The sequence below is a fragment of the Paenarthrobacter sp. NPDC091669 genome (assembly GCF_044756725.1).
Lineage (GTDB): Bacteria > Actinomycetota > Actinomycetes > Actinomycetales > Micrococcaceae > Arthrobacter > Arthrobacter bambusae_C.
The window spans coordinates 166,164-223,834 of the sequence record NZ_JBIVTK010000007.1 but is presented as its reverse complement, the minus strand read 5'-3'; the positions used below and the strand labels follow the sequence as shown (position 1 = coordinate 223,834).

The 57,671-nt window shown below is 61.8% G+C and carries 44 protein-coding genes and 2 tRNA genes (1 of these 46 only partly in view); 26 read left to right on the top strand and 20 right to left on the bottom strand.

Annotated elements, in window-relative coordinates; genetic code table 11:
* A protein-coding gene (locus tag ACIQLI_RS13730) for a beta-N-acetylglucosaminidase domain-containing protein (RefSeq protein ID WP_400389281.1) crosses the window boundary here: on the top strand, positions 1-620 show its final stretch. 1,372 nt of this gene lie to the left of the window's left edge; only the last 620 of its 1,992 coding nucleotides appear in the window; its start codon lies off the left edge, out of view; it ends in the stop codon at positions 618-620.
* A gap of 101 nt (positions 621-721) precedes the next feature.
* Here ACIQLI_RS13730 and ACIQLI_RS13725 read toward each other — a convergent pair.
* From ACIQLI_RS13725 to dnaA, 11 genes are all read right to left on the bottom strand, one after another.
* Positions 722-797 (bottom strand) — tRNA-Ala (locus ACIQLI_RS13725).
* Positions 798-867: 70 nt separating this feature from the next.
* The gene (locus ACIQLI_RS13720) at positions 868-987 is read right to left on the bottom strand and encodes a DLW-39 family protein (protein ID WP_400389278.1); all 120 of its coding nucleotides are present in this window, start codon (positions 985-987) and stop codon (positions 868-870) included.
* A gap of 47 nt (positions 988-1,034) precedes the next feature.
* A tRNA-Ile gene (locus ACIQLI_RS13715) sits at positions 1,035-1,108 on the bottom strand.
* 113 nt (positions 1,109-1,221) lie between these two features.
* Positions 1,222-1,923 (bottom strand): DUF3566 domain-containing protein, encoded by a 702-nt coding sequence (locus ACIQLI_RS13710; RefSeq protein WP_354231516.1) that lies wholly within the window; start codon positions 1,921-1,923, stop codon positions 1,222-1,224.
* Positions 1,920-4,589, bottom strand: coding sequence for a DNA gyrase subunit A (gene gyrA / locus ACIQLI_RS13705; protein ID WP_354231514.1), 2,670 nt, complete (start codon positions 4,587-4,589; stop codon positions 1,920-1,922). The genes ACIQLI_RS13710 and gyrA overlap by 4 nt, the downstream gene beginning before the upstream one ends.
* A gap of 63 nt (positions 4,590-4,652) precedes the next feature.
* Entirely contained in the window at positions 4,653-6,731 is a 2,079-nt protein-coding gene (gyrB, locus tag ACIQLI_RS13700; RefSeq protein WP_089593052.1) for a DNA topoisomerase (ATP-hydrolyzing) subunit B, read from the bottom strand.
* 337 nt (positions 6,732-7,068) lie between these two features.
* Entirely contained in the window at positions 7,069-7,623 is a 555-nt protein-coding gene (locus ACIQLI_RS13695) for a DUF721 domain-containing protein (RefSeq protein ID WP_207595585.1), read from the bottom strand.
* A complete protein-coding gene (gene recF, locus ACIQLI_RS13690) occupies positions 7,610-8,803 on the bottom strand; it encodes a DNA replication/repair protein RecF (protein ID WP_400389272.1) in 1,194 nt (397 codons plus the stop codon). Before recF ends, ACIQLI_RS13695 begins: the two co-directional genes overlap by 14 nt.
* Positions 8,804-8,826: 23 nt before the next feature.
* Positions 8,827-9,711, bottom strand: a complete 885-nt coding sequence (gene gnd / locus ACIQLI_RS13685) for a phosphogluconate dehydrogenase (NAD(+)-dependent, decarboxylating) (protein ID WP_089593049.1) — start codon at positions 9,709-9,711, stop codon at positions 8,827-8,829.
* Positions 9,712-9,752: 41 nt separating this feature from the next.
* Positions 9,753-10,877 carry a DNA polymerase III subunit beta gene (gene dnaN, locus ACIQLI_RS13680; RefSeq protein ID WP_089593048.1) on the bottom strand — a complete coding sequence of 375 codons (1,125 nt, stop codon included), beginning with the start codon at positions 10,875-10,877 and terminating at the stop codon, positions 9,753-9,755.
* 586 nt (positions 10,878-11,463) lie between these two features.
* Positions 11,464-12,882: a chromosomal replication initiator protein DnaA gene (dnaA, locus tag ACIQLI_RS13675; RefSeq protein ID WP_026541014.1), complete on the bottom strand. Its 1,419-nt coding sequence runs from the start codon at positions 12,880-12,882 to the stop codon at positions 11,464-11,466.
* A 465-nt stretch (positions 12,883-13,347) separates the two neighbouring features.
* On the opposite strand from dnaA, the gene rpmH reads away from it, so the two are divergent.
* The 8 genes from rpmH (at position 13,348) to ACIQLI_RS13635 (ending at position 18,997) form a co-directional block, all read left to right on the top strand.
* Positions 13,348-13,485, top strand: a complete 138-nt coding sequence (gene rpmH, locus ACIQLI_RS13670) for a 50S ribosomal protein L34 (RefSeq protein WP_011776797.1) — start codon at positions 13,348-13,350, stop codon at positions 13,483-13,485.
* 41 nt (positions 13,486-13,526) lie between these two features.
* Positions 13,527-13,937 (top strand): ribonuclease P protein component, encoded by a 411-nt coding sequence (rnpA, locus tag ACIQLI_RS13665; RefSeq protein ID WP_354231504.1) that lies wholly within the window; start codon positions 13,527-13,529, stop codon positions 13,935-13,937.
* Positions 13,867-14,352 carry a membrane protein insertion efficiency factor YidD gene (yidD, locus tag ACIQLI_RS13660; protein ID WP_354231502.1) on the top strand — a complete coding sequence of 162 codons (486 nt, stop codon included), beginning with the start codon at positions 13,867-13,869 and terminating at the stop codon, positions 14,350-14,352. The genes rnpA and yidD overlap by 71 nt, the downstream gene beginning before the upstream one ends.
* Before the next feature lie 16 nt (positions 14,353-14,368).
* Positions 14,369-15,358 (top strand): membrane protein insertase YidC, encoded by a 990-nt coding sequence (gene yidC, locus ACIQLI_RS13655; RefSeq protein ID WP_400389266.1) that lies wholly within the window; start codon positions 14,369-14,371, stop codon positions 15,356-15,358.
* Entirely contained in the window at positions 15,358-15,909 is a 552-nt protein-coding gene (locus tag ACIQLI_RS13650; RefSeq protein ID WP_400389263.1) for a protein jag, read from the top strand. Before yidC ends, ACIQLI_RS13650 begins: the two co-directional genes overlap by 1 nt.
* Positions 15,910-15,915: 6 nt before the next feature.
* Complete coding sequence (gene rsmG / locus ACIQLI_RS13645) at positions 15,916-16,566, top strand: 16S rRNA (guanine(527)-N(7))-methyltransferase RsmG (RefSeq protein ID WP_354231496.1); 651 nt, start codon at positions 15,916-15,918, stop codon at positions 16,564-16,566.
* Between the two features lie 87 nt (positions 16,567-16,653).
* Positions 16,654-17,709: a ParA family protein gene (locus tag ACIQLI_RS13640; protein ID WP_354231494.1), complete on the top strand. Its 1,056-nt coding sequence runs from the start codon at positions 16,654-16,656 to the stop codon at positions 17,707-17,709.
* Positions 17,710-17,776: 67 nt separating this feature from the next.
* Positions 17,777-18,997, top strand: coding sequence for a ParB/RepB/Spo0J family partition protein (locus tag ACIQLI_RS13635; RefSeq protein WP_400389258.1), 1,221 nt, complete (start codon positions 17,777-17,779; stop codon positions 18,995-18,997).
* 6,176 nt (positions 18,998-25,173) lie between these two features.
* Here the strand turns inward: ACIQLI_RS13635 and trxA are convergent.
* The 5 genes from trxA to ACIQLI_RS13610 all read right to left on the bottom strand — a co-directional run bounded on the left by trxA (position 25,174) and on the right by ACIQLI_RS13610 (position 31,134).
* The gene (gene trxA / locus ACIQLI_RS13630; protein WP_354231490.1) at positions 25,174-25,500 is read right to left on the bottom strand and encodes a thioredoxin; all 327 of its coding nucleotides are present in this window, start codon (positions 25,498-25,500) and stop codon (positions 25,174-25,176) included.
* 35 nt (positions 25,501-25,535) lie between these two features.
* Positions 25,536-26,492, bottom strand: a complete 957-nt coding sequence (gene trxB, locus ACIQLI_RS13625) for a thioredoxin-disulfide reductase (protein ID WP_400389255.1) — start codon at positions 26,490-26,492, stop codon at positions 25,536-25,538.
* A 228-nt stretch (positions 26,493-26,720) separates the two neighbouring features.
* Positions 26,721-28,451: an ABC transporter substrate-binding protein gene (locus ACIQLI_RS13620; protein ID WP_400389252.1), complete on the bottom strand. Its 1,731-nt coding sequence runs from the start codon at positions 28,449-28,451 to the stop codon at positions 26,721-26,723.
* A gap of 140 nt (positions 28,452-28,591) precedes the next feature.
* The gene (murJ, locus tag ACIQLI_RS13615) at positions 28,592-30,604 is read right to left on the bottom strand and encodes a murein biosynthesis integral membrane protein MurJ (protein ID WP_400389249.1); all 2,013 of its coding nucleotides are present in this window, start codon (positions 30,602-30,604) and stop codon (positions 28,592-28,594) included.
* Positions 30,605-30,630: 26 nt separating this feature from the next.
* A complete protein-coding gene (locus ACIQLI_RS13610) occupies positions 30,631-31,134 on the bottom strand; it encodes an NUDIX hydrolase (RefSeq protein WP_026005276.1) in 504 nt (167 codons plus the stop codon).
* A 196-nt stretch (positions 31,135-31,330) separates the two neighbouring features.
* Here ACIQLI_RS13610 and ACIQLI_RS13605 point away from each other — a divergent pair, with 196 nt between their 5' ends.
* The 5 genes from ACIQLI_RS13605 (at position 31,331) to ACIQLI_RS13585 (ending at position 37,237) form a co-directional block, all read left to right on the top strand.
* Positions 31,331-32,800, top strand: coding sequence for a CCA tRNA nucleotidyltransferase (locus ACIQLI_RS13605; protein ID WP_400389246.1), 1,470 nt, complete (start codon positions 31,331-31,333; stop codon positions 32,798-32,800).
* Positions 32,797-33,378, top strand: a complete 582-nt coding sequence (locus tag ACIQLI_RS13600) for a histidine phosphatase family protein (RefSeq protein WP_089597061.1) — start codon at positions 32,797-32,799, stop codon at positions 33,376-33,378. Before ACIQLI_RS13605 ends, ACIQLI_RS13600 begins: the two co-directional genes overlap by 4 nt.
* Positions 33,379-33,984: 606 nt before the next feature.
* A complete protein-coding gene (locus ACIQLI_RS13595; RefSeq protein ID WP_181151794.1) occupies positions 33,985-34,125 on the top strand; it encodes a hypothetical protein in 141 nt (46 codons plus the stop codon).
* A gap of 163 nt (positions 34,126-34,288) precedes the next feature.
* On the top strand, positions 34,289-35,785 hold the full coding sequence (locus ACIQLI_RS13590; RefSeq protein ID WP_400389242.1) for a glycosyltransferase family 87 protein: 1,497 nt from the start codon (positions 34,289-34,291) through the stop codon (positions 35,783-35,785).
* Positions 35,786-35,791: 6 nt separating this feature from the next.
* Positions 35,792-37,237: a phytoene desaturase family protein gene (locus ACIQLI_RS13585; RefSeq protein ID WP_400389239.1), complete on the top strand. Its 1,446-nt coding sequence runs from the start codon at positions 35,792-35,794 to the stop codon at positions 37,235-37,237.
* A 6-nt stretch (positions 37,238-37,243) separates the two neighbouring features.
* Here ACIQLI_RS13585 and ACIQLI_RS13580 read toward each other — a convergent pair whose 3' ends face one another.
* The gene (locus tag ACIQLI_RS13580) at positions 37,244-37,849 is read right to left on the bottom strand and encodes an NAD(P)-dependent oxidoreductase (RefSeq protein ID WP_400389236.1); all 606 of its coding nucleotides are present in this window, start codon (positions 37,847-37,849) and stop codon (positions 37,244-37,246) included.
* Positions 37,850-37,932: 83 nt separating this feature from the next.
* Here ACIQLI_RS13580 and ACIQLI_RS13575 point away from each other — a divergent pair, with 83 nt between their 5' ends.
* Complete coding sequence (locus tag ACIQLI_RS13575; RefSeq protein ID WP_400389233.1) at positions 37,933-38,331, top strand: winged helix-turn-helix transcriptional regulator; 399 nt, start codon at positions 37,933-37,935, stop codon at positions 38,329-38,331.
* 7 nt (positions 38,332-38,338) lie between these two features.
* Here ACIQLI_RS13575 and ACIQLI_RS13570 read toward each other — a convergent pair whose 3' ends face one another.
* Together ACIQLI_RS13570 and ACIQLI_RS13565 are read right to left on the bottom strand one after the other, a co-directional pair.
* Positions 38,339-39,040, bottom strand: a complete 702-nt coding sequence (locus ACIQLI_RS13570; RefSeq protein ID WP_400389230.1) for an ABC transporter ATP-binding protein — start codon at positions 39,038-39,040, stop codon at positions 38,339-38,341.
* A gap of 24 nt (positions 39,041-39,064) precedes the next feature.
* Positions 39,065-40,144, bottom strand: a complete 1,080-nt coding sequence (locus ACIQLI_RS13565) for an ABC transporter permease (RefSeq protein WP_400389227.1) — start codon at positions 40,142-40,144, stop codon at positions 39,065-39,067.
* A gap of 195 nt (positions 40,145-40,339) precedes the next feature.
* On the opposite strand from ACIQLI_RS13565, the gene ACIQLI_RS13560 reads away from it, so the two are divergent.
* The 8 genes from ACIQLI_RS13560 to ACIQLI_RS13525 all read left to right on the top strand — a co-directional run bounded on the left by ACIQLI_RS13560 (position 40,340) and on the right by ACIQLI_RS13525 (position 53,487).
* Positions 40,340-41,617 carry a sensor histidine kinase gene (locus ACIQLI_RS13560; protein WP_400389224.1) on the top strand — a complete coding sequence of 426 codons (1,278 nt, stop codon included), beginning with the start codon at positions 40,340-40,342 and terminating at the stop codon, positions 41,615-41,617.
* Positions 41,614-42,270, top strand: a complete 657-nt coding sequence (locus ACIQLI_RS13555; RefSeq protein WP_400389220.1) for a response regulator — start codon at positions 41,614-41,616, stop codon at positions 42,268-42,270. The genes ACIQLI_RS13560 and ACIQLI_RS13555 overlap by 4 nt, the downstream gene beginning before the upstream one ends.
* Positions 42,271-42,398: 128 nt before the next feature.
* Entirely contained in the window at positions 42,399-46,250 is a 3,852-nt protein-coding gene (locus tag ACIQLI_RS13550; RefSeq protein ID WP_400389217.1) for an NPCBM/NEW2 domain-containing protein, read from the top strand.
* Positions 46,251-46,356: 106 nt separating this feature from the next.
* Positions 46,357-48,345, top strand: coding sequence for a penicillin-binding transpeptidase domain-containing protein (locus ACIQLI_RS13545; RefSeq protein WP_400389214.1), 1,989 nt, complete (start codon positions 46,357-46,359; stop codon positions 48,343-48,345).
* A 14-nt stretch (positions 48,346-48,359) separates the two neighbouring features.
* Positions 48,360-49,616 carry an FAD-dependent oxidoreductase gene (locus ACIQLI_RS13540; protein WP_400389211.1) on the top strand — a complete coding sequence of 419 codons (1,257 nt, stop codon included), beginning with the start codon at positions 48,360-48,362 and terminating at the stop codon, positions 49,614-49,616.
* Between the two features lie 88 nt (positions 49,617-49,704).
* The gene (locus ACIQLI_RS13535) at positions 49,705-51,387 is read left to right on the top strand and encodes an ABC-F family ATP-binding cassette domain-containing protein (protein ID WP_089597051.1); all 1,683 of its coding nucleotides are present in this window, start codon (positions 49,705-49,707) and stop codon (positions 51,385-51,387) included.
* A gap of 148 nt (positions 51,388-51,535) precedes the next feature.
* A complete protein-coding gene (locus ACIQLI_RS13530; RefSeq protein ID WP_400389209.1) occupies positions 51,536-52,303 on the top strand; it encodes a DeoR/GlpR family DNA-binding transcription regulator in 768 nt (255 codons plus the stop codon).
* Positions 52,300-53,487, top strand: coding sequence for an MFS transporter (locus ACIQLI_RS13525; protein ID WP_400389207.1), 1,188 nt, complete (start codon positions 52,300-52,302; stop codon positions 53,485-53,487). Before ACIQLI_RS13530 ends, ACIQLI_RS13525 begins: the two co-directional genes overlap by 4 nt.
* Here the strand turns inward: ACIQLI_RS13525 and ACIQLI_RS13520 are convergent.
* Positions 53,432-54,169 carry a phosphatase PAP2 family protein gene (locus ACIQLI_RS13520; protein ID WP_400389204.1) on the bottom strand — a complete coding sequence of 246 codons (738 nt, stop codon included), beginning with the start codon at positions 54,167-54,169 and terminating at the stop codon, positions 53,432-53,434. The genes ACIQLI_RS13525 and ACIQLI_RS13520 overlap by 56 nt on opposite strands.
* 43 nt (positions 54,170-54,212) lie before the next feature.
* On the opposite strand from ACIQLI_RS13520, the gene ACIQLI_RS13515 reads away from it, so the two are divergent.
* The 3 genes from ACIQLI_RS13515 (at position 54,213) to ACIQLI_RS13505 (ending at position 57,661) form a co-directional block, all read left to right on the top strand.
* A complete protein-coding gene (locus ACIQLI_RS13515) occupies positions 54,213-55,715 on the top strand; it encodes a bifunctional phosphatase PAP2/diacylglycerol kinase family protein (protein ID WP_400389201.1) in 1,503 nt (500 codons plus the stop codon).
* Between the two features lie 147 nt (positions 55,716-55,862).
* Positions 55,863-56,807 (top strand): ABC transporter ATP-binding protein, encoded by a 945-nt coding sequence (locus ACIQLI_RS13510; protein ID WP_089597046.1) that lies wholly within the window; start codon positions 55,863-55,865, stop codon positions 56,805-56,807.
* 2 nt (positions 56,808-56,809) lie between these two features.
* Positions 56,810-57,661 carry an ABC transporter permease subunit gene (locus ACIQLI_RS13505; RefSeq protein WP_089597045.1) on the top strand — a complete coding sequence of 284 codons (852 nt, stop codon included), beginning with the start codon at positions 56,810-56,812 and terminating at the stop codon, positions 57,659-57,661.
* Positions 57,662-57,671 lie beyond the last annotated feature (10 nt).

Below are 57,671 nucleotides of genomic sequence, written 5' to 3'. Positions count from 1 at the left end.
ATGGCATTGTCACCAACCCAATGATCCAGCCCTATCTCTCCCTACCCGCCATTTTCAACTACGCAGACCTCTCCTGGAATGGCCCCGCCTATAACGCTTCCAATTCCATGAACGCAGCGTTGGCCTTGCTCGCCGGGCCCGATCGTGAGGTCCAAGCTTCCGTAAGGGCCTTCGTGGACCTGAACCAGGACTGGCAGGACGACGAACTCACCCCTTCCGCACCGGAGCTGCGGCGCGATATCGACCAGTTCTGGGCGGAGTACGACGCCGGCACGCAACACTCGGGGGCACTGCGGAACCGCGCTGGGCTGCTTCAGCGGCTTCCCGCGCTCCTGCCCCGGATGGCGGAGCCTGGTTTCGCCCTGGACGGCACTACGTGGGTCGCAGCGGCGGCTGAGTACGGACGGGGCGTCGAGGAGGCCCTCACCATGCTGGAGGCGGCCAAACGCGGCGATACAGAAGCCGCAACCGCAGCACGGACCAGAGTGCAGGGTGCCCTGAAGACTGCCGGCGCCAAGACACAGCCAACGCTGGAGCTGGGTGTGGTGACCCCCGTCCTGGGGAACAGCGAGTTGGCATCGTTCCTTGAGCGGGCTTTGCAGAAGGTTCCGGCTGGCTGAGATCCTCCAAGGGCATACCCTGCGCCGGGGGTTTCCGGACGTAGTCGGGTAATGGTGTTAAAAGCAAAAGTCCCGGCCATTTCTGACCGGGACTTTTCTTATGGTGGAGGCACGGGGACTCGAACCCCGAACCCCCTGCTTGCAAAGCAGGTGCGCTACCAATTGCGCCATGCCCCCATAAGAAGCAACCCGTCAATCATACCCCATGTCCACCCTGGTATTTACCAGTTCAGACCGGGTTCCTCGGCTAGTCGACCGTATCGGTTGACTTGCTCCAGACGTCCTTCCGGGCTTCGGATTCCTGCGCCTTTTTATAGACCAGGAGACCTGCGACTGCCGCTGCTAAAACTACCAGCAACTTCTTCACAAGCACCTCATTCCGGTTCAGTTTTACCTGAACCTCTTTCGGTTCCGTGGGCGTACCAGGACTTGAACCTGGGACCTCTTCGTTATCAGCGAAGCGCTCTAACCGCCTGAGCTATACGCCCCGATGCCTCATCGGGCCGAGATATGACTGTACAGCACATCCCGGCCCGATCTCAAATCGAGGCATTTCCGTAAGGAAATTCCGCCAATTTCGGCGTATTTCCCAGGGTTTTTATTAGTCGTCGGTCAAAGTGACGCCGACGCCACCAACCAACGTTGCGGAAATGTTATACAGAACTGCGGAAAGCATGGAGAGCGCGGTCAACAGGACCACGTTCACCACGGCAATGATGGTGGCGAAGGATGCCACCTGGCCGAGGGACGCGATCTTCTTCAGTTCGAATCCACTGCCTTCCGATCCCGCCAGGGTCCCCAGAAGGCTATCCACCTGGTTGAAGATGCCTGTGAGATCCAACACAGTCCACAGCACGATGGCAGCCACCACCGTGACGATGCCCAACGCAACGGACAAAAGGAACGCCATCTTCAGGACGGACCAGGGATCCACCTTGCTGACCAGCAGACGTGCGCGGCGGACCTTGGCCTTGGGCGCAGGCTTCACCAAGCCGGGGGCACCCTGTGCGGGGCGCTGACCTGACTGGGCAGGACGTTGGCCGGGCTGAGCCGGGCGTTGTCCGGTAGCCTCTGCAGGCCGCTGTCCTGCCTGGGCGGGCCGCTGTCCAGGAGCTCCGGAGGGCCGCTGTGCGGAGTTGGCGCCAGTTGCCGGGCGTGCTCCAGCTGCGCCGGACCCGGTTGCCCCGGTTCCGGGACGCTGTTGGGGCCGTGCAGGCGTTCCTGCTTGTGCGCTGCCCGAGGGCTGCCGGAGTCCGCCGGGGACACCTGTGCTCGGCTTGGGATATGAGTCGGAATTACTCACTCGTTACCTCCGGTGTTGTCTTCGTTCAGCTCCGCGCCCGTTTCGGTTTCCGGGTCTGCGTCGTTTTCCGTTTCGGCCGTCACGGTCGCCTCAGAGGCGCCGTCGTTTGCAGCCAACGTTACGTCATCGTCGAGTCCGTCTTCTGACTCTTCGACTTCCAGGCCGCGTTCGCTGTTGCGCGCAACCTCAATAATGCGGTCATTCTTGTCCGGCTTGGCAAAGATGACGCCCATGGTGTCACGGCCCTTGGCCGGCACGCCGGTGACCGCCGAGCGGACCACCTTGCCGCCCTCCATGACCACCAGGACTTCGTCCTCTTCCTGCACGATCAAGGCGCCCACAAGGTCGCCGCGGTCTTCAGCAAGCTTGGCAACCTTGATGCCCAGGCCACCACGGCCCTGCAGACGGTATTCGTCCACGGCGGTCCGCTTGGCATAGCCGCCCTCGGTCACGATAAAGACAAAGGAACCGTCCTGGACCACGTCTGCAGCAAGCAATTCGTCGTCTTCACGGAACTTCATACCGGTCACACCGGACGTAGCACGGCCCATGGGGCGCAGTGCGTCATCGGTGGCCGTGAAGCGGATGGACTGGCCCTTGCGTGAGACCAGGAGGAGATCGTCGGTCTCGCTGACCAGTTGGGCGGAAACCAACTCGTCCTCGTCGCGCAGGTTGATGGCGATGACGCCGGCCGTGCGGTTGGTGTCGTAGTCCTCGAGCCTCGTCTTCTTGACCAGGCCGTTCTTGGTGGCGAGCACCAGGTAAGGGGCCTGCTGGTAGTCCCGGAGGTCCAGGACCTGGGCGATGTGCTCATCAGGCTGGAAAGCCAGCAGGTTGGCCACGTGCTGGCCCTTGGCGTCACGTCCCGCTTCTGCAAGCTCGTAGGCCTTGGCACGGTAGACGCGGCCCAGGTTGGTGAAGAACAGCAGCCAGTGGTGGGTGGTGGTGACGAAGAAGTGTTCCACGACGTCGTCGCCACGCAGTTGTGCACCCTTGATGCCCTTGCCGCCGCGCTGCTGGGAACGGTAGTTGTCGCTGCGGGTGCGCTTGACGTAGCCGCCACGGGTAATGGTGACAACCATTTCCTCTTCGGGGATCAAGTCCTCCATGGACATGTCCCCGTCGAAGCCCATCAGGATGTGCGTGCGACGGTCATCGCCATGCTTGGCCACGATCTCCGCGAGTTCTTCGCTGATGATCTGGCGCTGCCGCTCCTCGGAAGCGAGGATCGAGTTGTATTCCTCGATCATCGACTCGAGCTCGGAGTGGCGGTCCTGGATCTTCTGTCGTTCCAGGGCGGCCAGTCGCCGCAGCTGCATGTCCAAGATGGCACGGGCCTGGAGTTCGTCGATCTCCAAGAGCTCCATGAGGCCTTCACGGGCAGCCTCTGTGGTGTTGGACGCGCGGATGAGGGCAATGACCTCATCCAGCATGTCCAGCGCTTTGAGGAGCGCGCGCAGGATGTGCGCTTCTTCCTCGGCCTTGCGCAGGCGGTAACGGGTGCGGCGTGCAATGACGTCCATCTGGTGCGCAACCCAGTGGCGGATGAACGCGTCAAGGCTCAAGGTGCGCGGAACGCCGTCGACAATTGCCAGCATGTTCGCCGAGAAGTTGTCCTGCAACTGCGTGTGCTTGTAAAGGTTGTTCAGGACCACCTTGGCCACAGCATCGCGCTTGAGCACGATCACCAGGCGCTGGCCGGTACGGCCGGAGGTTTCATCGCGGAGGTCCGCAATACCTGAGATCTTGCCGTCCTTGACCAGTTCGGCGATCTTGATGGCCAGGTTGTCCGGGTTGGCCTGGTACGGCAGTTCGGTCACCACCAGGCATGTGCGGCCCTGGAGTTCCTCGACGTTGACCACGGCGCGCATCGTGATGGAGCCGCGGCCGGTACGGTAGGCGTCTTCGATGCCCTTATGGCCCAAAATAGTGGCACCTGTGGGGAAGTCGGGACCCTTGATGCGCAGCAACAGCGCCTCAAGAAGCTCTTCCCGGGTGGCCGTGGGGTTCTCGAGTGCCCACTGCACGCCCTCGGCAACCTCGCGCAGGTTGTGCGGCGGAATGTTGGTGGCCATACCCACGGCGATGCCGGAGGAGCCGTTGACCAGCAGGTTGGGGAAACGCGCCGGCAGGATGGTGGGTTCCTGGTTCTTGCCGTCGTAGTTGTCCTGGAAGTCGACGGTTTCCTCGTCGATATCCCGGACCATTTCCATGGCCAGCTGTGCCATCTTGGTTTCGGTGTAACGCGGTGCAGCGGCGCCGTCGTTGCCCGGTGAGCCGAAGTTGCCCTGGCCCAGTGCCAGCGGGTACCGCATGGTCCAGTCCTGGATCAGACGCACCAGGGCATCGTAAATCGCCATGTCACCGTGCGGGTGATAGGTACCCATGACGTCGCCCACCACGCGGGCGCACTTGTTGAACGAGCGGTCGGGGCGGTAACCGCCGTCGAACATTGCGTACAAAACGCGGCGGTGCACCGGCTTCAGGCCATCGCGGACGTCCGGGAGGGCACGGCCGACAATAACGGCCATGGCGTAGTCGAGGTAAGACCGCTGCATCTCTGTCTGCAGGTCCACCTGCTCCACGCGGTCGGTCAGCACATCGCCCTCAAGAACTACGTCGTCGGCAGTGGGTTCCGCCGGGACTTCGGGAGTTTCGTCACTCATAATCTAAGGTTTCCGTTTCAGGTATATGTCAGTTCGAGAATATTCAGATGCCCTTGTGGAGCCCTAGATATCGAGGAACCTGACGTCCTTGGCGTTCTGCTGGATGAAGTTACGGCGCGATTCAACGTCCTCGCCCATCAGGACGGAGAAGGTCTGGTCGGCAGCCAGTGCGTCATCCATGGTGACCTGCAGCAGCGTGCGGCGATCCGGATCCATGGTGGTGTCCCACAGCTCGGTGTAGTCCATCTCGCCGAGACCCTTGTAGCGCTGGATGCCGTTGTCCTTGGGGAGCCGCTTGTTCATGGAAGCACCCTTGCGGATGGTTTCATCACGTTCGCGGTCACTGTAAACGTAGTCGTGTGCAGCGTTGGACCACTTGATCCTGTACAGCGGCGGCTGGGCCAGGTAAACGTATCCGTTTTCGATCAGCGGGCGCATGTAGCGGAACAACAGCGTCATCAGCAGGGTGGTGATGTGCTGGCCATCAACGTCAGCATCTGCCATCAAAACAATCTTGTGATAGCGAAGCTTGGAAATGTCGAAGTCCTCGCCGATGCCCGTGCCGAAGGCGGTGATCATGGACTGGACTTCGGCGTTGCCGAGGGCCTTGTCCAAGCGGGCACGCTCAACATTCAGGATCTTGCCGCGCAGGGGCAGGATGGCCTGGGTTTCCGGGTTGCGGCCGCGCTTGGCCGAACCGCCTGCGGAGTCACCCTCAACCAGGTAAACCTCGCACCGTGAAGGATCCTTGGAGGAGCAGTCGGAAAGCTTTCCGGGCATGCCGAACGATTCCAGCGGGCTCTTCCGGCGGGCGTTATCGCGGGCTTTGCGTGCAGCCATGCGTGCCTGGGCAGCCGAGATGGCCTTGCGGATCACGTCGCGGGCGGGGCCGGGGTTGCGTTCAAGCCAGTCACCCAACTGATCCGTGACGACGCGCTGGACAAAGCCCTTGACCTCGGAGTTGCCGAGCTTGGTCTTGGTCTGGCCTTCGAACTGGGGTTCGGAAAGTTTGACGGAAATAACGGCCGTCAGACCTTCACGGATGTCATCACCCGTGAGGTTGTCTTCCTTCTCCTTGATGATGCTCTTCTCCCGCGCGTAACGGTTGATGAGCGAGGTCATCGCAGCGCGGAAACCCTCTTCGTGCGTTCCACCCTCATGGGTGTTAATGGTGTTCGCGTAGGTGTGGACGCTCTCGGAGTACGCGGTGGTCCACTGCATGGCAACCTCGACGGCGATGTGCCGCTCAGTGTCTTCGGTTTCGAAAGCGATGACGTCCTCGTGGACAATCTCGACCTTCTTGTTCGAGTTCAGGTGCTTGACGTAGTCCAGCAGGCCGTCCGGGTACTGGTACACCACAGTGCGGTGTTCTGCGGCAACTTCGCCTTCGGTGGCGACGGCATCGAGATCGAGATCATCATCGCCGTCGCGGGAAACCGGACGCTCATCGGTCAGCGTGATCCGCAGGCCCTTGTTGAGGAAGGCCATCTGCTGGAAACGGGCCCGGAGGGTTTCAAAATCAAACTCGGTGGACTCGAAGATCGTGCCATCCGGGTAGAACGTCTGGGACGTTCCGGTCACGTCAGTGGCCTCACCCTTGACGAGTTCGCCCTGCGGCTTGCCGCCGTCGGCGAAGGTCATGCGCCACACGTGGCCCTGACGGCGTACTTCCGTGTCCACGCGGCGGGACAAAGCGTTGACCACGGAGATACCCACACCATGGAGGCCGCCGGAAACAGCGTAGCCGCCGCCTCCGAACTTACCGCCGGCGTGAAGGATGGTCATGACCACTTCAACCGTCGGCTTGCCCTCTGTCGGGTGAATGTCCACGGGGATACCGCGCCCATCATCTACAACGCGGACGCCGCCATCGGCACGGAGGGTGATCTCGATGTGGCTGCAGTAACCAGCCAGTGCCTCGTCAACAGAGTTGTCCACCACTTCATAGACCAAGTGGTGCAGGCCGCGGGGACCAGTGGATCCGATATACATACCGGGGCGTTTGCGCACCGCTTCGAGGCCCTCCAGCACGGTGATATCGCTGGCACCGTACTCCCTGGGCGCCTCTGCGGGCGTATCAGGCTTGGGAACAGTCTCCTCTTCGGGCTCTACTGCCAAGGTCTCTGCATTGTCGTTAGCCACAGGCGCTTTCGACTCCTCTGTACTCGATGTCGGCCGTTCCCGGTGGTGTCCGCGGCGAACCGCAGCCGTCAACGGGCACGTGACTGATTGCGCCGATTACTCCGACGAAGGGGGTCGCAATGCCACAAGAGTGGATCCAGGACCCCAACGACGTTTCACCGGCGCTCAGTGATCTACGCCAATTCTATCGTGGAAACCCGCAAATCCTTGCAAATACGGGGGCAGCCGAGAGCTGAATATGGCCGTAGGAGGGCGCTGGCCCTATCTGCAATGGCCCTACGGTGGTCCCGATGGGGGCCTATACGACTCCGGGGCGTTGAATCGCCCTGCACGCCGTTTAGCCGTAGGTATCGCGCGGCCCGCGACCGTTGACGCTGCGCCCGCCTTTTCGCCAACTTGGAGCAGATGGACCCAGCACCTGGATGCTGGTCACCACTCCTTCGCCCAGTTCGTTGCGGAACATCTCCAGGAGGCTCGTGCTGAGCAGACGGAGCTGCGTCGCCCACGCCGTGGAATCGCACCTGACATGGAGCGTTGTGTCCGTGAAACTCTCCGGCGTGCAGTGGGCGGAAATGTCCGTCCCAACAAGGGTTTCCCACTCCGCCATGACGGATCCGACTGCCACAGGGGATGTCCATCCGCGCTCAGCCACCAAACGGCCCACCACATTGCCGAGGCCCAAAGGATCCCGGCCGCTGCCATGGAATTTCGCGAAACCCCTGGTATCCCGGATTCCCTTGCGTTGTGGGGCAGATCCTGGCCGGGGGGCACGCTGCCGTACTTCGCCCCGCGCGGCTGCGGCCTCGCGCATGCGGTTCAACGCCGCCTGGGCAGCATCAATCTCATCCGGATCGCGGCCGGGTTGAAGTCCGTCGCGGCTATCCTTCGCCATCGATGCCTCCCGGAACAACGGTTACGCGCCGTCCGGCCAGCTCCTCGGGGATATCGGCATCGACGGCGGCAGTCACCAGCACTTGCTCGGCACCGGCAACAATTGCAGCCAGTTTACGCCGCCGCTGGACGTCCAGTTCAGCGAAAACGTCGTCAAGAATGAGGATCGGAGCGGTTCCACCCGTACGGGCGTCATCCAACATCACGTAGTAGGAAGCAAGGCGCAACGACAGGCACATGGACCAGGTTTCACCATGGGACGCATAGCCCTTGGCCGGAGCTTGGCCCAACACCAGTTCCAGTTCATCGCGGTGCGGACCCACCAGGGAGATGCCACGTTCCAGTTCCTTCTTCCGCGATGCTGCGAAAGCCTGGATGTAGCGTTCGGTGAGGTCATCAACGGACAGCAGCCGGAGGTCATCAACCGACGCCGCAGGTTCCGTACCGTGGTCGGCTGGACCGCCGTCGTCGTCCAGCACGCCTTGGATGGTTGAACGGTAGACCGCCCCAGCCTCTTTGGATCCGTCGGTCAGCTGCGCATAAGCGCTGTTCAGGTGGGGCCGCAAACGTTCCACCAGTTCCAGCCGGGCGTGGAGCAGCTCAGCGCCCGCCCGGGCCATATGCTGGTCCCACACGTCCAGGGTGGCCTCATGACCTGCGGTGAATTTTCCCGCTCGGGCAGATTTCAGGAGGGCATTGCGCTGCTTCAAGACGCGGTCATAGTCACTCCGCGTGGCAGCATGCCGTGGCACGAGGCTGACCAGCAGCTCATCCAGGAAACGGCGGCGGTTCGAGGGATCGCCCTTGACCAGCGCCAAGTCCTCCGGCGCGAACAACACCGTATGGCAGATCCCCAGGATGTCCCTGGCCCGCACCGGGTTTCCGCGGTTGATGCGGCCCCTGTTGGCTCGCCCGGCGTTGATTTCCAGTTCGATAACGGTGGCTTGTTCCCCGCGGACCAGCTTGGCTCGGATCATGGCGCGTTCCGCACCGAAACGGAGCAAAGGCGCGTCCGTGCTGACGCGGTGGGAGCTCAACGTCGCCAGATATCCAATGGCTTCCATGAGGTTGGTCTTGCCGATTCCATTGGACCCTACAAGGACAGTCACGCCCGGGCCCAGTTTCAGGTCAACCTGTGCGTAGCTGCGGAAATCCGTCAGCGAAAGATGTTCGAGGTACACGCCGTTTGCAGGACTCCTGCGGCCTAGTTGGCCGGACGGGTGGCGTGTCCGCCGAACTGGTGACGCAGGGCAGAAACCATCTTCATGGCCGGTGAATTGTCCTCGCGGGAAGCAAACCTGGCGAAAAGCGCAGCCGTGATGGCTGGTGCCGGCACTGCGTTGGCGATCGCTTCTTCCACTGTCCAGCGGCCCTCGCCGGAATCCTCCACGTAATCGTCAATAGAGGCCAGGCCGGGATCTTCGTCCAGCGCCTTGACCATGAGGTCCAGGAGCCAGGAGCGGACCACCGTTCCCTTTTGCCAAGCCCGGAACGTCCCCGGAAGGTCCTTCACGATGTCCTTGGCTGCCAGAAGTTCGTAGCCTTCGGCGTAGGCCTGCATCAGACCATATTCGATCCCGTTGTGGACCATTTTCGCGTAGTGGCCGGCCCCAACACCTCCAACGTGGACAAAGCTGTCGGCGCGTTCGCCTTCAGGGCGCAGGGCGTCGAACACCGGCATGGCGAGTTCGATGTCCTCATCGGCGCCGCCCGCCATCAGTCCGTAACCGTTCTCAAGGCCCCAGACACCTCCGGATACGCCACAGTCGGCAAAACGGATGCCCTTTTCGGCAAGCGCCGCAGCGTGCTTCTGGTCTTCGGTGAAACGTGAGTTCCCGCCGTCGATCACCAAGTCACCTGGGCTGAGCTTCTCACCCAGTTCGGTCACCACTGCATCGGTGATCGCGCCTGACGGCACCATGACCCACACCAGTCGCGGGCTGGGAAGTGCCGCGATGAGTTCATCTACGGAAGCAACATCAGTGACGTCCGGATTGCGGTCGAAACCAGTGACCTCGATGCCGCCGTTCCGCATGCGCTGGCGCATGTTGAAACCCATTTTTCCGAGGCCGATCAGACCGATGTGCACAGTGGGGACTCTTTTCTGCGAAGGTGGCGGGTACGTTCCGGTTAGTTGGGAAGGCGGACCGGCATCACGAGGTAGCGGTAGTCGTCCTGGTCGTCGCCATCCGCCTCAGCCTGGGCCGTGATCATCGCCGGCTTGGGGGCTGTGGTGAAGGAGAAGCGAACGTACTTGGTCTCGATGACGCTCAGACCCTCAACGAGGTAGTGCGGGTTGAAGGCCACGGTGATGTCTTCGCCGGAAAGCTGGGCTTCGAGTTCTTCGGACGCCTGGGCATCCTCACCCGTACCGGCGTCGAGGTTCAGCAGTCCTTGGGTGAAGGCGAGGCGGACCGGAGTGTTTCGCTCGGCCACGAGGGAAACACGGCGAACGGCCTCAACCAGTTCCTGGGTCTGGACCGTGGCGTGGATGGGTGTGGAGTCGGGGAACAGTGAACGGATCTTGGGGTAGTCGCCATCCACCAGGAGTGAGGTGGTGGTGCGTCCGCCGCTTTCGAAGCCGATGAGCCGGCTGTCGTCGTCGGCAAGGGCGAGGTTGATGTCGCCACTGCCGCCGAGGGTCTTTGCTACCTCGTTCAAGGTCTTGGACTTGACCAGGGCGCTGGTGGAAATTCCGGGAGTAACCGGCTTCCAAGGGACTTCGCGCATGGCAAGGCGGTAACGGTCGGTGGCAAGGAGGGTGATGAGGTCATCCTCGATTTCCATGCGCACACCGGTGAGGATCGGGAGGGTGTCGTCCTTGCTGGCAGCAATGATCACCTGGGAAACAGCCTGGGCGAAAGCATCGCCGGGCAACGTGCCACTGATGGTGGGCAAAGCCGGGAGTGCCGGGTACTCAGCCTCGGGCATGGTTGCCAGGTGGAAGCTGCTTCGACGGCAAGTGAGCGTTACTTTGCTGCCATCGGTCTCCACTTCCACGGGAGCCGACGGAAGGCTACGGCAGATGTCTGCCAGCAAGCGTCCCGAAACCAAAATTGTGCCCTCAACAGCAATATCTGCCGGAATTTCCAGGCGTGCCGAGGTCTCGTAGTCGAAGCTCGAGAGGCTGACCGTTCCTGCCTCAGCTTTGAGGAGGAGGCCGGAAAGCACGGGTACTGGCGGCCGCGGAGACAACGACCGCGCGGTCCACGTAACGGCTTCTGCCAGGACGTCGCGGTCGACTCTGAACTTCACGGAGGGGTGCCGCCTTTCATTGCTGCTGCCAAGTAGTAGCCGCGGATTCCTGCGTGGAAACCGCTAAATCTTTGCAATCCGGCACCGGAACCTGCATGGTCCGCACTCAGCGAACTACAAACAGACCCAAGGATGGGAGCGCTGCTGACAGCTTAGCCGGAAGATCCGCGATTAACCCATCCCCGTCGGGGCGGACCCTCCGTATGTGGACAGCCGCAGGCCGGCTTTGGCCTGGCTGTTGGGTCCGTCTGTGGTCTGCCCCTGGCAGGGCTGGACGGTGGCAGAACGAGATTGTTATTTGAGGGATTTCAATTTTTTGGGATTCGTAGTGTTAATAACTGCTGTGGAAACTGTGGATAACCCGATCCTGCCGCGTCGTTCAGCGGTTAAGCCCTGTTCACTCATTGTGCGTTAACTGGGTTTTAAACAGGGTGTGGATGGGGACAACTCCCAGGCCGGTTTTTAACGATCCACAGACGGCTTAAGGGTTTTAAGCCCATTAACCGAGCTTGTCCCCTTAAGTATCCACAGGCTTATCCACATGCGCCTGTTAATAAGGTATGTAGTGGCGGACGCGGTGTGGATTTCAGGAGTCGCGTTGCTGCTGTTTGATGCGGTTGGTGAGCTCAGTGACCTGGTTGTAAATCACACGACGCTCAGCCATCAGTTCGCGGATCTTGCGATCAGCATGGATGACGGTGGTGTGATCGCGGCCGCCGAGCTCCTGACCGATCTTCGGCAGGGACATATCCGTCAGTTCACGGCACAGGTACATGGCGATCTGGCGGGCGGTCACCAACGTACGGGTGCGGGACTTGCTGCAGAGCTCTTCCATGCTGAGCTTGAAGTAGTCCGCTGTCTGGTCCAGAATCTGCTTCGCCGTGATCTCCTGGGCGCCGTCGTCAGTAATCAGGTCCTTGAGCACCATCTCAGCCAGGGCTACATCCACCGGCTGGCGGTTGAGGCTGGCGAACGCCGTGACGCGGATCAGTGCACCCTCGAGTTCCCGGATGTTGCTGGAGATTTTGGACGCGATGTACTCCAGGGCATCGTCCGGCGCTGACAAGCCTTCGCTGAGGCCCTTCTTGCGGAGGATGGCGATGCGGGTTTCGAGTTCCGGCGGCTGGATGTCGGTCAGCAGGCCCCACTCAAAGCGGGACGTCATGCGGTCCTCGAAGCCGGCGAGCATCTTGGGCGGCTGGTCGGAGGTGATGACAACCTGCTTGTTGGCATTGTGCAGGGCGTTGAACGTGTGGAAGAACTCCTCCTGCGTCCGGTCCTTGCCCGCCAGGAACTGGATGTCATCGATCAACAGCACATCCACGTTCCGGTACGTGGTCTTGAAGCTGGTGCCCTCGTCGTCCCGGATGGAGTTGATGAAGTCGTTGGTGAATTCCTCGGAGTTCACGTAGCGGACCCGGATGCCGCTGTAGAGCCGGCGGGCATAATGACCGATGGCGTGCAGCAGGTGGGTCTTGCCCAAGCCCGAGTCGCCGTAGATGAACAGCGGGTTGTACGCCTTGGCCGGCGCTTCGGCTACGGCGACGGCGGCCGCGTGCGCGAAGCGGTTCGAGGAACCGATCACGAAGGTATCGAAGATGTACTTCGGGTTCAGGCGGCCGAACTCATGCGAGGTACTGGGCGGAGTGGGCTGTGGCTTCGGCTCGGCGAAGTCGGATACGGCAGAAAGCTCGACGACGGGTTCCGGCTCTGCATGGACCGGCACCAGATCGGTGTCGACGTCGATGGCGCAGCGGATGTCGTCAGAGAAGACGCTGCGAAGGGCATCGTCCAGGGCATCCTTGACCTGGGTCTGCAGGACTTCGCGGGTGAGTTCGTTGGGAACGGCCACCAGGAGTGTGGAACCAATGAGGCCCTGTGCCTGGGCCAGGATGACGAAACCGCGCTGACGGGGTGAAACCCGGTCGTCCTGTTCCATGAGGCTCAGCACCCTGCGCCAGGAACTTCCGACAGTGTTGGCGTGGTTGGCTTCGTCTACTGTCATCAATCAGTTCCTAAATACTTGCTTGCCGGCGTTGCTGGCAGCCGAAGTGTCTCCGGCGGCGCTGTTCTGGGCGATAATCCACAGAGTTATACACAGCGGGTGGACATTGGGCTACTGAGCCACTCTAGGGGATGGAAACGCTAGAAGATAGCTGGGAAGTTGCCTGTGGATAATTACACCGTTGTTGTTCCGGAATGCGTCCTGTGAGCCACTTCATCCACAGGCTGGGAACAGGGGTTGGGCACAGCTGTGGATAGCTCTGCAGCAGGCTCCCGGTTTGACTGTGGGTGCCTTTTTGCCCTAACGTTGTGAAGTCCTTTGTGTCCGCTTTTGAGATCAGTTGTAACTCCGTACGAACACCGTGCGGAAGGCAACGGCGGCAGGCACATACAAAACTTAGCGTCGGCCAGTTCTTCCCCTTTTTTGATCGGGTGGGCGCACCTTTGATCCACTGGAGTAACTAACGTGAGCAAGCGGACTTTTCAGCCGAATAACCGCCGTCGGGCCAAGAAGCACGGCTTCCGCCTTCGTATGCGCACCCGTGCCGGCCGCGCCATCCTGGCTGCCCGTCGCGGCAAGGGCCGCGTCGAACTGTCGGCGTAAATAACTGACTTGTCGGTCAGGGTCTTTTTGCGGGTTCGACGGTGCTAGCCACCCCTAACCGTCTGCGGACGTCTACCGACTTTTCAACAACTGTACGTTCCGGCGTCCGCAATGGACGCCGGAACTTAGTGTTATATACGGCCTCTATTGGGGCCGGGGAGCCGAGTCGAATCGGTTTCATTGTCTCCAAAGCCGTCGGGAACGCCGTGACCAGGAACCTCGTTAAGAGGAGACTGAGAGAAGCAGGCGCTCTTTCCTTGCACACGCATGGAACGGGTCTGGCGGTGGTGGTCCGGGCATTGCCCGCAGCTGCATCTGCCAGCTGGGAGCAACTGCTCTCGGACTACAACGCCGCACTGGCAGTGACGACGAAGCGATTGAGTGGCTCAGCTCCACGCAGCGCTTCGACTGAACACAACGGCACCACAACGGAAGGGACACCGCGTGCATGACATAAGCACCGCCGTCGTTCCTTCCTTAAGCGACCCCTCCGGCAAGGTTCCCTCAAGGAATCTGTCGGCGGCGGTCGGCACCTTCCTCTGGGAGCTGCCCCGCAACATCCTCATTCTTTTGCTGAAGATGTACCGCAAGGTCATCTCGCCCCTGTACGGCCAGGTTTGCCGCTTCTTTCCCTCCTGCTCCGCGTATGCGCTGGAAGCAGTAACGGTGCATGGCGCCGTGAAGGGCAGCTGGCTCGCAGCCAAAAGGCTCGCCAAATGCCACCCTTGGAACGCCGGTGGAGTGGACCATGTCCCCGCCGGCCATCGTCATTGGCCTGAAGGCCGGACGCCCACAATTGTTGTACTGAACAATCCGGACCAGTTCCTGGCTGCTCAGGCTGATGAAGAAGGCCGCTCGGCGGCCTAACGAATAGGGATATCGTATGGACTTCTTTGAAACAATCATGTTTCCGTTCAAGTGGCTGGTGTCAATCATCATGGTTGGCTTCCACGAGGGACTGAGCTTCATTGGCCTGCCCGCCGCGAACGGCTGGACCTGGACTTTGTCCATCATCGGCCTCGTGTTGGTGATCCGTGCCGCCCTGATTCCTGTCTTCGTCAAGCAGATCAAGGCGCAGCGCGGTATGCAGCTCCTGCAGCCGGACCTGAAGAAGCTTCAGACCAAGTACAAGGGCAAGACCGATCAGCTGTCCCGCCAGGCAATGGCGCAGGAACAGATGGCGCTCTACAAGAAGCACGGCACCAACCCGTTCTCGGCCTGTTTGCCGATGCTGATCCAGATGCCGTTCTTCTTCGCACTGTTCCAGGTGTTGTCGGGTATCTCGACGAACGCCAAGCAGGGCCAGGGCGTTGGCGCGATGAGCCATGAGCAGGTAGTTCAGTTCGACTCGTCCAGCATCTTTGGTGCGCCGCTGTCTGCTTCGCTGCTTCATGGTGACCCCAGCGGAGGCAACAGTGCCGTGGCCGTTTGGGTTCTGAGTATCATCATGATCATTGCCATGACGGCCTCCCAGTTCATCACGCAGAAGCAGATCATGGCGAAGAACATGTCCGAAGAGGCCATGGCCAGCCCGTTCATGCGCCAGCAGAAAATGATGCTCTACATCCTGCCGCTCGTGTTCGGTATCGGTGGCATCAACTTCCCCATCGGTGTCCTCATCTACTGGACTACCACCAACCTGTGGACCATGGGCCAGCAGTTCTTCGTCATCCGCCGCATGCCCACCCCGGGTTCCCCTGCCGCCAAGGCACTGGAGGAGCGCCGGGCCGCCAAGGGCCTGCCGCCGCTGCTGGGTGGCAAGAAGACCACTGCTGCGGACGCCGCCGCTGAAGCCGAAGCTGCTGCCGCGGCAGCAGCCGAGATCCGTGCACAGCGCGTCCAGCCACAACGCAAGAACAGGAAGAAGAAGTAATGTCTGCCGAGAGCACTGAAGAAGTTATCGCCGCTGTGACTGAAGACCAGGACGAGACCCAGGAAGAGACGCAGTCCAAGACGGCCAGCCGTCTTGAAGAGGAAGGCGACATTGCCGCCGACTACCTCGAGGAACTTCTGGATATTGCCGATATCGACGGTGATATCGACATCGAGGTCCGCAACGGACGCACATACATCTCCATTGGAGCTGATGAAGAGTCGGCAGCCTTAAACAGCCTCGTGGGACGTGACGGCGAGGTTCTGGAGGCTCTGCAGGAGCTGGCCCGGCTCTCGGTTCTTTCCGCTACTGAAAGCCGCTCACGCCTGGTGTTGGACATCAACGGCTACCGCAAGGAGCGCGCCGGCGTGCTTCAGCAGATCGCCGAAGAAGCAGTGGCCAAGGTCAAGGCCGACGGCGGCACCGTGGCCCTTGAGCCGATGAGCGCTTACGAGCGAAAGATTGTCCACGACGCCGTAGCTGACCTCGGATTCGTTTCCGAGTCTGAAGGCGAAGGCGCCGGCCGCCACATCGTCGTTTCGGCTGACTAGCAGCTCATGGTTGAAATTACCGCAGCTGAACTTGAAGCGGCAGAGAAGATCTTTGGGGAGCGCCTGGATCTCGCCAAGCGCTACGTGGAGCACCTCGCCACCTCCGGAACCGAGCGTGGGCTGATTGGCCCGCGTGAGATTCCGCGTTTGTGGAGTCGCCACGTATTGAACTGTGCCGTCATTGAATCCGCCATTGCCATGGACAGCCACGTCGCTGACGTCGGATCCGGTGCAGGCCTGCCGGGTCTTTGTCTGGCCATTGCCCGCCCGGACCTTGAACTGACCTTGATTGAGCCGCTGGAGCGCCGTGTCATCTGGCTCCAGGAAGTCGTAGATGACCTGGGCCTGGACAACGTCACCATCATGAGGACGCGTGCTGAGCTGGCCGTCGGAATGGTGGATGCCGATGTTGTGACCGCGCGGGCTGTTTCTGCCCTCAGCAACCTGGCGGGACTGACGATTCCCCTCTTGAACGGACGCGGCGAAGTTGTGGCCATCAAGGGTCGCAGTGCTGCCGAGGAAATTGAGAAAGCCAGGAAGGTCATCCGCAAACTTGGCGGCGTGGAAACATCGGTTGTGGTCTGTGGACAGGAGCTTTTGGAGGAACCCACCACTGTGGTGAGGATTATCGTCAACAAGCCCGGAAAGACGGCCTGAGACCCGCTCGGTTTCCCGCGTGTCGGCGGCTGAGCAGTTAGGCTAGAGAACGGCAGCAAGCGCCGAATGAGAGTGAGAGTGTGACCAGTGGGTAGTAGTGAAACCTCCACGCAGCGAATCCCCCCGTTTATGTCGTTGGGGTCCGCTCGGGCAATGGCTACACCCTCTGCGTCTCTTCAGTCTGCGATAGTGCGCACTAATTCGGTTGATAATGCTGCCGTTTCACGTGAAACCGTATCTGATGGAGTGCATAACGTGATGGATTCCATTGATGACTCGAGTCCCATCGCCCGTCAGCTGGCCCACGAAACCCGTCGGCGTGAACGGCTGGTCGGCAGGGAACTGCCCAAGCCGGACAAAACCCGCATCTTCACTGTTTCCAATCAAAAAGGTGGGGTCGGTAAGACAACCACCACAGTGAACATCGCTGCTGCCCTGGCCTCCGCCGGCCTCAACGTGCTGGTGATTGATATTGATCCCCAAGGCAACGCGTCAACGGCGCTGGGCATTGAGCACCATGCCGACGTTGACAGTATCTACGACGTCCTCATCAACGACCTTCCCCTGAAGGACGTTGTGGCCCCTTGCCCGGATATTCCCAACCTGATCTGTGCACCCGCCACCATCCATCTTGCCGGTGCTGAAATCGAGCTGGTTTCGCTGGTTGCCCGGGAACAGAGGCTCCGACGCGCCATTGACGTCTACGCCAAGGAGCGGGAGAAAAGCGGCGAGAGCCGCTTGGACTTCATCTTTATCGACTGCCCGCCCAGCCTCGGGTTGCTGACGGTCAACGCGTTCTGTGCTGCAAGCGAAGTCCTTATCCCCATCCAGTGCGAGTACTACGCACTGGAAGGATTGAGCCAGCTCCTCAAGAACATCGAAATGATCCAGAAGCATCTCAATGCTGACCTGGAGGTCTCCACGATCCTCCTGACCATGTACGACGGCCGAACCAACCTCGCCGCGCAGGTTGCATCCGAGGTACGCCAGCACTTCCCCGATCAAGTTCTGGGAGCTGTGGTTCCGCGTTCGGTTCGCATCTCAGAAGCACCGAGCTACCAGCAGACGGTCATGACCTACGATCCTTCGTCGAGCGGCGCGCTCTCCTACATGGAAGCCGCCGCCGAAATCGCTGAACGCTAGAATTCTTGAAACACTGCAACAGCCTGAGCAGTTCCGTGCTCGGCCATTTCATCGGAGGGATGAATCAATGAGCGAAAAGCGAAGGGGCCTCGGTAGGGGTCTTGGGGCTCTCATTCCTAGCTCGGCCGCGGCCCAGGGAAACGGCGCAGCGCCGTCCCGTCCTGTGGATCTGTTCTTCCCGGAAGCCCGGAAGTCCGAGGAACCGGCTGTAGAAGCTCCGATTCAGGACTCAGCTGTTGAGGAGGGGTCAAAGGAGTCGGCAGCGACACCATCAGCTGGTAAGGCCGCAGCGCCCAAGGCCGCAGCCGCCAAAGCACCAGCCAAGTCCTCCACCTCCAAGACTTCCGCATCGAAGCCTGCCGCCAAGCGAGCCTCCGTGTCGTCCGGTGAGAAGACGGATGAATTGGAGACCGCGGACGCCGCGACCAAGTCTTCCACCCGTTCGACGGCGGACGTGGAGCTGGTTGAAGTTCCCGGTGCCCGCTTTGCCGAGATCCCCGTCGGTGACATCCATCCGAACCGTAAACAGCCTCGTTCGGTCTTCGATGAAGATGACATGGCCGAGCTGGTCCACTCTGTCCGTGAAATCGGCGTCCTCCAGCCAATTGTTGTACGTACTTCAACCGAAAAGGGTGGAGAGCCGTATGAATTGGTCATGGGCGAACGTCGGTGGCGTGCAGTACAGGCCGCAGGACTCGAAACCATCCCTGCAATCGTCCGCGACACTACTGACGACGACCTCCTTCGCGACGCATTGCTGGAAAACCTCCACCGAAGCCAGCTGAACCCTTTGGAAGAGGCTGCCGCCTATCAGCAGCTTTTGGAAGACTTTGGAACCACCCACGAGCAGCTTGCTGACCGTATCGGACGCTCGCGCCCGCAGGTATCCAACACACTCCGTTTGCTCAAGCTCCCGCCCCTGGTCCAGCGGCGTGTAGCAGCCAGCGTTTTGTCTGCCGGCCATGCGAGGGCTCTCTTGGCACTGCCGGATGCTGCTGCAATGGAGCGCCTGGCTCAGAAGATTGTTGCCGAGGGTATGTCCGTGAGGGCAACAGAAGAGGCCGTGGCTCTTTATCAAGACCCCACTGCTCCCGCTAAGAGCAGCATCCCGAAGCCCAATGCGCGCCACGAGCGTTTGGACTACTTGGCGTCGTCGCTTTCTGACCGCCTGGACACCAATGTGAAGATTACTTTGGGTGCACGGAAAGGCCGTGTCAGCATTGAGTTCGCCAGCGTTGAGGATCTCAACCGGATTATGGATGTGCTTGGCCCTGGCGCCGAAGACTAAGTTATAGTGAACCAACTGAATGGGGCTTACTCGTAGAGTAGGCTCCATTTTGTTTTTTGGATACCCGCGATACTGTCGTAGATTCGCACTGTGCGCTGTCTCTGGCGATGGTAGCAGCCTAATCTGTGACATTGGGTGTCGTAAACCGTTCGGATCCACGGCTGATCTCGATGTTTCACGTGAAACTGGACTGGGATCCCGGTGAGTCCCCGATCTATTACGGAACCAGCAATCGCGTATGGCTGCGGCTATGAGGAAGTGCAGGTCACTAGGTTGCCGAGTGCCCGGGATGACTCTTCTTTCTCATCTACGGAAATCCCTCTGACGGACTCTAGTGAGGGCAGCGTCGTCGCAAGAATAGAAACTCCACATTCTTCCGCATCGTTCTTGCTTGGAAGCGGCATATATCCCTCAACGATCTCATTCAAGAGGGTAGGCCGCAGGCATACGTACAGGCTGTGGGCGGCCGCCGACGTGTGCATTCAGGGGTTCACTCCCTCGTAGCGCGTTCTCAACGGATAGGGCAATCCAATTTGTCGTTTGAAGTTGTTATGCGGATATTGGCTCATAAATCCCTCTCAGTCGCGGGTGCAAGGAGTGCGGCGCAAGCATGTTTCACGTGAAACATGCTTGCGCCGCACTTCTGGAGATGTGCACCGACGGAGCTGAGAGTCATGGAGTCCCTGAGGAGCTGAGTCGAATGCCGGAAGTCGGCCGGAAGCCTGGTGGGGCGCTCACCGCCTTGGGTAGCGACTGGATGGGACAGGAGGCGGCTCACAGCATCCGATCCGCCCTACTTCCGGGAATCGTCTGTGATTCCCTGCGTTCGAATCGTCAGCGGTTTGTTGCGCTCAATGTGGCTAAAAGAAGTGAATGGCGAATGCGCCCTATCCGATGCTAGGCCCATATGAACGACAGTTCCGGCAGTATGGGTGCCATTGCCCGAGATGTTGTCCCCTGGTAATTGCGGCATTCAAACTCTGAGCGATGGCCGCCAGAGTAGTGGGCGGCTATTTGTATCTGCATCTGGAGTCCTGATCTGTACCTGTAACCCTGATCACGATGAAATTTCATGTTTCACGTGAAACCTGATCTCAGAAGTTCCGGGGTATGGCATCCGTCTCCGGCTAAGGACCGCTTCTCTGGTCGACGCATCGACGCTACGGTTACGCGCGTCTGGAGGGGTTGCCTAGCTTCTGTGCGAACCGCCTCGTAGCGGAGTGCCTCAAGTGCTTGGCGTGCCTACGAGCAGGTGTCTGGTTCGGGAAATCTGAGGCTGCCGCGTGGTTTCACGTGAAACATGCTCATCGGGTTAGCGAATATGAAACCTCAAAGCGTCAAGGACAGCTATAGTCCCAGGCTTCCACTAACTCATTCGTGAATGACCAAGGAACGTGGACTAAGGGCTTCCCTGCTACCAAAATTCAAGGATGGGATGACTGGACTGGTCACCTTTTTGCCACAGTGCGGTTCTTTTGTTGACCATGAACGCGGAGGTCGATACGGGAATACGCGGCAGCATACAGCTCAGCAGCTCCAGTTTCCGACCATCGGACGACTCAGACTCAGCAGTGCAGCCCACGCGCATGGCCTTTCGTCTTAGCAGACCATCTTCTACCTACGGTGGACGCTCGAGGTCCACCGGTTGGTAGGGCCAGCAGCCAGAGTGTCCTTTTGCGTGGAGCTTGCCGCCATTGTTCTGTACTACTGCCCACGGTGTTCAATGGCGCTCGTATTGGAGCACGCTGTGTCTTGATGAGGAGCTGACACGAACTGTCCCGTCCGACTCAGCTTAGCGGGTTGCTGGCTGGCTTTCAGGCGTCATGCAGAGACTGACAGCGGGACACCACATGGGAACGGTCCTGATGCAAGCAGCATTCAGTTACCTTCTGTGGAATGGGCCCCCACCAGTTCGGTGCGAGTGAGTCCACAGCCAAGCGTGTCAGTATGGCGTGCGTCCCTGGATTCCATAAGGCTTTGGAGCTCGGGTTCCCCGTCGAGGACTCGTGTGGCCGATTCCCACATGGTGTTGCCAGGTTCACGCCGCGTCTTTAGCCGTTGAGTCCTTGATCGGTTCTCAAGGGGAACTGACTTGTAGTTACTGCGGAGCATATTCCTTGGCGACGGATCTTGCGTTCCCGTCGTAGTCGGTCCCAGCAATGGCTCCTCTCACGGTTAATGCTGCAGAGGTAACGCGGAATGTAGTTGTCGAGGAGCCGGCAATACTCCCCCGTCCAATGCCTACGACCAGCGCCTTGCAGAGTGGAATCTCCATGTTGGATTGGGGCTACGTCAAGCAGCTCCAAGCCGGCGGTGATCAATCCCCCAGCCCTCGGTGCGCGCTGATGGACCGTGTTTGATCAGCAATGGTCAGATGACGCGCGCACCGGTGCTCAGTTCTTAAACTTCGATCCTTGCCCTCACCAGGCCAGGGTCTGCGGCCACAACTGGTCGGGTCTGCGCGAGGCGTAGGGGTCCAGTCCTAGAGCCCTGGCGCTCTAGGCCAGGCCCTTACCAAAGCGCGCCGGAATGTTGTGTTTTACGTGAAACGGCCCGCACTCCGCAGCGGCTACAAACGACCTGAAAGTAGAGCTACTTGTGCATATCGCGGTGGATATCATTGTGGATAACTTTGGGGATAACTTGAATCGCTTATCAGTCTCCGTGGAGACCTAGAGCGGGCGAATCCGCTGAAGAGTCGCTTGTCTTTCCTTCGTGCATAATCCTGCGGAGGTTCCCATTCGTTGTGGGTTTGCTCGATCGAGGCCAGAGACGAGATTCCCTGTGTTTAACGCCTCAATTCGTTGATTTTCCGCTCGCGTGCACGTGGTGCACACGCGCTTTGAGATAGTCGCCAAAGATGCGAAGCCTTGACGCTTATCCGCCGGTTTCCGCCTGGGCAGATACAGCGAAAAGCTTCGCTGTGAATAATGTCATGGGCGGTGGATAAGCCTGTGGATAAGGCTGTGCACAACTTGCCCACTGAACGTCCTCTCCCGGTGGACAACTATGCCTTTCATGTGACCTCCAGTCCTCCGCATGTGGGTCGCGGAGAATCTTGGAACTCCTTCTCGTAAGTACGAACGCTGTACGGAAGTCTTGGCTGCTGGGATTGAGGATCCATGGATCTACTACTGCCATTCGCCGGTTGGACGCCTGACCCCAAGAAGGGAAGAGTTGAGGCAGCTGGCCGTGCTCTCGGGCATCTGAGACCTTCTACAAGGACGATTGATCCGATGTTTTGAGTCCGGTCTTCTTGAGTCCTTACCACCAGCTTGGTGAGTCGACTGCCCTGCCTTCGGAACTCCAGGCTCACGGCTCCTGGCCGGGCTGTAGGTTCCAAGCTCCAGTGGACCGTAAACATGCTTCCGTCCGGAGACCGCGGCGTGCGTCCAGGACCGAGCCGTCCGCGTCCTCTGGAGTCATGCCAGCGCCATAACCTTGGTACGGCGCTACGTCCAAAGGGGGCATCAAATCGAAGGTATGTCGCTGCAGGCCTCTCCTTGCGGGACTAGGGGTACAGGGCCGTATCGAGGGCAACGGGAGCCTGATGGCGCGCAGACACTATAGTGGGGCGATGGAGACTACGTCGTCCTAAGGGCTATGGAGATTGCCTAGGGTCAACAGCCGGTTGCTCCAACGAGTAGGCGGGCCGGCTTCTTCCTTCCCGCAGTACGGGGATAGTCTTCATCCTGCAAGGAAGGGTACGTGGGAACCGGCCTGTGTCTTTGCACGTTTCACGTGAAACATTTTCCTCGTGGGGGTCGATCTAGTTGTTGTGTGGTGCAACTCAGTATCCTTTCAGGGATTGGTGTGACTCGAGATGATGTCACGTCCTTTTGTCGCATCGATGTCGGCACCGCAGGTCTGATCGGACTCATCCTGAGTCGTCAAGCGAACAGGACTGAATTACCGTGCAAACACTGTCCTTCGATTTGTGACGGCATTTGCTTAGAGGGGTTCCCGTGATTGGCCGGAGATTGGCCGACGATCGGGCGTTCTGATGTGGTCGCTCAGTCTCAAGGTGGCACTGCTTTCAGCCTTGACGGACAACCCCGGCCCGCCGGTCTTTGCCGGTGTAATTGCGTCAGAACACAGGCAACCATTTCCTGGTCCTGCCGGATAGCCGGCACGAGAGATACTGACGAACTTCCCGATTCCCGGGCGCCGAATCATCCATGAGTCGGCGCCCTTCTCGGACTCTGCAGCATACCCAGCACGTATCCGAACAGGAGAACATCCGCGCGTACCCGGTCAACGTCAACTAGGCGCTCAGAATGGTGCCTCGTTGTAGCGCACTCCGGAGCGCCTTTCACGGGATGGCTGCATGTGTTTCACGTGAAACACATGCTGGATCGAAGCACCTTGCTCCAACAAGATGCTTCCTCGAAGAGGCGTTTGTTTCGACAAGGTGTGTATCTGCCGATCGCCTTGCGACTCGTGCTTGTCTCTTCGGGACGTGGTCTAAGCATGCACGCGCCCCTTTTCATAGTTGGGAGCTACTGCACTACGGCTCCGTCGTGGCCATGTCTTTCGCTCCCCCCAAGTCCTGTTGAATCTAGTCCTCCCTGCAGACTGGTAGCTTTCTGGATGCTCATTTGTCTCTTGTGCTTCAAGTTTCATAAGCCCTAACCCCCTGATAAATGTTGCGGATCCGTGCCTCAACTGGTTCAAAGCAGGCGTCTGAAGCTTCTGAGGTGTTGCATCCTCTCGGGTGCCAAGTGTCCCTGGTCCTGATTTTGGAGGCCCCGTAAGGCGCATAGAGTGCCCGATAGGGTCGTTCCCAGGTGTTCGATATGCGTGGAGCCGACTCCTTTACGCAGAATGCCGTCCTGGTGATCCTAGAAGGTATGTATCATGGGTGATCCGCGCGCCTCTGAAGTTACTGGCACATTCCCCCCGGATAGATGGGCTCATGTGCCACGGCTCTGGCCTTCAGGTGACGGCAAAAGTTCAGAAGTGCTCGTGGAAGAGCCTACGATCGCTGCTTGCGGTGGAGCGCCCTCCATTGTGGCGACACTTCGTCACTGTTCACCACCCAGGTTTCTTGTATCTGGACAAACCTATTTCCGGTTACACGGCAACTGTCCACGCCTTTCAAACGGGTATGTTTCACGTGAAACGGGTGTTGGGGCAAGCGGCTACCTATCCAGGATCGACAAGTCGCGTTACGTTTCACGTGAAACTCCGGGGATCAAGTGGCTTCCTCCACTTGCGAAGAGAGCTGGCAACCATTCGCCTGAACCGAGTGCTTCACTGCTCGCCAGAGTCACGCCACTCGGCCGACGATCCGGAATGGGCTCTGTAGTTACTTCCGATTGAACCCGGAAGTAGGCAAGCAGGATTCCGATGGAGAAACTTGTACCGTCTGCGTTGAGTACCTCCGTGAACGATAGGCGCCCATGGGAAGCTCCAACGGATGGCATCACAACAAATCATGTGGTGGCGATCTGTGCTCCGGTTACCTTGATGCAGGAAGGAGACGATCCCACGCCCACGTCGCTTGTGGTGCCATTGACCGCTGTACCTGACAAGACGCGCTTGTTGCCAGCAGATGCACTCCCCAGCGTCGTGGTACTTGCAAGCAGTTCTAGGCACCATGAGGCCCCGGACAGAGTGGTCCACCTCAAGTTGGTTTATCCAAGGACTAAAGTTCTCCCAGGCATCGCGATCACCGTGCCGATCCATCATTCCGGGCGGGAGTGCTCACACGCCGATCGGCGGCCCGAGGAAGGCACCAAATGGACTTGCGGCTAACTCTCTTTGAAGCCATCTATTTCTAGAGCGTCCGTCGGCCCTATTCCGTTTGGGGTCAAGGCACGGACGGACGTCCTCCCCCAGGACTTCAGTTCAGACACCGAGGTCAGTAACCACAGTTCCCGACTTCCCCGGTTGGCAGGCACACATGAGAGAGGGATTGGTTCAAGGGGGTGGGAGGTGAGAGAGGGATTGGTTCAAGGTGGTGGGAGGTGAGAGAGGGTCTACGTTTGGCCTACCCCAGGTAGGGAGAACTGAAATGCACCATCAGACCGGATTACGTGCCCGCTACGGCAACCATCGATAGAAAAGTAAACCTAAACGGTTCATTACGTGGAAAACGACAAAAAGCCGGCGGCTCCCGCTCCGCGTGGAGCAGCAGCCGCCGGCTTTTGCTGAATCAGGGTGAGGAATTGACCCTAGGACAGGACGTCCGCGAATTCCTTCTCGAAGAACTGCTTCGGCTTGGCGCCGATGACTGTGCTCTTCACTTCTCCCCCGCTGAACAGGTACACGGCCGGGATGGACGTGATGCCGTACTCGGCGGCGATGGAGGGGTTGTCGTCGACGTTGAGCTTCACAACATCAACTTTGTCGCTGTACTCCACGGAGATCTCGTCAAGGATGGGTCCGAGCTTGCGGCAAGGGCCACACCACTCTGCCCAGAAGTCCACGATGACCGGCTTCTCGGAAGCCAGGACATCAGTGCTGAAGCTTGCGTCAGTTACGTCTTTTGCGTTGCTCATAACTTTTTCCCTTCGTATGGTTGCTTGGATGCAGCTTAGGAGTGCAAGTCTGCGAGGTAGTGTTCAACATCGAGGGCCGCTACACAACCGGAGCCCGAAGCCGTGATGGCCTGGCGGTAGGTGGGGTCGATGACGTCGCCAGCGGCGAAGACACCCTTGATGTTGGTCCGGGAGCTGCGGCCTTCCACAGCGATGGTTCCCTCGGGCGTCAGATCAACTTTGCCCTTGATGAGCTCCGTGCGGGGATCGTTGCCGATAGCGACGAAGACGCCGGTGACTGCGAGCTCGGACTCGGTGCCATCCACGAGGTTCTTCAGTTTCAGGCCAGTGACCTTGTCTTCACCCAGAACGTCCTCAACGGCGGTGTTCCACACGAAGTTGATCTTCTCGTGGGCCTGCGCGCGATCGCCCATGATCTTTGAAGCCTTGAGCGTATCGCGTCGGTGAACCACTGTGACGGATTTTGCGAACTTGGTCAGGAACAGTGCTTCTTCCATGGCGGAGTCGCCACCACCGATCACGGCGATGTCCTGATCCTTGAAGAAGAAACCGTCGCAGGTTGCACACCAGCTGACACCGTGGCCTGAGAGGCGCTTTTCGTTCGCCAAGCCGAGCTCACGGTAGGCCGAACCAGTGGACAGGATGATGGCCTTCGCCTGGAAGGTCTCCCCCGTACCGATGGTCACAGTCTTGATGTCGCCGTCGAGGTCCAATTCGGTGACGTCCTCGAACTGGATTTCGGTACCGAAACGTGCGGCCTGCTTTTCGAAGTTCTCCATGAGGTCCGGGCCCATGATGCCGTCGGGGAAGCCCGGGTAGTTTTCCACGTCTGTGGTGTTCATGAGTTCGCCACCAGCGGTGACGGAACCGGCAATGAGCAGAGGCTTCATGTTGGCGCGGGCGGTGTAAACAGCGGCTGTGTAGCCGGCGGGGCCTGAACCTACGATGATGACGTCACGCACCTGCGATGCGCTGTTTTCTGCAATGCTCACGTGGCGTGAACCTCTTCCTTAGTCGATGCTGCGGCTTTCGGGGCAGCCACCTGACTCAACCCCGGTTGCACCCCAAATATTCCGTTGGAGATGGGGACCCTGAAAGCCACCATTGTTAAGGGTACCGTCTGCACGCATGCTGAGAATAAGTGGTGACGCCACTGGAGATAGAAGTAAAGGCCGTTCTGACGAGTCACAACGGCCTCTACTTCTACCAGGTTGGGGGGGCTACTGGACGGTGACCTCTGCCAGGCGCAGGCCGAATCCGAAACGGGTCTTCGGTGCAGCCAGCTTGGGCAGGGCCTTGATGTCCACAATGACGTACTGGGTCTGCGTCGGCGCTGCCAGGGGCATGGTCAGTTCCGGGGACGTGAAGCTGTTGGTGCCCACCAGCTTGGCTCCGTCCATGGCAGGGCGGTCGTTGGTGTAAACGCTGATGTTGCCGCCGGATCCACCCAACTGGTTCAGCACGATGGACTTGACCTCGGTCTTTTCCTTGAGCTCAATTACCAGGGGCATGTTGGTGACGAGTCCGCCCCAATCGGCCGTGGCAAATTCCATGTCTGACCAGTAGCTTGCGGCGTTGCCGTCGAAGGCCCTTGCCAGGTCTTTGTCGTACGTGGCCGCGAAGGGGAAATCGCCGAGGCGGGAAATTCCCTCGATGGCGGGCGGTGTGGCCGGCGGCGCCGTCTCTGAAGGCGTTGGCTCCTCAGACTGCGTGGTGCTGGTCTGGGGAGCTGGGGTGCTCTGTGTGGCTGCAGGCGCACCGCTGGGAAGGAGGCTTCCCAGGTTGGTGACGGCGAGGACAAGTCCCACGATCAATACGGCAGCAAGCAATCCGCCGACGAGCCAACGGAGGGAACGTGGCTCCTTCTCCGGAGCCTCGTCCTCGTACACTTCCTCGTCGTCGTAGTCTTCCTGCACAGCGGCCGACGCCGGGAAGCTGGAGGGGGCGCGATCGTAACCGGAGTCTGAGGTACCTCGTGCAGCGGCTGCGGCACCACCGGCAGCGCCAGCCGAGGCGCCGCCAGCAGCACCTCCGGCAAAGCCATAGTCCTCTTCGGACCACAGCGAAACCTTGGGTTCGGCCGGTTCGCGCGTGGGTGCCGGCTGAGCATTGACGGCTTGTGTTGGTGGCTGTGTTGGAGGCTGCGCCGGGGCTGCCGGCGGAGCCTGGGGAGGTGCCGGCTGGGATGTCACGGCCTGCGTTGGCGGCTGAGCCGATGCACCCGCCCCCGAAGGACCAGCAGCGGAGGCGCCAGCAGCGCCAGCACCCGCGGCAGTGCCAGTGGCACCACTGCCGGCGGCAGCACCGGCGTCGTGGTTCTTGTTTCCCGAGTTCTTCCACGCGGCCAAACCGGCAGCACCAGCGCCGGCGGCGGCAGCAGCGAGCTTGCCGGCGATGCCGCTCTTGGACGACGACGGGCTGGAAGCAGGCTTCGGCGGCACGTTGCTGTCCTGGGAGGCGGCGGCAGGATCGGCATCGCCCTCGTTGGGAATGGGGTAGCCGTTTTCGTCGTACTGGATGTACTCGGCGTCGTGTTCGTCGTCTTCGTACAGGCCGTCGTACGTCTCCGGCTCATAGGTCCGGGGCTGGCCGAAGATCTCGCTTCCGAGTGTCTCCGTGAAGAACGGCTCGATGTACGGCGGGTTGGTCGCTACCACCAGGTCCAGCAAATCAGGTGCGCTGCTGTGGTTGGTAATGAGGTAGGTGGTGTTGTCGCTGACGCCGAGGTCCAGGATCTGGACATGGCCGGGGCGCTCCCCCGTGGCGACTTCGCGGGCGCTCTGGGCAACCTGCTCAGCGTTTCCGGGGCCAGCGACAAGGATGCTCACGGGACGGTTGAGGACCTGGTCCACGCCGTCGAGCACCTGATCTTGGTCATGCGAGGTCAACACATTGGCTGTGACCTTGTAGCGGCCGCCAAGTACTGATCCGACGTCGATCGGGTGGGACACGTGTTCCTCCTAGGCTGTCGGGAGTTGCGGGCCCTGCACGCGGCCGGCCCGGCGAGCCGGTTCAACCGCTTTTGCAACTACCTGTATTCATTTTCTAGCCTAGCCGATTGATGCCCTGCGCCCACGTTGGCGCCACCGGCTCACTTCCGGCGGTTTCCGCGGGTTGGGAAGTAAGGATTGTGCCCGGCATCGCCCTGGTAGGTGCGTCGGCCTGGCAACGGGACCTGCGGGCGGAACCTGCTGCCCCGGGCCGTGCCGGGGGCGTCCTCTTCAGGGAGATAGGTTTTTGGGGCGTCCGGAACGTCAGGGGTGGGCTGGGGAGCAACGCGTTCCACCGCTGGGCCGGCACGGTAGGACGCGGCGTCGAACTCGCCCGAGATGCGCGGAATCAAACCGGTATCGTCCGAAACCGTGGCGCGTGCCGCCGTCGTGGGTTCCACAACGGCGCCGGTAACCGGTGCGGGGGCGCCGCGTCCGAAGCGTCCCATGAGCGGCCGCAGGAGGTCGCGGAGTTCAGTGACATGGAAGACGCGGAGCAGGACCAGGTAGGCGAGCAGCATGACGGGCCCGACGACGGCCACCGTCACCAGGGCGGCCGGGCGGCTGCTCCACGCGAAACCGTCGGCCCGGTAGCTGCCCAGCAGCCAGAGGGCGCCGGCACCCGCAAGCGCGGAACCGAGGCCGGCGTAGCCCATGCGGATGTAGGAATTGGCGATGCGCGGACCGTCGAGGTGCCCCAGCATCCGGCGCAGGAACATCACGCTGATCACCACGGAGAGAATATTGCCCAACGTGTACAGGATGGCGATCGCGTAAATGATCTGCCCGACGGGGAGGAACTGGATGAAGAACGCGCCCACCACGTAGATCACGGCCAGCCACAACTGGACGTACAGGGGGGTGCGGGCGTCCTCATTGGCGTAGAACACGCGGGACATCATGAAGTTGGCACTCAGGAACGGGGTGCTGAGGGCCAGGATGGTGAGCGTTTGGGCCAGCATGACGCCGTCCTGTGGCTTGCCTCCGGAGAAGAACATGCCCAACGGACCAGCCAACGCGAACAAGGCCAGGGCGCCGAAGACGGTGGCCACGGCCATGGTGCGCAGGCCGTGGGACAGGGCGTCACGAAGTTCGGCCTTGTTGCCGTCCTGCGATGCTCGCGTCATGCGGTTAAAGAGGACGGTGGCCAAGGACAACGCGATGATCGAGTGCGGCAGCAGGTACAGCTGGCTCGCGACTTCCAGGACCGCGTTGCCGGGCAGGACAGCCGCTGCGGCCTTGTCTCCGGCGTTGTCCAGGCGGAGCCGCTCGGCGCCGGGAATGGTGGCGATCCTCATGACATAAAGGAACGCCAACTGCCCGACGGCGGCAGTCGCCAGGGTCCAGACGCTCAGCTTGGCTGCCTGGCCCAGTCCAACACCGCGCCAACCGAAGCGGGGACGCAGGCCGAGGCGCAGCCGGAAGACCGGAATGAGGAGAATGGCGGTCTGGGCGATCACGCCAAAGGTGGAGAACCCTGCGATCAGGAACGTCTGCGTGGGGCCCCAATTGTCCAACGTGTGCGGGTTGGTGAGGTTGGAACCGAGGATCCAGATGAACATGCCCAAACCGGCAATGGCCACCAGGTTGTTAAGGATCGGGGCCCACATGGCAGGCCCGAATGCCCCAAGGGCGTTCAGCACCTGGGTGAGGAGGGCGTAGAGCCCGTAGAAGAAGATTTGAGGCAGGCACCAGAACGCGAACGTTACTGCGAGGGCCTTTTGTTGCTCGGAGTAGCCCTGGGTGGTGAGGTCGATGACCAGCGGCGCCGCCAGAGTCACCAACGCCGTCAACGCCAAAAGGACCAGCACCGCCAGGGTCAAGAGGCGGCTGATGTAGTCCGCGCCGCGGTCCGGTGCCTTGCTGGCTTTGATGATCTGCGGAACCAGGACGGCATTGAAGACGCCGCCGGCAACCAACAGGAAGATCAGGTTGGGCAGGTTGTTGGCGTTGATAAAGGTGTCATTGACCGTGGAACCCAGGCCGAGCGCTGCGCCCAGCATCCAGGTTTTGGCGAAGCCAAGGAACCGGGATACCAGCGTCCCTGCAGCCATGATGGCGCTGGAACGGGCTTCTCCGGACTGAACGGACTGGGTGGTTTTGGCTTCAGACATCGCCTTTATCGTCCCACGTACCCGGCTCAGAGGTGTTCCGGCAGCACTTCCCGTGCCAGGTCGGCGATGCGGCGTTCGTTCGGAAAGGACAGTTTGCGTGCCAGTTCCTGGATGGGAACCCACGCCGCGTCCACGGCTTCCTGATCGGGATCGTTCTCGATGGTCAGTTCGCCACCCGTCGCCCGGAGCAGGAAATGGTGCACTGTTTTGTGAACCCGGTGGCCGCTCACAGTGAACCAGTAATCGATGCTGCCCAAGGGCGCCAGGATGCTGCCTTCGATGCCGGTTTCCTCGGCAATCTCACGGACAGCAGCTTCCTCGTTGTTCTCGCGGCCTTCCGGGTGGCCCTTGGGAAGGCACCACTCCAGCCGGCCACCCCTATTAAGGCGGGCAATAATCGCAACCCGGAGTTCGCCGTCGGACGTGTCTACGACAACGCCGCCCGCTGACACTTCCTCCACAGTGGGAAGCGAGGCCTGGACCGGGTGCTGCTGGGCAGGCGCGACGTGCGCGCCGATTGCCGACGGCAACGGTGCGTTTGTCCTCCTGCCAGGAGCGCTCGGGATCGGGTTGGCCATGAGGTCCACTCTAACGACTCTTGCCCTCGAGTGATGACCGGGACATGGCCACAAGATGGACTGCGGGAGATGCTCCATGGACACATGCCTGATTTCGCATGGAACAGTGGCCCAATGCCGGGCAAAAATCTGCCAAGCTTAAGGAACTATGGCGCACGTATTGGACAGCTCTTCAGTTAACTTCACCATCGATCCGGTGGTGCTCGATCTCGGGCAGCGCTTTGTCGATGCCGGCTTTGAGCTGTCCTTGGTGGGTGGACCTGTGCGCGACCTCTTCCTGGGGAGGACATCCCCGGACCTCGACTTCACCACCGACGCCACGCCGGACCAGACCATCGCCGTCATCAAGAAGTGGGCGGACAACTTTTGGGAAATCGGGCGCGCCTTCGGCACCATCGGGATGAAGAAGAGCGGCTTCCAGATCGAAATCACCACCTACCGCGCGGAGGCTTACGACCCCGATTCACGCAAGCCGGTGGTGGCTTTCGGCAACTCGCTGACCGACGACCTGCTGCGCCGGGACTTCACCATCAACGCCATGGCGTTGCGGCTGCCCAGCCTGGAGCTCGTGGATCCGTTCGGCGGCGTCCGCGACCTCCACGCCTCCGAGCTAGCCACGCCCGGCGCGCCGGAGTCGTCCTTCTCCGACGATCCCCTGCGCATGATGCGTGCGGCCCGGTTCGCGTCCCAGCTGGGCGTGTCGGTTCACGACGACGTCCGGCTCGCGATGTCGCAAATGGCAGACCGCATCAAGATCATCTCCGCAGAGCGTGTCCGGGAAGAGCTGGTGAAGCTCATTAATGGAGCGCACCCCCGCGTGGGCATCGACCTCCTGGTGGACACGGGGCTCGCTGAGTTTGTGCTTCCCGAGGTTTCGGCGCTGCGCCTCGAAGCCGATGAGCACCACCGCCACAAGGACGTGTACCAGCACTCGCTGCAGGTACTGGAGCAGGCCGCTGCCCTGGAAACGGGACCTGACGGTCCGGTGCCCGGCCCGGACTTCGTGCTGAGGTTCGCTGCGCTAATGCACGACGTCGGCAAGCCGGCTACGCGTCGTTTTGAGCCGGGCGGCGCGGTTAGCTTCCGCCATCACGATGTTGTGGGGTCCAAGCTCACGGCGAAGAGAATGAAGGCACTGCGTTTCGACAACGAGTCGATCAAAGCAGTGTCCCGCCTGGTGGAACTCCACATGCGCTTCTACGGCTACGGCGATTCGGGCTGGAGCGATTCGGCAGTCCGCCGCTACGTGACCGACGCCGGTCCCCTGCTGGAGCGCCTGCACCGCCTCACACGGTCCGACGTCACCACGCGTAACCAGCGCAAGGCCGACCGCTTGTCCTTCGCCTACGATGACCTTGAGCAACGCATCAGGACGCTCTTGGAGCAGGAGTCGCTTGCGGCTGTGCGGCCCGACCTCGACGGAGCGCAGATCATGGCACTCCTGGGGCTCAAGCCCGGTCCCGTGGTGGGCAGGGCCTACAAGTTCCTTCTCGAAGAACGCATGGAACACGGACCACTGTCCCCCGAGGAAGCCGAGCAGAAGCTTTTGGCTTGGTGGGAAGCGCAACCCGAGTCCGCCGTCGTCGAGCCTTTGACCGAAACTGAGGAGCCTTCATGAACGCTGCGACTTCCCCACGTCCGCAACTCTGGATCCTTCGCCATGGCGAGACGGAATGGTCCAAGAGCGGCCAGTACACCGGCCTGACGGACCTTCCCCTCACTGTCGAGGGAGAGCAGCAGGCGGTAGAGGCCCGCAAGGTCCTGGAAGGCATCGACTTCGACCTCGTCCTGACCTCGCCGCTGCGCCGTGCCCGCCGCACCGCGGAACTGGCCGGCTATCCGGAAGCCGTGCATGAGCCGCTGGCGGTCGAATGGAACTACGGCGACTACGAAGGCATCAGCTCGGACCTCATCCGCAAGGACAACCCGGACTACCTCATCTGGACCGATGGTGTGCCCAACGGTGAAACCCTGGACGAAGTAGCTGCCCGGGCCGACAAGATCATTGGACGCGTCCTGGAATCCGGAATGGACAATGTCCTGGTGGTGGCACACGGGCATTTCTCCAGGATCCTCACCGCGCGATGGCTGGAAATGGATGCCCGGGAAGGCCGGCACTTCATTCTCGGAACGGCGAAAGTCTGCACTCTCGGGTGGGATAAGCGGACGCCCGCAATTGTGCGTTGGGGTCTCTAGAACACGAATTTAGAAAACTTTTGGCGAATTAGCCATTTGTGCTGGTCAAATCCCCAGTTCATGGGGTAGCTTATATCTTGTTCCCAGAGCGACCCGCCGGGAACCAGGCGCGCATTCTCCGATCAGTCAGTCGGGTGAATGCCACAGCAGGCTGTAACGGCCGGAAAAGGAGGTTGGGAAAAATGATTACTTTGACTAGCGGACGGAAGTTGACCGTCACTGCTACCCCGGCCTCTGCTGATGATCGACGCCATTTTTGCTCTCTGACCCACTCCTGAACCATCCGGACCGGCCCTGATGCCGGCGGAGTTTCATGGTCGGCCACTCTGTGGTTGGCCTTCTGAGTAGTCAGCTGTAGGCGCGGACCCACGCAGCATGCCGCGGGTGCGCAGTTTCCCCAAAGTTCGGAACCAGCTTCTTGTTGGGTCGACTGCCGGAAGCACGCGCAATTGTGCACGACGATTCGGGTTTCCCTGATTCGGTCCGCTTTTATCCCCTTATTAGCCTCGGCTTTTTATGCCCTTTTGCGCCATGAATTCTTTGAGTTCATATGGCTCTAATTGCTGTGCCTAAATTCCGATGATTTACCTTGGAAGGAGGTGAACCATGCGAAAACGCCCAGAAGACATGCGCTTCTTCAAGAGCACCAATGCTCCCAAGGACCGCACCCTGTTCAACGGCCAACTGTTGGACCAGCGCCGTGAAGACGTCTACGTTGTCCTGCACCAGATGGGACTCATCCGCTGATGTCCTTCAACCGTCCATAAGGAGTTCAGGTGCCACACCTTCATGCTGAACCTCAAGGAGCCCACGCGGCTACGCGTGGGCTCCCCCCTTTTAACGGCGTTGGTGCGGGATGAGGTTTGCCGCGCGTGATGCTGCAGCCAAGGCGTGACTGTAAGCTCGATCCATGCAGGAGACGAAGCCGCACCGGCAGCAAAAACGTGCCCGCTTTGTGGTTCCCAGCCGCAGCGACTCCCTGCTTCGGAACTTCACGGAGCTCATTGGCGGGCCCTTGGGAAAGCACTCGTCTCCAGGAAAGCTCTCCTCCGGGCCGTACACCGTTGAACGGGTCCTCATCGTCCTGACCGTGGTGGCCGCGCTGCTTGCAGTTCTCGCCAAGGAGTACTGCCGCGTCAATGGGTGGCAAACGCCCGGGCAGTTTTACGCCACCTGCTACTCCGACTTCCCCGAGCTCTTCAAGAACCGCGGCCTCGGCGATGGCATCTTCCCTTTCTTCACGCAAGGCAGCCTGTTCGAGTACCCCGTCCTCATGGGAATCATCGCCGGTATCACCGCCTTGATGGTCCCTGGCCAAGGGGTGGGCAGTGAACGCATCCTGGGCTACTTCGACATCAACGCAACGTTGATCGTGGCCGTCTGGATGATCACCGTGCTGCTAACGGCACGAATCAACAAACGTCGTCCGTGGGATGCCGCCATGGTAGCCGTCGCTCCCGGGATCATCCTTGCCGGCTTCATCAACTGGGATATGTGGGCCGTCGGTCTGCTGGCCTTGGGAATGTACTTCTTCTCACGGGACAAACTGATGCTGGCCGGAGTGTTCATCGGCCTGGGCACAGCCACCAAGCTCTACCCCGTCCTCATCCTCGGCGCCGTACTGGTCCTGGCGCTGCGCAGCGGGAAACTGCGGACGTTCTTCGTCACCGCCGGGGCCGCCTTGGTTGCGTGGCTCGCAGTGAACCTGCCGATCGCCGCGATGAATCCCTCCGGCTGGCGCTACTTCTTTGAATTCACGCAGGAACGCCCGGCTGGGTACAGCTCTCCGTGGTTTGCTTACAACCTGGTGGCCGACCGGGTCCAGTGGACGCAAATGAATGCGGCCACCATCAACTCGCTGGCGCTGTACCTGTTCATCCTGGCGTGCGCACTCATTGGGGCCCTGGCGTTGTGTGCCCCGCGACGGCCCCGGATCGCCCAACTCGTGTTCCTCATAGTTGCTGCGTTCATCCTCACCAACAAGGTCTACTCACCACAATTTGTCATCTGGCTCATCCCGCTCCTTGCTCTGGCCAGGCCGCGCTGGCGCGACTTCCTTATCTGGCAGGCAGCCGAGGGGCTGCACTGGGCTGCCATTTGGATGTACTTGGGCCAGGCAACCAGTGGCGGCTCCGTCCAGCACAACATCGACATGTCCTACTACGTGCTGGCAGTCGGCCTGCACATGGCGGTGACCGCCTACCTCATGGCCCGAGTGGTCATGGATATCTGGGCTCCGGCACAGGACCCTTTGCGCGTCCATGGCGAGGACGATCCTCACGGAGGACCCTTTGACGGTGCCCCGGATTGGCTCAGGATAGACCTCTTCCGTCCCGCGCAGTCTTTGTTGCCCTGGAGCTCTGCCCACCGAGCCGCCGAACACCAGCAGTCCAGCGAGCGGAGGTAACCGGCAATGGGTGATGTCGCCGTCGTCGGAGCCGGTCCCAATGGTCTGGCCGCCGCAGTGGTCATGGCGCGCGCCGGCCTGGACGTCCGCTTGTACGAGGCCGCCGACGCAATCGGTGGCGGCTCGCGTACCAGCGAACTCCTGGAACCGGGCTACCTCTACGATGTCTGCTCCGCTGTCCATCCCATGGCTCTGGCATCACCGTTCTTCCGGGCCTTCGAGCTTTCCCGGCGGATAGACCTGCGGGTGCCCGAAGTCCAGCACGGCACTCCCTTGGACACGGGCGGCGCGGCGCTGGCGTATCAGTCGCTGGAGCGGACGGTCCTGGAACTGGGCGTGGACGGTGAGGCGTACCGGCGCCTTCTGGGGCCTTTGGTGGAGCGGGTCAACGGAGTGGTGGACTTTACCTCCAACCAGCTGTTGCGTGTACCGAAAGACCCCGTGGCGGCCGTCCTGTTCGGCCTTGCCACCCTTGAGCAGGGGACGCCGCTGTGGAGCCGCCGTTTCCGGGAAGATGCGGCTCCGGCGCTGTTGACGGGAGTCATGTCGCACGCCCTCGGCTCGCAGCCCTCCCTCAGTTCCACCGGCGCGGGCCTGCTCCTCAGCGTGCTGGCCCACGCGGAAGGCTGGGCCATTCCCGTCGGGGGTTCCATGTCCATCGCGAAAGCCATGGCAGAGGACCTGACAGACCACGGCGGGACCATCCACGTGGGTGAACGCGTCGATTCGCTGGATCAGGTCCGGCCCGCAAAGGCCATCCTGCTGGACGTCGCTCCGCCCACCCTGGCGAGGCTCGGCGGAGCTGAAGTGCCCGACCGGTACCGGCGTGCACTTGAAGCATTCCGATTCGGGAATGCAGCATGCAAAGTGGATTTCATCCTGTCAGGACCGGTTCCGTGGCTGGATTCTGGACTGGCGAAGGCAGGAACGGTCCATGTGGGTGGTTCGCGGCTTGCCATGGCCGAATCCGAGAACCTGGTGGACATGGGCAAGCATCCCACCGAGCCGTACGTCCTGGTGTCCCAGCCATCAGTGGTGGACGCCACCCGGGCACCGGAGGGCCGCCAGGTCCTTTGGTCCTATTGCCATGTACCTGCCCATTCCACAGTGGACATGGCTGAGGCAGTCACGGCGCGGATTGAGCAGTACGCTCCAGGCTTCCGGGACGTCGTGGTCGCTTCACAAACTACGACGGCGGCAGAATTGGCTGCGTATAACGAGAACTATGTCGGGGGCGACTTCAGCGCCGGGCTCCTGGATCTGCGCGGCCTGGTGCAGCGGCCTGTGGTGTCCAACGTGCCGTGGAGGACGCCGATGCCGGGTGTTTATTTGTGTTCATCGTCCACGCCGCCTGGGCCGGGTGTGACAGGAATGCCCGGGTACCACGCAGCGAAACATGCCCTCAAGGACATCTTTGGTGTGCGGGTACCCGGGCTGGGCCTGGGGCTTTAGCCCGGGCTAGTTGGCGGCCGTGAAACGGGCGCGTCGATGTGCCGGGGTTTCGATCTCGTCCAGCATGGCTACGGCGTAGTCCTGCGATGAGATGCTGCTGCCGGCAGGGGAATCCTTGGCCACGGTGTACTCCCCGGTGCGTTCGCCCGGCTGGATGACCGGAGCGGGGGCGAGGACGGTCCAGTCAACCGATTCAGGGGTCTGCTTGACGGCGTCGAGGGCCTTCGCTGCAGTGGTGGCTTCAGCTTTGTAGGCCTCCGGGAAGTCCGGGGAATCGAGCAGGCGGACACCATCGATTTCCAGGGTGCCGGCACCGCCGACGATCATGAGGCGCGTTCCTTCGGCGTTGCTGTAGGCGGTAGCCATGGCATCGAGCCATTCGCCGTGGTCGCCGCCGGTGCGGCTGGGGCCCGTAGCCAGCACAACGACGTCGTGCTCCTTCGCGATGGAGGCGAACGCCTGGCCGTCAGCCAGATCCGCTGCTTGGGCGGCAGCGCCGGGTACTTCTGCGCCCTTGCGGGAGATGGCTGTAACCTCATGGCCGCGGGTGATGGACTCATGGACGATCTGGCTGCCGACCATGCCCGTTGCGCCGTAGACTGCGATTTTCATTGCTCTCCTTGGGGTTGGTATCCTTGCAATAAGACAACGGTATCCATTGGATACTGATAGCTTCAAAGGAACTGAGTTACCTCGTGGATACTAATGACCTTCCCGGCAACGTCCTGGACCCCAACTGTCCGTCGCGGGTGGTTTTCCAGCGCATCGGAGACAAGTGGGCCTCATTGGTGATTCAGGTACTTGGCGACGGGCCGGTCCGTTTTTCGGAACTGCGCAAAATGGTGAACGTCGTAACTCCGAAGGTCCTGACGCAAACCCTGCGCGCCCTGGAGCGCGACGGCCTGATTACACGGACCGTCTACGCGCAGGTACCACCACGGGTTGAGTACGAGCTGACGGCCTTGGGCGAGTCCCTGCTGCAGCCGCTGACCATGTTGCGCCACTGGGCCGAGAGCCATGTGCCCACCATCCTCGAAGCCCGCGACGCCTATGACGACGCCCAGGACGAAGCCCTCCTCCGTTCACCCAACTGACTGCTAGCTAGTTGGGCTGCGCGGTGGGAATCAGCGCGGGGCTGATCCGTCCGTCGCGCATGGTGGAGACTGCATCCGTGAGGGGCAGGAATTCGGTGTCGTGCGTGACCATGACAGTGGCCGTGGAGAATTCATCCGTCACCTGCCGCAGCAGCCGGACGATTGACTCGCTGCGTTCATGGTCCAGCGCCGCCGTTGGTTCGTCCACCAGCAGGACGGTGGGGTTTCCCATGAGCGCCCGGGCAATGTTCACCCGCTGACGCTGTCCCCCTGACAACTGATGGGGCCTTTTGTGCGCCGCTGCGGACAGGCCCACAACCTCCAGCAGCCCTTCGGCCGTGCGGCGGGCTTGCTTCAGCGGATTACCCCGCAAGTGCTCGCGGATCAGCAACTGCTCGACGGCGGTCAGCGAGGGAAGCAGGTTGGGTTGCTGGAAGATGATCCCCACCTTGTCCCGGCGCAGCGCTGTGCGTTCAGCCTCCTTGAGGGCGGAGACGTCCTGTCCATCGATCATTACCAGCCCGGCGGTGGGTTTGACCAGAGTGGCCGCCACGGCGAGCAAAGACGATTTTCCCGATCCGGAAGGCCCCACCAGGGAGAGGAATTCGCTCGGACGAACGGTGAGGTTGACGCCGTCGAGGGCCTTTAAGACGGAACCACCATCCGGGTATTCAAGCGAGACGTTGACGAGATTCAATGCGGTATTCACTGTGTATGCCTTTCAGGAAATGTATTAGTTGCCACCGAGGGCAAGGAGCGGATCAACGGAGGTGACTTTCCGGACCGCCAGAACCGCGCCGGCCAACCCCAGCACCACGATTCCCACCACGGGGACCAGGGTTGTCAGGGGAGTGATGAGGAAGGGAGCAGCCTGCGCGGCGAAGACTCCCCCGGTCAGGCCAAGGGCACCGCCCACGGCGGCGCCAGCCAGCAGCACTATGGCGGCTTGGGCCAGGGCATCGCGCAAAACGTATCCCGAGGACGCGCCCAAAGCCTTAAGCACGGCGATATCGCGGGTCCGCTGCACGGTCCAGACCGTCAGGAAGGCAACGATGACCAGCGCGGAGATGCCGTAAAGAAATGCCTGCATCAGCATGAGTGAGCCGTTTTCGCTCTTATACGAGGAAAGTGCCTGGAACGAACCCACGGGATCCGTGCTCACCGTGCCGGCCGCCGCGTTGGCGGCGTCGAGGTCCAAGGAGGTCCCGGCGTCGTGCGTTACGGCGAGAACCGTAGCGGTACCGGGTGCCGCATGCGCGATGGCCCGCCAGGACTCAAGGGTCGTCCAGATGACGCCGGTGTGCGAGTACCACTGGTCCTCCACAACGTCGGCCACGGCCAACTCCGTGCCGCCAACGCTGACACGGCTGCCGGGGGTCAGGGACAGATCCTTGGCCAGGGACCCGCCAATGATGACGGTCCCGTCCTTCACAGTGGCCGGTGCGGGCCCACCCCCAAAGACCGCAACGTTCGCAGTGCCGCCAGGGGCGCCTGCACTGTCCAAGGACTGGAACCGGGTTTGGCTGATTCCCAGTGCTTGCGCCGAAGTGACGCCCGGCTGTTCCCGCCAGGCCTCGAGCTGGGTCGTGGAGACCTCCGACTCGGTGTATGACGCCTTCGGCTCACCGCCGGAGGGAGCGCCAAACACGATCTGCTGCACGGGCAGCGCCGCAATGGCCGACGTGGACTGGTTGCCCAGGCCTGCCGTCAGCCCGGACAGCATGACGAGGAGCAAGGTGATCAGGGCGACCACACTGCCCATGAGCGCGAAGCGGCCCTTGGCAAACCGGATGTCGCGGATGGCGAGAAACATCAGAATCCTTTGCTTGATTGCGGGCTTGATCCCGGCCCTTACAACGATTCCAACGATGGTTCCCCGGCACATCGGGAGCCGGATGGATCGGACGGCGCCGTGGGGTTGGCACGACGATCATCCGAATGGTTGATTCAGCCGCAGGGACGCCGAATCCGGGGCCTGCGGGGAGTCGCCGGGGCTACGCTGGGAGGCATGCAGTCCACCGGCACCGCCACCATCCTCCGCGTGCTGCGTGTGTGCCTGCACGTCGGTTTCGCGGTGCTGCTGCTGGTGGCGGTTGTTCGCTTGCTGACCGGAGTTGGAACGGCCGGGGTGCCATCGCCAGTGGCCGTGGCGGCGGGGCTGGGGTTATCTGCCTTGCTGGCCCTGGTGTATCTGGCCGGCACAATCCTGGAGAAGCGCCACGCCGGCGATGCCTCCCGCTTCAACCCCACGCCGTATGCGCGGTGGTGGTTGGCCGCGGTGATGCTGCTCTGGTTGCTGCTCCTGCTGGTCAGTGGGGACTTTGCCTGGGTGGCCTTCCCACTGTTCTTCCTGCTGCTTCACCTGCTCCCCCGGCGGCTTGCCCTCCCTGCCATTGCGCTGAGCACGGCGCTGCTGGTGGGTGCTTTGTGGTTCCACAGCCGGGGATCGGCAGGCGGCGGATTGCAGCTGGCCATGGTTCTGGGGCCGGTGTTCGGGGCCGTCTTCGCGGTGGTCACCGGGCTGGCCTACCGGGCGTTGTTCCTGGAAGCTGAGAACCAGCGAACCGTTGCCGACGATCTCCGGCGGACGCGCGCTGAACTCGCGCAAACCCAGCACGACGCCGGCATGCTGGCTGAGCGTGAACGGCTGGCCCGCGAGATACACGACACCCTGGCCCAGGGATTTTCCAGCATCATCCTGATGGGCAGGTCTGCGGAGAAAGCCCTTGATGAGGGGGATCCGCAGGCGGCCAAGGAGCGGTTGAGGATTGTCCAGGACACGGCGTCCACCAATCTCGCGGAAGCACGGAGTTTTGTCCGGGGCCTGCGGTCGCCCGATCTGGAACAGTCCGGCCTGGTGGACACCCTGCGCAGGCTCTGCGTGAAGACAGAGACCGAAGCTGCTGCCAGGGGGACCGCCCTGCGATGCCGGTTCCAGCTGGTGGGGACGCCCGTTGAGCTTCCGAATACGTACCAGACCACCCTGCTCCGGGCCGCCCAGGCTTCCCTCGCGAACGTGTGGGCGCACGCCCACGCACGTGCCGCCGTCGTGACCCTGTCCTTTCTGGGCACTGAGGTGACTTTGGACGTTTTCGACGACGGCGTCGGTTTTGAGCCGTCGACGGCGGCCGGTACAGCGCGTGATGACGGCACCGGCGTCGGACTCAAGAGTTTGCGTGAGCGGCTGGCCGCATTGGAAGGCAGCCTGGAGATTGAATCGGCGCCTGGCGAAGGAACCGTGGTGGCCGTTCGTGTGCCGCTGGCGGCGGATGATGGTGTGTCATGAGCGAAATTCGCGTCTTGTTGGTGGACGACCATCCCGTCGTGAGGGCGGGCCTCCGCGCCATGCTGGCGGACTTTCCGGGCGTCACGGTAGTTGCTGAAGCGTCCGACGGCGATGCGGCGCTGGCTGAGTTGGGCAAGCTCCACGCACTCGGTGAGCCGGTGGACCTGGTGCTGATGGACCTGCAGATGGGCAGTGGCATGGACGGGGTCACGGCCACCGGGAAAATCAAGGCGGGTGAGGCCGGAACTCCCCCGCCGCCAGTGCTGATTCTGACCACGTACGACACCGATGCCGACATCCTTGCGGCAGTCGAAGCGGGTGCAAGCGGCTACATGCTCAAGGACGCTCCGCCCGAGCAGATCCGGCATGCTGTGCTGTCTGCGGCCGCCGGTCAGACTGCGCTGGCACCTGAGGTTGCTGCACGTCTTATGGGCCGCATCCGGAATCCTGCCCCGGCGTTGAGCGCCCGCGAAGTCCAATTGCTGGAGCTGCTCGCCACGGGGATGAGCAACAGGGCCATGGCCAAGCAACTCTTCATTTCCGAGGCCACCGTGAAGACACATCTGGTGCACATCTACTCGAAGCTCGGAGTGGATAACCGCACAGCAGCCATCGCCGTGGCAACGCAGCGCAGGATCATCCGCGGACACTGACTCCCTACCTGGTTGGGGAGGTCAATTTTGGTGAAACGGTTGACCTTTGAGCTTTTTGCGGTGACGATTAGTGCACGTTTCGCTATGAGTTAGATCACAAAAAGTCACTCGTCGAAAGTTGGCCCCCCATGTCCGCACCCTCCTTGGGTCTGTCCGGAGCTGTCCCCAACAGCTCCGGACGCACCATAAAAGGTTCGTTAGCCAGGAAGGCCGCTTCACTCGGCCTCGCCTCATTACTCCTCGCGGGAGCCATTCCCGCACTGTCCTTCGCGGCTGCTGCGAATGCCGCTCCCGGCGATCCCGCGGCCATTAAAACCGTCACCCCCGAAGTACCTGTCGACGCCGCCGGAGTACCTCTCGGCGCGGTGACGGGCTTTACCCAGGCCGGCAACGTCGTAGACCTTTCCACCGAAAAGGGCGCCATCCGCTTCACGTTCCTGGACGACGGCAACTTCCGTGTGGAAGCTGACCCCAGCGGAAAGTTCTCGGACCCCGCCAACACGGACCAAGGTGACCCGGCCCGGACCGCCAACATCGTGGTGGGCAAGGACAAGTTCCCGGGCGTCACGCCTACTGTCACAGACGGTGACTGGCTGGTCCTGAAGACGGCGAAGATCAATGTGGAGATCAACAAGGCCACTACCCAACTTCGCGTCGTCCGCTCTGACGGTTCACTGGTCCTTGAAGAATCCGCACCCATCACGTTCGGCGCCAACTCCGCCACCCAGCACCTCGCCCAGCAGGAGGGGGAGCAGTTCATCGGCGGCGGCATGCAGAACGGCCGTTCCGTGCACACCGGCGCCCTGATCAACATCGCCAAGAACTTTGACTGGGACGACGACGGCTACCCCAACGCCGTGCCGTACTACATGTCCTCCAACGGCTATGGCGTCCTGCGCGACACCTTTGCCCGGGGCTCCTACAACTTCGGCGGCCAGCCCACCACCACGCATGAGGAAAAGCGCTTTGACGCCTACTACTTTGTGGGCGACTACAAGCAGGCGTTAGGTGCCTACACCACGCTGACCGGCAAGCCGATGATGCCTCCGGTCTACGCTCTGGAATATGGAGATGCTGACTGCTACAACCGCTCCAATCCGGGCTATTCCTCCTCCGGCTACGGCGATCCCGACGGCGCCAAGCAGCGCACCCCGGACGCCATCAAGACCGCGCGGAAGTTCGTTGAGAACGACATGCCCGCAGGCTGGATGCTGGTCAACGACGGCTACGGCTGCGAGTACCAGCAACTCCCGGAAACCGTCAGCAACATCGAGGACGAAACCGACCTCAAAGTTGGTCTGTGGACCCAGCGCTCCCTGACCAACCAGGAGTACGAAGTGGGCGAAGCCGGGGTTCGGCTCCGCAAGCTCGACGTCGCCTGGGTGGGCCAGGGCTACCGCCAAGCGCTCACCGGGTGCGAAGCTGCGCACGGCGGAATCGAGCAATACTCCAACGCCCGCGGCACCTCGCTGATGGTTGAAGGCTGGGCCGGCTCCCAGCGTTGCGGAATGCAGTGGACGGGTGACCATTCAGGAAACCTCGACGCCGTCCGCTGGCAGGTCTCCGCCCTCACCGGTGCCGGAAACTCGGGGCTGGCGTTCACCACGGGCGACGTTGATGGCATCTTCGGCGGATCCGCCGAGTCCTATGTGCGTGACCTTCAGTGGAAGGCCTTTGCCCCTGCGCTCTACTCCATGTCCGGCTGGGCTGCTACGGACAAGCGTCCGTGGCTCTACGGCGACGAGGCCACGGCCATCAACCGCCAGTACCTGCAGCTCCGCCAGCAGTTGATGCCCTTCATCTACACGCTGGCCCAGGAATCCTCCACCACGGGCGTTTCGATGATGCGCTCCATGGCCCTTGAGTTCCCTGACCAGCAGTGGTCCTACGGTGCCGAGGCCAACAACCAGTTCATGCTCGGTTCCGATTTCCTGGTGGCTCCGGTCTTTACCCAGACCGATGTCCGCAACGGCATCTTCCTTCCCGAAGGCCGGCAGTGGGTGGATTACTGGACGGGCAAGCTCTACCAGGGCGGCCAGATCCTCAACGGCTACAACGCGCCGTTGGATAAGCTTCCGGTCTTCGTTCGCGCAGGAGCGGTGATCCCGCAAGGCATCGTGGCCCGGAATGCTTCCTTGGTTCCCGAAGATTCCATGATCACGTTGGATGTCTACGCCAAGGGCCAGGACACGTTCACCCTTTACGAGGACGATAAGGTCACCCGCGAATTCAAGGACGGGAAATCTTCCAGCCAGGTCTTCACCGTGGATGCTCCCGGCACGGGCAACAGCAGCGTGAAGGTCTCCATCGGAGAGCGGAAGGGCGACTACACCGGCAAGGCAGCGGCCCGCCCCTACGAGCTCAAGGTTCACGCAGGCGCAGCACCCAAGGATGTGAAGATCGGCGGCACCAAGCTCGCCCAGCACGCGACCCAGGCCGCCTATGCTGCAGCAACCACGGGCTGGTACTTCGATGAAGCCAACAACGGCACCATCTGGGTGAAAACGGGCTCACTTGCCTCCAACCAGTCGGCCACCGTGCAGCTTCAGCAGGCCGGACCGCTGGGCGGCAAGAGCCAGGAAGACACTGCCGCTGAAGTTCGGGTGACCACCGGCGGGCAGGTCTTCCAGGATCAGGAAACCTCTGTCACTGCGGCGTTCGTGAACACCGGAACCAAGGCCAAGAGCAACGTGGTCCTGACACCGGTTCTGCCGGAAGGCTGGACCGTGCTCTCATCCAACGGAGCAACCGCAGCCAAGGTCGACGGCGGTGCCACAACCACGGCAACCTTCATCATCAAACCCGGGTCCAGCGCCAAGGCGGGCCAACAGACCGTGCGGGTGTCGGCGTCGTACGCTGCTTCTGACTCCAGCGCGCAAACGGTGTCGGGCGGCAACCAGATCTACGTCGCCTACGGTTCCCTGGCTGCCGCGTACAACACCGTTTCGGTGACCACCGTGGCCGGCAAGGCCCTCGGAAACTTCGACGGCGGAGGGGCCACCTTCGCTGCCGGGCAGCTGGCTGCCGCTACGGTTCCTGCGGGCGGCGTCCGGCCGGGGAGCACGGTAACGGTGGATGCCGGAAAGCCGACACAGGTGGACTACACCTGGCCTTCCGTAGGACCGGACGTACCAAACTCCGTTGCGCTCTCTGCCCAGACAATCGCTGTTACGGGCAAGGGAACCCACTTGGCCGTCCTCGGGTCTGCCGCGGTGGGCAACGGCACCAGCCCCACCCTGACCCTGACATATGCCGATGGGAGCATAGAAAAACAATCCATCTTCTTCCCCAACTGGCTGCAGCCGTCCGTCCTTAACGGGGCTGTCCTGGCGGTGTCCGAACAGGGTCGGAACAACGCCAATGGTCCATCACCGGAGTACACGCAATACAAGTATCAGGCGTTCTCCAACACCGTCCGGTTGAACCCCACCAAGGAGCTGGCATCCGTCACGTTGCCGGCAGACACCCGGGTGAAGTTCTTCGACTGGAAGGTGACCTCACAGCCCTTGCCGGATGTTCCGGTGGGCTCCGTTTACGCCTCCGAAACTCCGTGGGTCCAGGCCTTGAACGGTTACGGCGTGATCGGCAAGAACGTGGCCAACAAGGACTCGGCATCGTCCCCGGACAAGCCGCTGGCCATCAATTACACGGACCCTGCAACAGGACAGCAGCCCGTATTCACCAAGGGTCTTGGGGTCCACGCTGCCTCGAAGATCACGTATTACCTGGGCGGCAAATGCACCTCGTTTACCTCCCAGGTAGGGCTTGAGAGCGGCTTCGGTGGCAACATCATCTTCAAGGTCAATGCCGACGGCGTGAACAAGTACCAGTCGCGCACCTACACCCCCGGGTTCGCTCCGGAATCGGTAACTGTTGACCTGACAGGCGTGGCGTACGTGGAACTGGTGGTGGACCCGTCCGGCTCCATCAACGGCGCGCACGGGGTCTGGGGTGATGCCAAGTTCACCTGCGCTCCGTAGTTTGCGGTTCCAGGCAGCCGTCGCTTGCCGCCCTTTCCCGGGGCTGGCAGGCGGCGGCTGTCCGCTTCCCGGGCACAACAAGAAACTGTCAGGGGAACGGGGCATAATGTGCCAAATGGGGAAACTGAAAATGCAGCAGGGTTTTGTCCTTGGTCTCGTAGCGCTCGTGATGGCTGGTTCATTGACGGCCTGCGACGACGGCCGCGCCGGTGCGGAGGGAGCCGCCAAGCAGCTCGCGTCCTCCTTGGCAGCGCTCGACGTCGGATCGCTCGCCGTAGAGGGCAAGGACGCAGCCGCGGCCAACGATGAACTCAACGCCGTCTTTGAGGGCTTGGGAGCGAAGCCCTCGGTTGCTTCCGGCGACGTCAAGCTCGACGGCGACACCGCAACTTTCCCCCTTAATTACAGTTGGAACATTGGCTCGGCAAAATGGGAGTACACCTCCGACGCCACGCTGAAGAAGTCCGGCGACAAATGGGCAGTTCAGTGGAGCCCGGCCCTGCTGGCGCCCCAACTCTCCGACGGCGAGACGTTGTCGGTCAAGACCGTTGCCGCCCAGCGCGGCCAGATCCTTGGCGCTGGGGACGCTCCGATTGTTGAGGACCGCCCGGTTTTCCGGGTTGGCATCGACAAGACCAAGGTTCCCGCTGAACAAGCGGACGCCTCTGCCCGTGCCATGGCAGCTCTGCTCGGCCTGGATGCCGAAGAGTATGCCAAGCAGGTTGCCGCCTCCGGCCCACAGGCTTTCGTGGAGGGCCTCGTCCTCCGCGCCTATACAGCTGAGATCACCGAGGCCAGGATCAAGGCGATTGCCGGCGGCGTCAGCATCCTGGACTCCATGGCGCTGGCACCCACACGCACCTTTGCCCGCGCCCTCTTGGGCAGCGTAGGCCAGGCCAACGCAGAGCAGATCGAGAAATCCAATGGCGCCCTGCGCGCCGGTGACACCACGGGGACCGGCGGCCTGCAGCAAAAGTACGACGCCCTGTTGCGCGGCAAGGATGGCGTGGAAGTGGTGGCCACCCCGGCTGAAAAGACCGACGGCGAAACCCCCGGCACCAAGGTGTTCTTCTCGTCCCTTCCTGCGCCGGGCACCACGCTCAAGACCACCCTGGACTTGAAGCTTCAGCAGTTGGCTGAAGCAACGTTGGCAGGAATCGAACCGGCTTCCGCCATTGTGGCCATCAGGCCCTCAACAGGCGCCGTTCTTGCCGCGGCCTCCGGTCCGGGCAGCAACGGCTACAACACTGCGCTCCTGGGACAGTACGCACCCGGATCCACTTTCAAGATGGTTGATTCGCTGGCGATGTTCCGCAATGGTGCCACCCCGGATTCCAAGGTGGAGTGCCCCTCAACGCTGACTGTCGACGGCCGCCCCTTCAAGAACGCCGAAGGCTACCCCGAAACATCACTGGGCTCCGTCGCCTTGAGGGACGCGTTTGCGCACTCCTGCAACACGGCATTCATCAACGCCCGTGAAACCGTCAGCCAGGACCAACTTGAGTCGGCTGCCCAGGCTTTGGGTGTGGCTGTTGAAGCCCCTAAGCTGGGCGCGGATGCTTTCCTTGGCTCGGTCCCCGGGGCCGCAGAAGGAACCGAGCACGCTGCCTCCATGATCGGCCAGGGCAAGGTCCTCTTCTCGCCGCTCTCGGCAGCCATTATGGCCGCTTCCGTCGCCAACGGGGCCCCGGTTTCACCGCAGCTCGTGCTGAACGCCGACGCTGCGCAGGACCCCGGCGCTACTGCTGCCCCCACGGAAAGCGGCTCCGCGCCGTCGTCGTCCGCTTCCGCAACGACAAGCGTTGCACCGGCGTCCACCCAGCCGATCACCAAGGAAGAGGCCGCGTCCCTGGCCGACATGATGCGCGCCGTGGTCACGTCCGGGCACGCAGGGTTCCTGGCAGAGGTGCCCGGCGCGCCCGTGGGAGCCAAGACCGGAACCGCGGAATTCGGCAACGACAACCCACCCAAGACCCACGCCTGGATCGTGGCGACTCACGGGGACCTGGCAGTCGCAGTTTTTGTTGAAGAGGGCGGGCTGGGTGCCACCACCAGCGGGCCGTTGTTGAAGTCGTTCCTGACCGCGGCGGGCTGAACCGGAGGCTGATCATGGCAGCAGATACCCAGTGTGTGGTGGCGGGCGGAGGGCCGGCCGGAATCGTTCTGGGACTGCTGCTTGCCCGCGCCGGCGTGAAGGTGACTGTGCTGGAGAAACACGCCGATTTCCTGCGTGATTTCAGGGGCGATACTGTGCACGCCTCGACGATCCGGCTCTTGGACGAGCTGGGGCTCGGTGAAGGTTTTCGTGCCCTTCCCCAGAGCAAACTGGGCAATTTCCGGCTGCCCGCAGGATCGGGTGACTCCGTGGTCCTTGCGGATTTTGGACGACTCAAGGCCCCTTACAACTACGTGGCCATGGTCCCGCAATGGGATTTGCTGAACTTCCTGGTGGAAGCGGCCCGGCAGGAACCTACCTTCACGTTGCTGATGAATACGGAGGCGACGGACCTGCTGACTGACGCTTCGGGTGCTGTGGTTGGAGTGACGTACGGAACCCGTGATCCGCGGACTGGTTCTGTTGTGGGGAGGGGCGAACTACGGGCTCCTTTGACGGTGGCCTGTGATGGCCGCGGCTCGATCCTCCGGACGAAGGCCGGACTGGTCCCGCGCGAATTTCCCGTACCTTTTGATACTTGGTGGTTCCGGCTCCCGCGTACCGCAAGCGAGGACCAGCCGGTGGCTTCCATAGCGCCGCGCTTTGGCAAGTCAGACGTCCTGCTGAGCCTGACCCGGAAGGATTATCACCAGATCGCGTACTTGGCGGCCAAGGGTTCGGATCCTCAGTTGAGGGCTGAAGGTGTGGAGGCTTTCCGCGCCAAGGTAGCCAGTTTGCGACCGGACCTTGCGGACCGTGTGGACACCATTGCCTCCATGGACGACCTCCACCTGCTTGATGTGAAACTCAACAGGCTGTCCCGGTGGCACAAGCCCGGGTTGCTGCTGATTGGGGATGCCGCCCATGCGATGTCACCCGCCGGCGGGGTGGGCATCAACCTGGCAGTGCAGGACGCTGTGGCAGCGGCGCGGGTGCTCGCCTCGCCGTTGCTGACGGAAACGCTCGACGACGGCCACCTCGCCGCGGTCCAGAAGCGGCGTTGGCTTCCCACGGTCATGATCCAGGCCTTCCAGCGGGTGCTGCATCGTGTGGTGTTCGCTCAGGTCATGGCGGGTAAGCAGCCGAAACCTCCCAAGCCGTTGCTCTTTGTTGCGCGGAATTTCCCCGGGTTCGGGAAGCTGCCCGCTCGAATGATCGCCTTCGGCCCGCGCCCCGAGCATGCGCCTGAGTTTGCCCGGCGGAAGCCCTAGGCGGGTGGTTCCGCCCCCAACTGCCGTCGTCGAGCGTTGCCGACTGTCGCCGTCGAGCGTTAATACCGTGCCGTGGGAGGATTGAAACGTGGCCCATATTGACGTTTCCGGCATCGACTACTTCCTCTCCGACGGCACCCAGCTGCTCAACGGGGTGACCTTCAAGGTCCCCGACGGCACCAAGACTGCGCTGATCGGACCGAACGGAACGGGCAAGACCACGCTGTTCAAGATCATCTCCGGCGACCTCACGCCGGACGAAGGTGTTGTGGGCCGATCAGGGAACATGGGAATCATGCGCCAGTTTGTTGGCCAGGTCCGTGACGAATCAACCGTCCGCGACCTCCTCGTTTCCACCGCACAGGCCGGCCTCGCGGCTGCTGCCAAGGCGGTTGAGGACGCAGAGCTGGCCATGATGGAGCACGACGACGAGCCCACCCAGATGAAATATGCCCAGGCGATCGTGGACTGGGGAGATGCCGGCGGGTACGACGTCGAGACCGTCTGGGACGAAGTGTGCATGGCTGCGTTGGGGATTTCCTTCGATAAAGCGCAGTTCCGCCGTGCCTCGACGCTGTCCGGTGGCGAGCAGAAGCGTTTGGTGCTGGAAGCGCTGTTTGCCGGCCCGGATGAGCTGCTGCTCCTGGACGAACCGGACAACTACCTGGATGTGCCCGGCAAGCGTTGGCTGGAGGGCAAGCTCAATGAGTCCAAGAAGACCGTGCTGTTCATCAGCCACGACCGTGAGCTGCTGAACAATGCGGCGGGTCGCATCGTGACGCTCGAGCCGGGTATCAACGGCGCCTCGGCGTGGATCCATGGCGGCGGGTTCGGATCCTACGTGGAGGCACGTGCGGACCGTAACGCCCGGTTCGAGGAACTCCGCAAGCGCTGGGACGAGGAGCACGTGAAGCTCAAAGAACTCGTCAACATGTACAAGAACAAGGCCGCGTTCCGCTCCGACATGGCCAACCGGTACCAAGCTGCGCAAACCCGCCTCGCAAAGTTCCTGGAAGCCGGGCCACCCGAGGCCTTGCCGATCGAGCAGAACGTCAAGATGCGCCTCAAGGGTGGGCGAACGGCCAAGCGTGCCGTAGTGGCTGAGAAACTCGAACTGACCGGACTCATGAAGCCGTTCTCCACGGAGATCTGGTTCGGTGACCGCGTGGGCGTGCTCGGCTCCAACGGTTCCGGTAAGAGTCACTTCCTGCGGCTCCTTGCCACCGGCGGCACCGATCCGGAGCGTGAGCACCTGCCGGTGTCCGACGTCGTTATTGCTGAAGTACCGCACGAAGGAACCGTGAAGCTGGGCGCCCGCATCCGGCCGGGGTTCTTCGCGCAGACCCATGTCCGGCCTGATCTGCTGGGCAGGACACTGCTGGAGATCCTGCATCGCGGTGATGAGCACCGTTCCGGACTCGCCCGCGAAGCTGCGGCCGGTGCCCTGGATTCGTACGGCTTGGCTGGTCAGTCCGAGCAGAAGTACGAGTCCTTGTCCGGTGGCCAACAGGCCCGCTTCCAGATCCTGCTTCTGCAACTGTCCGGCGCCACCCTGTTGTTGCTGGACGAGCCAACCGACAACCTGGACCTGCACTCCGGTGAGGCCCTGGAGCGTGCCATCGACTCTTTCGAAGGCACCGTCCTTGCGGTCACGCACGACCGTTGGTTCGCCAAGTCCTTTGACCGGTTCATGATCTTCGGGTCCGACGGCAAGGTCTACGAATCCGAGGAACCCGTCTGGGATGAGAAGCGCGTCGAGCGCGCCCGCTGACGCTCTCTCGCATCCCATTGGTTTCCCGCGGACGCTCTTGCACTTGCTGCAGGAGCGTTTCGCTTTAAGCCATGGGATGTGAGAGAGCGTTTGTGAGCAAATGATCATCGATGGTGATTAAGTGCTCAATCGTTGTTACGGTTGAGTCATGGGAACTGCTGACCGCCACCGGCTCATTGGCGAGCTGCTGCGCACCCGCGAACAAGCCACTGTGGATGAACTCGTGGACGCCACGGGCGCATCGGGCGCCACGATTCGCCGCGACCTGGAGATCCTTGCTGCCAACGGAGTGCTGAAACGCGTCCATGGCGGCGCCCGCAGCTTGCTGGCACGCGGAGACAACCCCGGCTACGGCCAACGTGAATTGGAAGACCACCAAGCCAAGACGCGCATTGCCGAGGCTGTTGACGGACTCATCAACGACCGCGAGCATGTGTGGCTGGACAGCGGATCCACCGCCACGGAGATCGCGCGCCGGTTGGGTAAGCGGGAACTGACGGTGATGCCCATGTCCCTCCACGGCGTCGAGGCTTTGACAGTGCCTCACTCCGGCCGGGCGCCGCAGCTCATCCTTCCCGGCGGCAGCCTCATCCCGGGCGAGCAGTCCTTCCGGGGACCCATGGCCGAAGCCAACGTCCGCTCGCTCAGGTTCGACACCGCCGTCGTGACCCCATGTGCACTCAACCTCAAGGACGGACTCCTGGCCCACGACCTTGATGACGCGGCCGTGAAACGCGCCGGTCTTGAATCCGCAGCGCGCGTGGTTGTGGCCTCCGCAGGCAGCAAATGGAATGCCAGCGCAGTAGCGTTGGTCGCAGCCATGGACGCCGTGGACGTGATCGTGACCGACCAAAAACCATCCCCAGAAGATCTTGCCCGGCTCAATAAACTCTCCGTGGAAGTTGTGATTGCATGACCACCAACACCAGAAGCACCACCAACGTCAATGCCGCGGCGGTGGCGACGTTCCTGATCTTCGGCATGAACGGGTTGGTGTTTGCCAGCTGGGCTGCACGCATTCCGGCGGTGACGGATGCGCTCAGCCTGACGTCCGGCCAGATGGGCACCCTGCTGCTCTGCACCGCCGTCGGGTCCTTGCTGGCGCTGCCGTCGGCCGGCTGGGTGGTGGGCAGGATCGGCACGGCCAATACGGTTCGTGTGGCGGGCATCGTGGCGGGAGCTGCGGGCGCAGGAATTGCCTTCTCCCTGATGGCCGCATCAGTGCCGGCCACGGCGATTGCCCTGTTCTTCTTTGGTATCGGCATTGGTTTGTGGGACGTAGCCCAGAACATCGAGGGTGCCGACGTTGAGCATCGGCTCAAGCGCACCATCATGCCGCAGTTCCACGCTGCCTTCTCCGGCGGTGCTTTCCTTGGCGCGCTGATTGGCGCAGGTCTCTCACAGCTTGGCGTTGGTCTCCCTCAACACTTGCTGGTGATCGCAGCCATTGCCGTTGCCTTGGCGCTGACGGTCCCCAAGTACTTCCTTCCGCATGAGGCCGCAGAAGTTCACGACGACGGCGCTCCGGTTGCGAAGGGGCCTTCGGCTTGGCGGGACGGCAGGACGCTGCTGATCGGCGTCGTAGTCCTGGGCGCCACGCTGACCGAAGGCGCGGGCAACGACTGGATCGCGAAGGCTGCCGTGGACGGGCTTGGCGCCTCGGAATCCACGGGTGCGCTGCTGTTCGCGCTCTTCGTCCTGGCGATGACCATCATGCGGTTCTTCGGTGGCAAGGCGATCGACACGTTTGGCCGCGTGAGCGTCCTGCGGGCCAGCATGGCGGCAGCCGCCGTGGGCCTGGCACTGTTTGTCTTCGCCGGCAACGTTATCCTGGCCGGCGTTGGTGCGGCATTGTGGGGCATCGGTGCTGCCCTGGCCTTCCCCATGGGCATGTCAGCCGCTGCGGACGACCCCAAGCATGCCGCTGCACGGGTTTCCGTTGTTTCCACCATCGGCTACGTCGCCTTCCTGGCGGGCCCACCCCTCTTGGGTTACTTGGGCGACCACACCGGAATCCACTTGGCATTGCTGGCCATCGGAGCGCCTATTCTGCTCGCTCTCCTGCTTGCAGGCGTCGCGAAGCCTTTGCCGCCCAAATAGTCCGGCCATCCGCCAGTTCATTCTCTTTGATGCATATTTCCCTGAACCGCCACCACATGATCAGGACGACACCGGCAGCAAGGCAGGCGCCGCCAAGGACATCGCTGAGCCAATGTGCCGAGAGATAGGTGCGGCTGACCATCATGGCTATGACACCTACGGCAGCCAGCAAGGTCATCCACCAGCGTCCCAGCAGGATGGCCAACACCATGAGGAACGCAGTGGTGGCCGATACATGCCCCGAGGGGTATGAGCCGGTATCTGTGAGGACCTGAGCGCCCTGGGGCCTGTCCCGACCCACCACGGCTTTGGCCAGCTGCGTCAGGGCCAGTGCGATGATGCCGGAGGTCGCGGCAAAGACTGCTCCCATGGGCCGTTGCCAGACCAGGAGCGCAAGGGCGAGCACCACGTGGAATACCAGGATCCCGGCGTAGCCCGCCCAGTTGAGTACCGCGTTCACGCCGTCCCAGAAGGGCGAATGCAGAGTAAAGGTGAAGGCCTGCCAGGTGGTGTCAACGCCGTTGAAAGCAGGCTCGCCCTGTCCGGCCAGGATCATGATGCCCGGCACCATGAAGGCAAGGAGAAGCAGCACGGCCGGGACAACCAGTTGCCACCCGGGCTGTCGACGTGGAAGCAGGACACGAATCATCCATTCATCGTAGCCACGGCCGGCGGACGGCATGGGCAGCCCCTCTGCGGGGGTGTGCAGGCGATACTGTGAAGTAATGCGAGGCATCGTGGGCAAGGCCCCCAGACGAGTTGCAGGATTCGACCACTTTCTGGTCCGGGCTGTCTCCAGGCAGCCCCAGGGCGACCACGATGTCTTCTTCAGGAGGCTTTCGTCCGCGGCCACCAAGGGAAAGCTCTGGTTCGGGATTGCCGGAATCATGTCCGCGTTCCCGGGGAAACCGCGCAGGGCGGCTCTTCATGGCGTGTTGGCCTTGGGCGTTGCTTCAGGCGTCACCAACGTCATCTTCAAGCGGGTACTCCCCCGGCGGCGCCCGCTTCCTGAGCACCTGCCGCTGTTTCGCTTCGTGAACCCGCAGCCAACCAGCTCATCGATGCCGTCCGGGCATTCTGCCTCTGCGGTAGCTTTCGCCGTGGGTGCCGGGATGGTTTCACCGGCACTCGGCACGGTGCTGGCGCCCCTTGCCGCAGGTGTTGCCTATTCCCGCGTTCATACGGGAGCCCATTGGCCCTCCGATGTGGTCTTCGGTTCGGCATTGGGAGCAGGCGCGGCGCTACTGACGCGCCGGTGGTGGCCCGCCAAGCCCGCAGAACCAACGCCGCGCCGAACGCCTGCAGAAGCGCCCGCTATCGCCGACGGCGAGGGGCTGAGTATTGCGGTCAACGTTCTTGGAGGGTCCTACTCCCCCGAAACCGGCGAGCTTCTCAGAGTTATATTCCCCAAGGCGTATATACGTGAAATTGCGGAAGGGGACGACGTCGTCGCGGAAATCGACGCCGCAGCCACCCGGCCCGGCACCGTTGCGCTGGGCGTGTGGGGCGGAGACGGAACGGTGGGCACTGCCGCCGCGGCCGCCGTCGAACATTCACTGCCGCTGCTTGTGCTGCCCGGCGGAACCCTCAACCACTTTGCCCGCGACCTCGGCACCAGCTCGATCGACGACGCCATTGAGGCGGTAACCAAGGGGCAGGCAGCCGCGGTTGACCTGGGGCATGTAGTGGTGCAGCGTGGCCTTCCCGAGACGCCCGAAACTACGGAGCTGGCCATGTTGAACACCGCCAGCGTGGGCGTGTACCCGAACCTGGTTCGTCGCCGGGAACGATTGCAGCCGGCTATGGGTAAGCCGCTGGCCAGCGTTGTGGCGTCGCTGCGCACCTTCGGAGTGAACTCGCCCACCACGCTCACCGTGGACGGGGTCAAGCACAGGCTCTGGATTCTCTACATGGGACGGGGAAGGTTCTATCCCAGCGACCACGCACCGCTTCGACGGCCCGTGCTGGACGACGGGGTTTTCGATCTGCGGATGATCACAGCGGACGAGCCGTTCGCCCGTGCGCGGCTGCTGTGGGCGGTTGTGACCGGCACGGTTGCTGCCTCCAAAGTCACCCACCTGACCGAGGCCACCACCATCACCGTGGAGGCGATCGGGCAACCCCTGGTCCTGGCGGTGGACGGTGAACCTAAGCCCGGGGTACGCAGCGCCACCTTCACCGTGAAACCCCGCGAACTGCGCGTATACTCGCCGCTCCCGGTCGGCTGAAGAGGAGCGGGTCATCCGCGAGGACTACCCTGACTGAACCCTGAATCATCCCTGAGACCGGCGATTTACGTTCGCTCCATGGGTAGCGTGGTGAGTACATTCAAAACTCATCCGCACACTCATGTGCTCCGAGGAGGGAACGCTTCCATGATCGAAGCAAAAGGCCTGACCAAGGTCTACGGCGAGAAGACCGCCGTCGGCGGTGTCAGTTTCACTGTCCAGGCTGGACGGGTGACCGGCTTCCTGGGCCCGAACGGTGCCGGCAAGTCCACCACCATGCGCATGATCATGGGGCTGGACGCTCCGTCGTCGGGCTCTGTGACGGTGAACGGTGAACCGTTCGCCCAGCACAAAGCACCGCTCCGCGAGATCGGCGCCCTCCTGGACGCCAAAGCAGTCCACACGAGCCGCACCGCTTACAACCACCTGCTCGCCATGGCCGCGACGCACAGTATCCCCAAGAGCAGGGTCCGCGAAGTCATTGAAATGACCGGCCTGGGCGATGTAGCAAAGAAGAAGGTCAAGGGATTCTCGCTCGGAATGGGTCAGCGCCTCGGCATTGCCGCTGCGCTGCTGGGCGATCCGCAGACCATCATCCTGGATGAGCCCGTCAACGGCCTGGACCCTGAAGGTGTGGTGTGGGTCCGCAACCTTGTGAAGTACCTGGCCTCCGAGGGCCGCACGGTCTTCCTTTCCAGCCACCTCATGAGCGAGATGGCATTGACTGCAGACCACCTGATCGTGATCGGCCGCGGCAAGATCATTGCCGATGCGCCCATCGCCGAAATCATTACCGGCAAAGGTCACGCAAGGACCCGTGTCCGCACTGACCAGCCGGAACGCCTCATGCAGCTCCTGGCCGGAACCGGCGTTTCCGTGGAGGTCCACGAGCGCGAACTCCTGGAGGTGTCCGGACTGGACCCCCGGGGCATCGCCAGGACCGCCTTGGAAAACCAGGTCATGGTGTACGAGCTCACTCCGCTCCAGGCAAGCCTGGAAGAGGCGTACATGGAACTGACCAAGGACGAGGTGGAATACCACTCGCACATCACCACCGGGGCCTCGGTTCCCGCCCAGGCCGGAGGGAAATAGACATGAGCACCACCACTATGGACCGTAAGTCCATCCGTAACTCCGTCGGTCCTGGACCGGCATTCCACCGCGTGCTGAACTCGGAATTCATCAAGTTCCGCACGCTGATGTCCACTTTGATCCTTTTGGCCTCCACAGCCTTGGTGATGGTGGGGTTCGCCGCCCTCTCGGCCTGGGGAACCGGGCAGTTTGCTGAGCAGGTTGCCAACGATCCCGAAGCCGCGGCTGCCATGGCCGCCCAGGGCGGGGACCTGGCCGTCAGCATTCCCACCTCGGGCATCTCGTTCGCCCAGCTCATCCTCGGCTCCTTGGGTGTCCTGCTGATGAGCTCCGAATTCACCACCGGCATGGCACGCTCCACGTTTGCCGCCGTCCCCAAGCGGCTCTCACCGTTCCTGGCCAAGCTCATTGTGGTCATGGTCAGCGCCTTCCTGCTGACGGCCGTGTCCATCTACATTGCCGGCCTGGTGTCCCTCCCGATCGTGGATAACTACGACCTCAAGCTGGACCTTGGCAGCTCGCAGTCCGTCAAGCTCCTCCTGGTCAACAGCCTTTACGTGGCAGCAGTAGCAGCCATCGGCATGGCCCTTGGAACCATCGTCCGGAACTCGGCCGGCGGCATCATGAGCCTGGTGGGGCTGCTGTTCGTTGCGCCGATCGCCTTCCAGCTCATTCCCGGCGATTTCTTCAAGGAAGCCAACAAGTACCTCCCCACCAGCACCATCACCCCGATGACCGCCGTCGAGCATGTTCCTGAAACGCTGGAAGCGTGGCAGGCCGCGCTGGTCCTGGGTGCCTGGGTTGTTGTACCGGTTGCGCTGGCCATGCTCCTGCTGAAGAAGCGGGACGTCTAGGACGGGTTGC

What these genes read in the sequence shown, in the direction of transcription:
- ACIQLI_RS13695 (WP_207595585.1), bottom strand. Translation starts at nt 7,623, where the DNA reads ATGGCGAAGGATAGCCGCGACGGACTTCAACCCGGCCGCGATCCGGAT.
- ACIQLI_RS13650 (WP_400389263.1), top strand. Translation starts at nt 15,358, where the DNA reads ATGTCTGCCGAGAGCACTGAAGAAGTTATCGCCGCTGTGACTGAAGAC.
- ACIQLI_RS13550 (WP_400389217.1), top strand. Translation starts at nt 42,399, where the DNA reads ATGTCCGCACCCTCCTTGGGTCTGTCCGGAGCTGTCCCCAACAGCTCC.
- dnaA (WP_026541014.1), bottom strand. Translation starts at nt 12,882, where the DNA reads ATGACAGTAGACGAAGCCAACCACGCCAACACTGTCGGAAGTTCCTGG.
- ACIQLI_RS13580 (WP_400389236.1), bottom strand. Translation starts at nt 37,849, where the DNA reads ATGAAAATCGCAGTCTACGGCGCAACGGGCATGGTCGGCAGCCAGATC.
- ACIQLI_RS13585 (WP_400389239.1), top strand. Translation starts at nt 35,792, where the DNA reads ATGGGTGATGTCGCCGTCGTCGGAGCCGGTCCCAATGGTCTGGCCGCC.
- ACIQLI_RS13600 (WP_089597061.1), top strand. Translation starts at nt 32,797, where the DNA reads ATGAACGCTGCGACTTCCCCACGTCCGCAACTCTGGATCCTTCGCCAT.
- ACIQLI_RS13560 (WP_400389224.1), top strand. Translation starts at nt 40,340, where the DNA reads ATGCAGTCCACCGGCACCGCCACCATCCTCCGCGTGCTGCGTGTGTGC.
- rsmG (WP_354231496.1), top strand. Translation starts at nt 15,916, where the DNA reads ATGGTTGAAATTACCGCAGCTGAACTTGAAGCGGCAGAGAAGATCTTT.
- ACIQLI_RS13540 (WP_400389211.1), top strand. Translation starts at nt 48,360, where the DNA reads ATGGCAGCAGATACCCAGTGTGTGGTGGCGGGCGGAGGGCCGGCCGGA.
- ACIQLI_RS13545 (WP_400389214.1), top strand. Translation starts at nt 46,357, where the DNA reads ATGTGCCAAATGGGGAAACTGAAAATGCAGCAGGGTTTTGTCCTTGGT.
- yidC (WP_400389266.1), top strand. Translation starts at nt 14,369, where the DNA reads ATGGACTTCTTTGAAACAATCATGTTTCCGTTCAAGTGGCTGGTGTCA.
- ACIQLI_RS13595 (WP_181151794.1), top strand. Translation starts at nt 33,985, where the DNA reads ATGCGAAAACGCCCAGAAGACATGCGCTTCTTCAAGAGCACCAATGCT.
- ACIQLI_RS13565 (WP_400389227.1), bottom strand. Translation starts at nt 40,144, where the DNA reads ATGTTTCTCGCCATCCGCGACATCCGGTTTGCCAAGGGCCGCTTCGCG.
- murJ (WP_400389249.1), bottom strand. Translation starts at nt 30,604, where the DNA reads ATGTCTGAAGCCAAAACCACCCAGTCCGTTCAGTCCGGAGAAGCCCGT.
- ACIQLI_RS13555 (WP_400389220.1), top strand. Translation starts at nt 41,614, where the DNA reads ATGAGCGAAATTCGCGTCTTGTTGGTGGACGACCATCCCGTCGTGAGG.
- ACIQLI_RS13520 (WP_400389204.1), bottom strand. Translation starts at nt 54,169, where the DNA reads ATGCCGTCCGCCGGCCGTGGCTACGATGAATGGATGATTCGTGTCCTG.
- gyrA (WP_354231514.1), bottom strand. Translation starts at nt 4,589, where the DNA reads ATGAGTGACGAAACTCCCGAAGTCCCGGCGGAACCCACTGCCGACGAC.
- ACIQLI_RS13510 (WP_089597046.1), top strand. Translation starts at nt 55,863, where the DNA reads ATGATCGAAGCAAAAGGCCTGACCAAGGTCTACGGCGAGAAGACCGCC.
- trxA (WP_354231490.1), bottom strand. Translation starts at nt 25,500, where the DNA reads ATGAGCAACGCAAAAGACGTAACTGACGCAAGCTTCAGCACTGATGTC.
- ACIQLI_RS13505 (WP_089597045.1), top strand. Translation starts at nt 56,810, where the DNA reads ATGAGCACCACCACTATGGACCGTAAGTCCATCCGTAACTCCGTCGGT.
- ACIQLI_RS13515 (WP_400389201.1), top strand. Translation starts at nt 54,213, where the DNA reads ATGCGAGGCATCGTGGGCAAGGCCCCCAGACGAGTTGCAGGATTCGAC.
- ACIQLI_RS13590 (WP_400389242.1), top strand. Translation starts at nt 34,289, where the DNA reads ATGCAGGAGACGAAGCCGCACCGGCAGCAAAAACGTGCCCGCTTTGTG.
- ACIQLI_RS13525 (WP_400389207.1), top strand. Translation starts at nt 52,300, where the DNA reads ATGACCACCAACACCAGAAGCACCACCAACGTCAATGCCGCGGCGGTG.
- ACIQLI_RS13530 (WP_400389209.1), top strand. Translation starts at nt 51,536, where the DNA reads ATGGGAACTGCTGACCGCCACCGGCTCATTGGCGAGCTGCTGCGCACC.
- ACIQLI_RS13635 (WP_400389258.1), top strand. Translation starts at nt 17,777, where the DNA reads ATGAGCGAAAAGCGAAGGGGCCTCGGTAGGGGTCTTGGGGCTCTCATT.
- ACIQLI_RS13605 (WP_400389246.1), top strand. Translation starts at nt 31,331, where the DNA reads ATGGCGCACGTATTGGACAGCTCTTCAGTTAACTTCACCATCGATCCG.